Source organism: Saccharothrix sabaoui, assembly GCF_051756985.1.
Lineage (GTDB): Bacteria > Actinomycetota > Actinomycetes > Mycobacteriales > Pseudonocardiaceae > Actinosynnema.
In genome coordinates this window covers 1-47,286 of the sequence record NZ_JBPKJK010000066.1, presented here as the reverse complement: position 1 = coordinate 47,286, position 47,286 = coordinate 1, and the positions used below count along the sequence as shown (strand labels likewise).

Here is a 47,286-nt window from a genome sequence, read left to right as displayed (position 1 = left end):
GCCCCCGGCAGGATTCGAACCTGCGCACCCGCCTCCGGAGGGCGGTGCTCTATCCCCTGAGCTACGGGGGCCGCAGCTACGGGGGGAAGCTTAGCGCACTGCCGCACGCCGGTTTCACCCCCTACCCTTTTGGGTTGTGGAACGGGTGGTTCAGGGCTTTGACCTGCGGCTTCGGGTTGTCGAGGGTGGGGTGCCCGGTGGGGTGCCCGTCGTGCTGGTGCACGGGTACCCGGACACGTCCTCGGTGTGGGACGAGGTCGCCGAGCGGCTCGGGCGGCGGTTCCGGGTCGTTCGGTACGACGTGCGGGGGTGCGGTGGGTCGGAGGCTCCCGGGGAGCGGGACGGGTACCGGGTCGAGGTGCTCGTGGAGGACCTGCTGGCGGTCGTGCGGGAGGCGGGGGCGCCCGTCCACCTGGTGGGGCACGACTGGGGCTCCGTCCAGGGGTGGGCGGCGGTGGCGGCGCACCCCGGCTTGTTCCGGTCGTTCGTGAGCCTGTCCGGGCCCGGGTTGGCGCACCTGGGGCGGGTGCCGGTCCGGACCAAGGCGCGGTCCTGGTACGTCGGGGTGTTCCTGGTGCCCGGGGTCGCGGAGGCGGTGTGGCGGGTCGGGTGGGTCCGGCGGCTGCTGCGCGCGGGGCGGCGGGAGCTGGTCAACGGGTTGGAGCTGTACCGGGCCAACGTGGGTCGGCGGTTCGAGCCGGTGGCGGTCGAGGTTCCGGTTCACCAGGTCGAGTTGGTTCGGGACCCTTTCGTGGGTCCCGGGCACCTGGACGCCGCGAAGCCCTGGGTTCGGCGGTTGACCCGCAGTCGGGTGCGCGCCGGGCACTGGGCGCTCCGGACGCACCCCGATCTCGTCGCCGAGCGCATCGGGGCGGCCATCGGACCGTGATCGACGGGTTGCACTCATGCGCATGTGACTATATTTTCCGAACCATGGGTCACGGGCATGGGCACGGGGTGTCGGCCGGCGGCGGGAACGGGGGCGGGCACGCCAGCAGCAGTGCCCGGCACCTCCGGCGGCTCTGGGTGGCGTTCGCCATCGGAGCGGTGTTCATGCTGGTCGAGGGGGTCGTCGGCATCACGACGGGCTCGTTGGCGCTGATCTCCGACGCCGCCCACATGCTGACCGACGTGCTGGGCGTGGGCATGGCGCTGGCCGCGATCGCGCTGGCGAACAAGGCGGGCACGAGCGGGAGCCGGACGTTCGGGCTCTACCGGGCCGAGGTGCTGGCCGCGCTGGCCAACGCGGTGCTGCTGTTCGGCGTCGCCGGGTACGTCGTCCACGAGGCCGTGGGCCGCTTCGGGAACCCGCCCGAGGTGCCGGGCCTGCCCGTGCTGCTGGCGGCGGCGGCCGGGCTCGTCGCGAACCTCGTGTCGTTCGCGGTGCTGCGGGAGGGCGCCAAGGAGAGCCTCAACGTCCGGGGCGCGTACCTGGAGGTGCTGGCCGACCTCGTGGGTTCGGTCGCCGTGCTGGTCAGCGGCGCGGTCACGCTGGTCTTCGGGTGGCGCTACGCCGACCCGGTCACGGGTGTCGCCATCGGGCTGTGGGTGCTGCCCCGGACCTACAAGCTGGCGGCGAGCGCGCTGCGCATCCTGTTCCAGCACGCCCCGGAGCGGTTGGACGTGAGCGAGGTACTGGCCGACCTCAACCGGCTGCCGGGGGTGGCGGAGGCCCACGACCTGCACGTCTGGACGCTCACCTCGGGCATGGAGGTCGCCTCCGCCCACCTCACGACGTGCCGGGGCGCGGACCCCGCCGACGTGCTCGAAGCCGCCCAGGACCTGCTCGCGCAGCGGTACCGGATCGAGCACGCCACGCTCCAGGTCGAACCAGGAGATTCCGCGCAGAGGTGCCGCGAAATCTCCTGGTGACCCGTCACCTCACAGTCCCGAGCACTGCCCCGAACGCGGGCCGCGCACGTCGTTCGCCCAGCCGTTGTTCACCGGCGCGGGGTTGCCGGCCAGGCACGACATCGGCCCGCCGACGGTGTTGCCGGCCAGCAGCGACCCGCCCTTGTTGCCGATCAGGCTGACCGGGCCGCGGACGTCGGTCCGCTCCAGCGCCACCGGGCCCGAGGCGCCGGTGATGCTGACCGGGCCGCCGACGCGGGTGCCGACGAGCACGACCGCCGCCGCGCCCGCCGCGGACACGGGACCCCGCAGCTCGCCGCCGAACACGTACAGCGACGCGCCCGCCGACACCGACACGGGACCGGTCACGGTCGCGCCGTCCACGCACGTCACGCCCGACCGCACCTGCAGCGGCCCGGTGTGCGTCCCCGTCACGGTGGCCGCGCACGTCACGAACGGCTTGGCCAGCAGCTCCACCTCGGCCAGCACGACCGGGGCCGGGAACTCCAGCCGGTAGTGGGCGTAGTGGCCGGGCCTGGCGACCTTGAACGACCGCGTCTGCTGCCGGTCCCGGAAGACCTCACCCGACCGCGAGTCCACGTCCACCCACGTCGTGCCGTCGTAGGACCCCTTGAGGACCCACGCGGACGGGTCGCCGCCCGCGGTCTTCGCCGAGGTCAGCGTGTAGAACTCCGCCTGCTCGCGGACCGACGGCGCGGCCACCTGGAGCCACGACAGCGGGCCGGACGTCGCCGAGGTGTCGTCCACCAGCGGCGCGACCGGGTCCGAGGACGTGACGGCGCCCGCGACCAGCACGTCCCGCAGCGGCTTGGGCGCCTCGTCACCGGTGGTCAGCGACGGCGGCGCGGCGTCGGCGCCGGTGGCCCAGCGGGACGGCGAGGCGCCCATCTCGAAGTCGAGCACGCCGCCGGAGGCGAGGGAGGAGTGGTCCAGGTACGCCTTGTCCCACTTCTGACCGTTGACCTTCAGCGACTGCACGTAGATGTTCTCCGAGCTGTTCTTCGGCGCGTTCACGACCAGCGACCTGCCGTTGTCCATCCGCACGGTGGCCTTGGTGAACAGCGGCGACCCGATCGCGTAGGTGTCGTTGCCCATCTGGAGCGGGTAGAAGCCGAGCGCGCTGAACAGCCACCAGGCCGACTGCTCGCCGTTGTCCTCGTCGCCGGGGTAGCCCTGGCCGATCTCGCTGCCCAGGTAGAGCCGGGACAGGATCTCGCGCACCTTCTCCTGCGTCTTCCACGGCTGACCGGCGTAGTCGTACATGTAGGTGATGTGGTGCGAGACCTGGTTGGAGTGGCCGAGCTGGCCCATCCGCACGTCCCGCGCCTCGGTCATCTCGTGGATCACGCCGCCGTAGGAGCCGGTGAACTTCGCCGTCTCGGGCGTGGCGAAGAACTCGTCCAGCTTCGACGCCAGGCCGTCGCGACCGCCGTAGAGGTTGGCCAGGCCCCGACCGTCGTGCGGCACCGAGAACGCCATGTTCCAGCCGTCGGTCTCGGTGTAGTCGTGGCCCCACTCGCGCGGGTCGTAGTCCTCGGGGGACTCGCGCCGGGTGCCGTCCGGCTCGCGGCCCTGGAAGAAGCCGGTCGCCGGGTCGAACATGTGCACGTAGTTCTGCGCGCGGTTGGTGAAGTACTCGTGGTCCGCGAGGTAGCGGGCCTCACCGGTCTGCTCGTGCAGCGCCTTGGCCATGTTGGCGATGCCGTAGTCGTTGACGTAGCCCTCGATCGCCCACGACATGCCCTCGCCGGTGGCGGTGGACGTGTAGCCGGTGAAGATCGAGGTCTCCAGGCCCTTGCGGCCCACGCCCGCGTTCGGCGGCGCGACGGTCGCGTTCTTCACGGCGGCGTCGTAGGCGGCCACCGCGTCGGGCAGGTCCACGCCCTTGACGAACGCGTCGGCGAACGCCACGTCGGAGCTGGTGCCGGTCATCAGGTTGGCGTAGCCGGGGGAGGACCAGCGGGAGATCCAGCCGCCGTCCCGGTACTGCTGCACGAACCCGTCGGCCAGCTCGGCGGCCTTGCCGGGGGTCAGGAGGCTGTACGCGGGCCACGTGGTCCGGTAGGTGTCCCAGAACCCGTTGTTGACGTAGATCCTGCCGTCCACGACCTTCGCGCCGGTCCGCGTCGGCGTGCCGGGTCCGGAGGGCTGCACGGGCGAGGCGTACCGGTACGCGGGCGCGGCGGCCGTGCCCGTGTTCTCGAAGCCCGAGTTCGGGTAGAGGTAGAGCCGGTACAGGTTCGAGTACAGCGTGGTCAGCTGGTCCTCGGTGGCGCCCTCGACCTCGACGGTGTCGAGCACGTCGTCCCAGGCGGCCTGCGCCCGGTCGCGCACGGAGTCGAACGTGTCCGAGGGGGACACCTCCAGCTCCAGGTTCTTCTTCGCCTGGTCCACGCCGATCAGCGAGGTGGCGATCCGCATCGTCACGGTCTTGTCCGACGAGGTGTCGAACGAGAAGTAGCCGGCCACGTCGTCGCGGCCCGCGCCGGTCAGCCTGCCGCTCGCGGTCACCGGCTTGTCCACGACGCCGTAGACGAACATCCGGGTCGCGCCGGTCGACAGGCCGCTCTTGACGTCGGAGAAGCCGGTCACCACGCCGGTCGCCGGGTCGAGGGACAGGCCGCCGCTGTTGTTGACGTTGTCGAACACCAGGTTCGAGGAGCCCTCGGTGAAGGTGAACCGGAACACCGCCGCGTGGTCGGTCGGCGCGATCTCGGTCTTCATGCCGTTCTCGAACGACACGCCGTAGTAGTGCGCCCGCGCGACCTCGTTCTCGTGCTTGAACGGCAGCGCGCGCAGCGCCCGGTCCGCGGTCGGCGCGCCGATCGTCGGCATGACCTGGAACGTCTGCCGGTCACCCATCCACGGGCTGGGCTCGTGGCTCGCGGTGAACGCCTGGAGCGTCGGCAGGTTGTCCCGGTTGTTGTTCTTCGCGTACTCGTAGAGCCAGCTGATCGAGCCCGCGTTCGTCATGGGCGACCAGAAGTTGAAGCCGTGCGGCACCGCGGTGGCCGGGAAGTTGTTGCCCCGGGAGAACGAGCCGCTGGAGTTCGTGCCCCGCGTGGTCAGCACCCAGTCCGACGGGCGGGCGCGCTCCACGACGGCGGGCGCGGACTTGACCGCGATGTCGTCGAACCAGCCGTTGAACCCGGCCGGGCCGTCCGGGTTGTCGTACGCGACCAGGACGCGCTCGATCGTCTTGCCCGCGGCGACCGAGCCGATGACGGACGCGACGCGGTTCCACTGGTTCGTGTAGAGCGACTTCGCCTCGCCCTGGCCCCTCGGGGACAGCTCGAAGCCGTGCTGGTCGCGCGCGCCGAGCTCGCTCAGGTAGGTGCCGTCGGAGAACGCCAGGTCGACCGCGGCGAACGTGGCCGGGTAGTTCAGGTCGTCCGTGGTGAACGACGGGAACACCAGGTAGGACAGCTCCGTGGTCCCCGTGACCGGGATGTCGACCTCGAACACCTTGTTGTACGAGTAGCCGCGGCCCTCGGCGGTGTGCGTGCCCTGGTAGCGCAGCGCGCGCACGCCGGTGAAGCCCGCGCCCGCCTTGGCGTTGTAGCCGCCGTTGGCGCCCTTGCCCACGGTGGTGCGCATGTTCTGCGCGGGCGGGGTGGTGGAGCCGTCGGAGAACTGCACCTCGGCCAGCTGCACGAGGTTCACGCCGCCCGCGTTCGCGGCGATGTCGAGCCGGTAGTGCCGGAACGCGGTGGTGTTCGCGAGGTCGTAGCCCTTGGTCTGGAAGCGCTCGGCGAACGCCTCGCCGGTGCGGGTGTCGAGGTCGGTCCACGTCGTGCCGTCGTCCGAGCCGCGCAGCACCCAGTCCCGGGGGTCGCGCTCGGGCGCGTCGTTGGCGGACGACAGGGCGTACCGCTTCACGGCCACCGGCTCGGCGAAGGTGAACCGCACCCAGCCGGTCGGCGTGAAGGTCAGCCACTTCGACGCGGTGGCGCCGTCGACGAGGTTCCCGGCGACCTCGCCGGACCCGCTGTTCTCGGAGTTCGCGACCACGTCGACCACGCGGTCGGTGACGTTGCCGGGGATGCCGGTGGAGTCGGAGCCGTCGACGCCCGAGGTCTTCGGGGTGCCGTCCGGCGCGGTCTCGACCGTGCTCAGCCAGGTCGGCTGCGGTTGCCCGTCCTCGAACGACGAGGCGAAGAGGGTCTCGCTCACGGCTGGCTCCCCCGGCTCCGGTGCGGCGGTCGCGGGGGAATAGCCTCCCACGCCCCCCAGCGCCAGCGCAGCGGTCGCCAGGACCACCAGCGGTCGTCTACTTCGCATGTGCCTCATCGCGCACGCCTCTCGCCTCGTACCCGGCCGATGTTTAGCGAAGCAAAAGGCCCTTGTGACATCGTTGTCAAGGGTGCCCCGTCAACTTGTCCGCAAGCCTGTCCGACCGCTGCTCCAACCGATCCACGCCCGTCGTCGGGGGCGCGCCCCTCGTGCCCGGGATGCGGTCACACTCCGGGCGTAGTCGAGAGTGCCTCACCTGCTAATTCACTCGTTTGTAGTAGGTGTAAACCGGCCGGTAATGACATAGCGTTACGTCACCTCCTCCTGGAGGGTGTTGTGTCCTTCCGTTGCAGTACCGGGGAGTCGGGAAGGGAGTACGGGGGACGTGGTCCCCTCCCGACCGTCGCCCGGGGCAGGTGCCGCGCCCGCAACCACCTGCCCCGGGCAGCAACACCCCGTACCGGGCGGCGACACCCCGCGGCACCTCAGGTCTTGCGGTGCACGTTCGCCGCGGTCGACGGCCCGTGCGCCGAGTCCGCGATCCACGGCCCCGGCACCGAGGGGTCGAGCACCCCCTCCTCCAGCCAGGTGAACCGCCCGGCGAGCACGTGCTCCGCCAGCCGCCGGTCCGAGTCGTCCGAGTTGCGCCACAGCCGGTCGAACAGCTCGTCCACCCGCACGCGGGCCTGCCGCGCGAACGCGTCGGCGAGCCCCACCGCCCGGTCGCCGTCCGCCGCCGCCCGCACGCAGGTCGCGCTGATCGCGAACAGCTCCGCGCCGATGTCCACCACCCGCGCCAGGAAGCGCTGCTTGCGCTCCATCCGCCCCTGCCAGCGGGACATCGCGTAGAACGTCTGCCGCGCCAACCTGCGGCAGGCCCGCTCGACGAACCGCAGGTGCCCGGCGAGCGGCCCGAACTCGGCGTACGCCCGGGGCACCTGGCCCTTGCCGACCACGAGCGTCGGCAGCCACTTCGCGTAGAACCGGCCCGCGTTCGCCGCCGCGCGCGCCTTGCGCCGCACGTCGGCCTCGGGGTCGACGATGTCGCCCGCCACGGCCAGGTGCGCGTCCACCGCCTCGCGCGCGATCAGCAGGTGCATGATCTCGGTCGAGCCCTCGAAGATCCGGTTGATCCGCAGGTCGCGCAGCACCTGCTCGGCCGGCACGCCGCGCTCGCCGCGGGCGGCCAGCGAGTCGGCCGTCTCGAAACCGCGCCCGCCGCGCAGCTGCACCAGCTCGTCCGCGACCAGCCACGCCATCTCCGAGCCGTACAGCTTGGCCAGCGCGGCCTCGATGCGGATGTCGTGCCCGCCCGCGTCGGCCAGCTCGCTCGACAGGTCGAGCACGGCCTCCAGCGCGTACGCGGTGGCCGCGATGAACGCCACCTTGCCCGCGATGGCCTCGTGCCTGCCCACCGGCAGGCCCCACTGCACCCGTGCGCCCGTCCACTCCCGGGCGATCTTCAGGCACCACTTGGCCGCGCCCGCGCACAGCGCGGGCAGCGACAGCCGGCCGGTGTTGAGCGTGGTGAGCGCGATCTTCAGGCCCGCGCCCTCCTCGCCGATCAGGTTCTCCCGCGGCACGCGCACGTCGTGGAACCGGGTGACGCCGTTCTCCAGGCCGCGCAGGCCCAGGAACTCGTTGCGCCGCTCCACGGTGATGCCGGGGGAGTCGCCCTCCACGACGAACGCGCTGATCCCCTTGCCGGGCACCTGCGCCATCACCACCAGCAGGTCGGCCACCACGCCGTTGGTGGTCCACAGCTTCACGCCGTTGAGCAGGTACCCGTCCTCGGTGGGCGTGGCCGTGGCGCCCAGGCGCGCGGGGTCGCTGCCGACGTCGGGCTCGGTGAGCAGGAACGCGCTGATCTCGCCGGTCGCGCAGCGCGGCAGGTAGGTCCTCTTCTGCTCGTCGGTGCCGAACAGGCTGATCGGCTGCGGCACGCCGATGGACTGGTGGGCCGACAGCATCGCGCTCAGCGCGGGGCTGACCGAGCCGACGAGCATCAGCGCCCGGTTGTAGTAGACCTGCGAGAGCCCCAGGCCGCCGTACTCGGGCTTGATCTTCATGCCGAACGCGCCGAGCTGCTTGAGGCCCGTGAGCACGTGGTCGGGGATGCGCGCCTGCCGCTCGATGAGCAGGCCGTCGACGGTGCTCTCGCAGTACTCGCGGAGCGCCTCCAGGAACGTCTCGCCGCGCTCGCGGTCCTCCGCCGACCCGCTGGGGTGCGGGTGGATCAGGTCGAGCCGGAAGTGGCCGAGGAACAGGTCGCGACCGAAGCTGGGGTCCCGCCAGCGGGTCTCGCGCGCCTGCTCGGCGACCTTCCGCGCGGTGCGCTCGTCCACGCGCCGCCCGGGAGGGGCCGTGCCGGGGTCCGCTCGTTCGGGGTCCGCTCGTTCGGGGTCCACTGCGGTCATCGCTGACCTCCAGGCGCCGGGCTTCCCACGCTACTACCGGCGGGTAGCCCCAATCGGGTGACGCGCACACACCGGCACTTCGGCAACCCGAGCCAGGGCTACGGCGGCGCGGGTCACGGCAGCAGGGCTACGGCGGCGCGGGCTACGGCAGCGGGGACGCGCCGCGCTCGCGGATGAGCTGCTCCATGTAGGCGCTCTCGCTCTTCTGCGAGCCCAGCATGTTGTCCGAGAGCGTCCGCACGACGGACTGGCCGGCGTGCGTGGCGGCGTACTGCGCCATGGGCGAGCCGCCCTGGTGGTGGCGCAGCATCAGCTGGAGGAAGTACACGTCGAACTCCGGGCCGGAGAGCCCGCGCAGCCTGTTCAGCTCCTGCGTGGTCGCCATGCCCGGCATCAGGCCCGTGGTGCCGGCGTCCGCCGCGGCCGTGTGGTCGTGGCTCGCGCTCGTCATCCACTTCATGTGGGTGCCGTCGACCGACTGCTCCTGGTAGCCCCAGAGGCTCAGCCAGCCCTTCATCCGGCCCACCTGCTCCAGCTGGGTGGACTGGATGTCGAAGGCGAGCTGGCGGATGGTCGCGTCGGTCGTCTTGTCCCGCGCCAGGTTGGCCATCGTGACGCCCTGGAGGTGGTGGGCGGCCATGTCCTGGAGGAACCCGACGTCGACCGAGTCCGCCGCCGGGGTGGACGAGGTGTTGTCCTGCCCCGGCAGCTTGATCAGCAGGCCGACCGCCGCGCCGAGCAGCAGCACGGCGACCACCGCCACCGCCACGACGGCGGCGCGGGTCGCGGTCGCGCCGCGCCGCTGCTCGGGTTCGATCGGTTCGGTCATGGCCGGGTCGTCAGCTGGACGGCGTGGTGCTCGGCGCGCCGGGGGCGGACGGGTCGGCGGCGGGCGCGCTCGGGTCGGCGGCCGGGGCGCTCGGGTCGACGGCGCCGGTCTGGCCGGTCTCCGCCGCGTCGGTCTGGCCACCGTCCATCGGGACGGCGTCCGGGCCCGGGGCCTCCGCCACGAACGGCGGCGGGTTGGTCACGTCGAACGTGCTGGAGTCGCAGGTCGCGCCGATCTCCGGGTAGGTCCACTGGTTGCGGCGCAGCGACTGGATGAACTGGTCGATCCGCGGGTCGTCGGCGCTCTCCACCTTGAGCTGGTGGCCCCACGACTGGAGCGAGACCGGCTTGTCCAGGCCGGGGTACGGCGACATCATCGTGAACTGCTGACCCTCGACCCGGTCGCGCAGCTTGGTCAGCGCGTCACCGGTCACCTGGTCCGGGTTGTACGCGATCCACACGGCGCCGTGCTCCAGGCCGTGGACCATGTTCTCGGTGCGCACCGCGCTCTCGTAGACCACGCCGGTGCACGCGGCCCAGACGCCGTCGTGCGGCCCGCCGAACGGCGGCGACTGGTCGTAGGCGACCCGCTGCTCGGCCGTGACGTGCTTGCCCTCGGCGTACTCCTTCTTCACGACGCCCTCGATCTTGTCCGAGGGGTCCTTGTTCTCCTCGGACGGGTTCCACTGGGCGAGCGCGGCTTCCTTGGCGTTCTTGTCGGCGATCTGCGAGTACGCGTACCCGAACACGGTGCCCGCCAGCGCCAGCACCGCGATCACGGCGATGATGGTCCCCCAGGGCTTCGGCTTCTTCGCCACCACCGAGGAGCGCGCCGCCGCAACGCTGGAGCGCGCGGCCTTCGTCTTCTTGCCGCTGGTCATGTCCGCCTCAGATCTCGTCGTACGCCCGTGCCGCCGGTCAGTGTAGGGACACCGTGTCTGATCACCGTCAACTCCCCGTCACGCCGGGTGGTCGTCAACAGTTGACCCATCTCACTGTCCGGGACGTCCATCCCGGCGCAGACCAGCGGGAACGCTTCCCTAGACTTGTCGGGTGACTCCCGCTGCGCTCGCTGAACTGGTCCGCGCGACGGCCGTGGACGTGCTGTCCACCCGCGGCCTCGACCCCGCCTCCCTCCCGACGGCGGTCACGATCGAGCGACCGCGCAACCCCGAGCACGGCGACTACGCCACGAACGTGGCCCTCCAGGCCGCGAAGAAGGCCGGCGTCCCGCCCCGCGACCTGGCCGGCTGGCTGGCCGAGGCGCTGACCGGCACGGACGCCATCGCCACCGTCGAGGTCGCCGGTCCGGGCTTCCTCAACCTGCGGCTCGCCGCCGACGCGCAGGGCGCGATCGTGCGCGACGTGCTCGCGGGCGGCGACGCCTACGGCCGCGGCGACGCCCTGACCGGCAAGAAGATCAACCTGGAGTTCGTCTCGGCGAACCCGACGGGCCCGATCCACCTCGGCGGCACCCGCTGGGCGGCGGTCGGCGACGCGCTGGGCCGCATCCTCGCGGCCAACGGCGGCGAGGTGACCCGCGAGTACTACTTCAACGACGCCGGCGCGCAGATCGACCGGTTCGTGCGGTCCCTGATCGCCGCCGCCAAGGGCGAGCCCGCCCCCGAGGACGGCTACGCCGGCGGCTACATCAGCGACATCGCCGCCGAGGTGATCCGGCAGGAGCCCAGCGCCCTGACCTCGGAGGACTCGCACGAGGTCTTCCGCCGCGTCGGCGTCGGGCTGATGTTCGAGGAGATCAAGAAGGACCTGCACGACTTCGGCACCGACTTCGACGTCTTCTTCCACGAGGACTCGCTGCACAAGTCCGGCGCGGTCGCCAAGGCCGTCGAGCAGCTCAAGGGCTCGGACTCGCTGTACTTCGAGAACGGCGCCTGGTGGCTGCGCTCCACCGAGTTCGGCGACGACAAGGACCGCGTGGTCATCAAGAGCGACGGCGACCCGGCGTACATCGCCGGCGACATCGCGTACCTGGTGGACAAGCGGTCGCGCGGCTTCGACCTGTGCATCTACATGCTCGGCGCCGACCACCACGGCTACATCGGCCGGCTCAAGGCCGCCGCCGCCGCGCTCGGCGACGACCCCGACTCGGTCGAGGTGCTGATCGGCCAGATGGTGAACCTGGTCAGCGACGGCAGGCCGGTGCGGATGAGCAAGCGCGCGGGCACCGTCATCACCATGCAGGACCTGGTCGAGGCGGTGGGCGTGGACGCGGCCCGGTACGCGATGACCCGCTCCTCGGTCGACTCGTCCCTGGACATCGACCTGGACCTGCTGCGCAAGCGCAGCAACGACAACCCGGTGTTCTACGTCCAGTACGCGCACTCGCGGATCTCCTCGGTGCTGCGCAACGCCGCCGAGCTGGGCGTGACGCCGAACGAGTCCTACGAGCTGCTGTCGCACGACCGCGAGGGCGACCTGATCCGCACGATCGGCGAGTTCCCGCGCGTCGTCGCCACCGCCGGTGAGCTGCGCGAACCCCACCGGGTCGCGCGCTACCTGGAGGAGCTGGCGGGCACCCTGCACCGGTTCTACGACACCAAGGAGCTGCGCGTGCTGCCGCGCGGCGACGACGAGGTCACCGAGGTGCAGCGCGCCCGCCTGGCCCTGTGCGTCGCGGCCCGCCAGGTGTTCGCCAACGGCCTGGCCCTGCTGGGCGTGACCGCCCCGGAGCGGATGTGATGCGCGCCCACCCGGCCGGTCCCCGGCACGCCGACGTCCTGCTGCCCGGGAGCACCGCGGGCAGCCGCCCCTCCTCGCCCGACCAGCTGAACGAACTTCACCCGAAGGTGTGGCCGCGCAACGCCGAGCGCGGCGCCGACGGCGCGGTCCGCCTCGCCGGCGTCGACGTGCGCGCGCTCGCCGAGGAGCACGGCACGCCGCTGTTCGTGATGGACGAGGCCGACTTCCGGGCCCGCTGCCGCGAGCACGCCGAGGCGTTCGGCGACCCGACGCGCGTGCACTACGCGTCCAAGGCGTTCCTCTCCGTCGCGGTGGCCCGCTGGGTCGCCGAGGAGGGGCTGAGCATCGACGTGGCCAGCGGCGGCGAGCTGGCGGTGGCGCTGCGCGCCGACTTCCCGCCCGAGCGCATCGCGCTGCACGGGAACAACAAGTCGCTCGCCGAGCTGACCGCGGCCGTGGACGTCGGCGTCGGCGCGGTGGTGCTCGACTCGTTCCTGGAGATCGCCCGCCTGGACCAGGTGGCCCGCGAGCGCGGTCGCGTGCAGCCGGTGATGATCCGCGTCACCGTGGGCGTCGAGGCGCACACGCACGAGTTCATCGCCACCGCGCACGAGGACCAGAAGTTCGGCTTCTCGCTGTCCTCCGGCGACGCCGCCGAGGCCGCCCGCCGCGTGCTCAAGTCCGAGGGCCTGCGGCTCGTCGGCCTGCACAGCCACATCGGCTCGCAGATCTTCGACGCGAGCGGCTTCGAGGTCGCCGCGCGCCGGGTCGTCGGCCTGCTGGCCGAGCTGCGCGACGAGCACGGCGACGGCCTCCTCGACCACGTCACCACCGTGGACCTCGGCGGCGGCCTCGGCATCGCCTACACCCCGGACGACGACCCGCCGCCGCCCGCCGAGCTGGCCAGGCAGCTGCGCGACATCGTCGGCAAGGAGTGCGAGCACGCCGGCCTCCCCGCGCCGACGATCGCCGTCGAGCCCGGCCGGGCCATCGTCGGCCCCGGCACGGTGACCCTCTACGAGGTGGGCACCATCAAGGACGTCCAGCTCGACGCGGGCGCGATCCGCCGCTACGTGAGCGTGGACGGCGGCATGAGCGACAACATCCGCACCGCCCTCTACGACGCGGTGTACGACTGCCGGCTGGTCTCCCGCGACGCCCCCGAGGACGCCGCGGCCGTGCTGTGCCGCGTCGTCGGCAAGCACTGCGAGTCCGGCGACGTGGTCGTGCGCGACTGCTGGCTGCCCGACGACCTCGCGCCCGGCGACCTGATCGCGGTCGCCGCCACCGGCGCGTACTGCTACTCCATGGCCAGCGGCTACAACCGGCTCCCGCGACCCGCGCTCGCCGCGGTCGTCGACGGCGAGTCCCGGCTGCTGCTGCGCCGGGAGACCGAGGAAGACCTGTTCCGCCTGGAGGTATGACGTGCCGAGCCGGAAACCGATCAGGGTCGCGCTGCTGGGCTGCGGCACGGTCGGCACCGAGGTGGTCCGCCTGCTCACCGGGCAGGCGGCCGACCTGACCGCGCGCATCGGCGCGCCGGTCGAGCTGGCGGGCATCGCGGTCCGCAAGCCGAACAAGCACCGCGAGGTCCCCGCCGACCTGCTCACCACCGACGCCGAGGCGCTGGTCGCCTCGGACGTGGACGTGGTGGTCGAGGTCATCGGCGGCATCGAGCCCAGCCGGACGCTGCTGCTCGCCGCGCTGCGCGCGGGCAAGTCCGTGGTCACCGCGAACAAGGCGCTGCTGGCCGAGCACTCGGCCGAGCTGTTCGAGGCGGCCGACGGCTCCGGCGCCGACCTGTACTTCGAGGCGGCCGTCGCGGGCGCGATCCCGCTGCTCAGGCCGCTGCGCGAGTCGCTGGCCGGTGACCGCATCACGCGCGTGATGGGCATCGTCAACGGCACGACGAACTTCATCCTCTCCGGCATGGACTCGACGGGCGCGAGCTACGCCGAGACGCTGGACGAGGCCACCCGCCTGGGCTACGCCGAGGCCGACCCGACGGCCGACGTGGACGGCTTCGACGCCGCCTCCAAGGCCGCGATCCTCGCCTCGCTGGCGTTCCACAGCCGGGTGACCGCCGCCGACGTGCACCGCGAGGGCATCGCCGCGGTGAGCGCCGCCGACATCGCCGCCGCCAAGGGCCTCGGCCGCGCGGTCAAGCTGCTCGCGATCTGCGAGCGGGTCACCGGGGACGACGGCCAGGAGTCCGTGGCCGTCCGCGTGCACCCGGCGATGATCCCCAGGTCACACCCCCTCGCGGGCGTCAGCGGCGCGTTCAACGCGGTGTTCGTCGAGGCCGACGCGGCCGGCGAGATGATGTTCTACGGCCAGGGCGCCGGCGGCGCGCCGACGGCCAGCGCGGTGCTCGGCGACCTCGTCGCGGCGGCCCGCAACCTCGTGCACAGCGGGCGCGGCCCGCGCGAGTCGGCGTACGCGGCGCTGCCCGTGCGGCCGATGGGGCAAACCCCCACGCGTTACCACATCAGCCTCGACGTCGCCGACCGGGCGGGCGTGTTGTCGCAGGTCGCGGCGGTGTTCGCGGAACACGACGTGAGCATCGCGGCGGTGCGGCAGGAGGGGCGGGTCGACGACGCCAGCCTGGTGATCGTCACCCACGCCGCGACCGACGCGGCACTGCGGTCGACCGTCGACAAAATCGGCGGCCTGCCCGTGGTCAGGGAAGTGGTCAGTGTGATGCGGGTGGAAGGCGAAGAGTGATGACGACCCATGCAGGCGTGCGGCCGGGGTGGCCCGGCATCATCCACGCCTACGCGGACCGGATCGGACTCCCGGAGGGCGCGCGGGTCGTCACCCTCCACGAGGGCGGCACGCCCCTGGTGCACGCCGAGCACCTGTCCGAGCTGACCGGGTGCGAGGTCCACGTCAAGGTCGAGGGCGCGAACCCGACCGGCTCGTTCAAGGACCGCGGCATGACCGTGGCCATGACGCACGCCCTGGCCAGCGGCATCCGCGCGGTGATCTGCGCCTCCACCGGCAACACGTCGGCCTCGGCGGCGGCGTACGCGGCGAAGGCCGGGCTCACCGCGGCGGTGCTCGTGCCGCGCGGCAAGATCGCGCTCGGCAAGCTCGCCCAGGCCGTGTCGCACGGCGCCCGCATCCTCCAGATCGACGGCAACTTCGACGACTGCCTCGAACTGGCCGCCAAGACCGCGTCCGAGTACCCGATCACCCTGGTCAACTCGGTGAACCCGGTGCGGCTGGTCGGCCAGAAGACCGCCGCCTGGGAGATCTGCGACGTGCTGGGCCGCGCGCCCGACGTGCACTGCCTGCCGGTCGGCAACGCGGGCAACATCACGGCGTACTGGCGCGGCTACTCCGACTACCGCGCCGACGGGGTGGTGGCCACGACGCCGCGCATGTTCGGGTTCCAGGCCGCGGGTGCCGCGCCGCTGGTGCTGGGCGCGCCGGTGGCGGACCCGGAGACCATCGCGACCGCCATCCGGGTGGGCAGCCCGGCGTCCTGGACCGGCGCGGTCACCGCCAAGGACGAGTCCGGTGGCCTGTTCGAGGCGGTCACGGACGAGAAGATCCTGGAGGCGTACCGGCTGCTCGCCTCGACCGAGGGCATCTTCGTCGAGCCGGCGTCCGCGACCAGCGTGGCGGGCCTGCTCGCCACCGCCGCGGACGGCCGCCTGCCGAAGGGCTCCACGGTCGTGTGCACGGTCACCGGCCACGGCCTGAAGGACCCGGGCACCGCGCTGCTCGGGATGCCCGAGGTGTCGCCGGTGCCGGTCGACCCCGGGGCCGTCGCCACCGCCCTGGAGCTGGCGTGACCGGCACCCCCACCGGGGTCCGGGTCACCGTCCCGGCCTCCACCGCCAACCTCGGGTCCGGGTTCGACGCGCTGGGCATGGCGCTCGGCCTGCACGACGAGCTGGAGTTCGAGGTCGTCGCGGACGGCCTGCGCGTCGAGGTGGCGGGGGAGGGCGCCGGCGTCGTCCCCCCGGACGAGTCCCACCTGGTCGTGCGGGCCTTCCGCGCGGCCTCGGCCCACCTCGGGCTCGACGTGCCCGGCCTGCGCCTGCGCTGCCGCAACGCCATCCCGCACGCCCGCGGCCTGGGGTCCTCCTCGGCCGCGGTCGTGGCGGGCGTGGCGGCGGCGTACGGCCTGGTCGGTCGCGGGCCGGACACGACCGCGTTGCAACTCGCCGCCGAGTTCGACGGGCACGCCGACAACGCCGCGGCCAGCATGTTCGGCGGCGTCGTGATCGCCTGGACGGAGGGTGACCGCTTCCGCGCGGTGCGTGCGGAACCGCACCCCTCGCTCGCGCCGGTCGTGTTCGTGCCGGCCGGCGAGTCGTCGACCCGGACGACCCGCGGCCTGCTGCCCTCGAAGGTGCCGCACGAGGACGCCGCGTTCGCCGCGGGCCGGTCCGCGCTCGCCGTGCACGCCCTCACCGCGGACCCCTCGCTGCTGCTCGACGCCCTGGTCGACCGGCTGCACGAGCCGTACCGGGAACCCGCCTGGCCTGCGACGACGCGCCTGGTCGCGGCCCTGCGCGAGGCCGGCGTGCCGGCCGCGGTGTCGGGTGCCGGACCGACCGTGCTGGCCTTCCCGCCGCACGGCGAACCGCCGGCCGGGCTCGACCTCGCGGGGTTCCGGGCGCGCCGGTTGCCGGTCGACGCGGCGGGCGTGCGGGTTGCGCCACTCGGCTGAGCGGTGCGACTCGCCGAACCCCGGTTGTTGCCTCCGGTCGCACCTGCGTCTACCCTCGGCGTCATCAGTCACCGCGCGCACGGGCGCCGGTGTGGTGCCCGGACGTTCGTTCCGGATCGCATTCCTCCAGTGACTTGGCCCTGTGCCGTACGGACGGGGTCGGCACTGGTAGGCACCCGCTCGCCGTGTGACCGAAAGTCCCGCACCGGAGGACTCCGCTTCCGCGCGCGTTCCGCGCCGACGAGGTCCACCTGAAGCGGGGCGAAACTGCCGGTCCGCGTTCCGCCGGACGGCAGGTCCGCTGGGCCGCGTAGGAGGCGCGGTCCGGTCAGGAAGGACATGTGTGAGCAACACCGATGTGTTGAGCAGCGAAGCTCCTGCTGCTCCCAACGCCGCTGCCAGTTCCGGAGCTGAGGAGAGCGCTCTGACCACCCCTTCGAACGGCAGCGCCCCGCCGCGCAAGCGCGCCGGTCTCTCCGGCATGGTGCTCGCCGAACTCCGCGAACTCGCGGGCCAGCTCGGCATCACCGGCACCGCCGGTCTCCGCAAGGGCGACCTCATCGCGGCCATCAAGGAGCGGCAGGGCGGCACCTCCGGTCGGGGCAGTGCCGCGACGCCGCCGAAGGCCGAGAAGAAGGCCGCGACGGCCGGGGCACCCGCCCCGGTCGTGGAGAAGCCCGCGCCGGCCAAGGCCGTCGAGGCCCCCGCCCCGGTGGACAAGCCGACCCAGCAGCAGCTCGACGTGACCGAGCGCCCCGCCGCCCCCGCCGAGGAGGAGGGTGGTCGGCGCGGCAACCGCCGTCGTCGTTCCGCCAACCGCCCGACGGGCAGCCCCGAGGCCCCCGCCGCCGACGTCCAGCAGGTGGAGCGCGCCCCCCAGGCCGACCGCCAGCAGGTCGAGCGCCAGCAGGCCGAGCGCCAGCAGGGTGACCGCCAGCAGGGGGACCGTCCCCAGGGCGACCGCCAGCAGGGCGACCGGGCCGAGCGTCAGGACCGCGGCGACCGCTCCGAGCAGCGCGAACAGCGCCAGGACCGGGGCGAGCGCCGCAACCGCGACGACCGGGGTGACCGCGGCGAGCGCGGTGACCGGGGCGAGCGCGGTGACCGGGGCGAGCGCGGCGACCGGGGTGACCGCAACCGGGACGACCGGGGTGGCCGCGGCGACCGCAACCAGGACCGCAACCGGCAGAACGCGCCGGGCGACGACGGTGACGAGGAGGGCGGCCGTCGCGGCCGTCGCTTCCGGGACCGCCGCCGCCGCGGTGGCCGGGGCGACGACGTCGGCGGCACCACCGACACCGAGGTGCGCGACGACGACGTCCTGCTGCCCGTGGCGGGCATCCTCGACGTGCTGGAGAACTACGCGTTCGTCCGCACGTCGGGCTACCTGGCCGGGCCGAACGACGTCTACGTCTCGCTGTCGCTGGTCCGCAAGTACGGCCTGCGCCGCGGTGACGCCCTGATCGGCGCCGTCCGCCAGCCGCGCGACGGCGAGCAGCAGCGGCAGAAGTTCAACCCGCTGGTCCGCGTCGACAAGATCAACGGCCTGGACCCGGAGGAGTCGCGCAACCGGCCCGACTTCACCAAGCTGACGCCGCTCTACCCGAACGAGCGACTGCGCCTCGAAACCGAGCCGCACATCCTGACGACCCGCGTCATCGACCTGGTGATGCCGATCGGCAAGGGCCAGCGCGCGCTGGTCGTGTCGCCGCCGAAGGCCGGCAAGACCTCGGTGCTCCAGTCGATCGCGAACGCGATCACGACGAACAACCCCGAGTGTCACCTGATGGTGGTGCTGGTGGACGAGCGCCCCGAAGAGGTCACCGACATGCAGCGGTCGGTGAAGGGCGAGGTCATCGCCTCCACCTTCGACCGCCCGCCGTCGGACCACACGACGATCTCGGAGCTGGCCATCGAGCGGGCGAAGCGCCTGGTCGAGATGGGTCACGACGTGGTCGTGCTGCTGGACTCGATCACCCGCCTGGGTCGTGCCTACAACCTGGCCGCCCCCGCGTCGGGCCGCATCCTGTCCGGTGGTGTCGACTCGACGGCGCTCTACCCGCCGAAGCGGTTCCTCGGCGCGGCGCGCAACATCGAGGGCGGCGGCTCGCTGACCGTCATCGCGACGGCCCTGGTCGAGACCGGGTCCGCCGGTGACAGCGTGATCTTCGAGGAGTTCAAGGGCACCGGCAACGCCGAGCTCAAGCTCGACCGGAAGATCGCGGACAAGCGGACCTTCCCGGCGGTGGACGTGGACTCGTCCGGCACCCGCAAGGAGGACCTGCTGCTGTCCCCGGACGAGCTGGCCGTGATGCACAAGCTGCGCCGCGTCCTGCACGCCCTCGACAGCCAGCAGGCCATCGACCTGCTGCTGGACCGCCTGCGCAAGAGCCGCACGAACATCGAGTTCCTGATGCAGGTGGCGAAGACCACCCCGGGCGGCGACAGCGACTGACCGCCCACCCGGCAGGCGGGGCCCGTCCAGCTCAGGCTGGGCGGGCCCTCGTCGTCCCGGGGGAGGGCCTCAGCAGGACGCGGCGAACCCGGGCTCGGCCGGGGCGGGGGCGTGCCGGCGCTCGACGACGTAGTGGGCCACCAGCAGCGCCGTCACCGGCACGCCGACGAGCACGCCGGTCCACAGCGGCACCAGGACCCCGTCCAGGGCGACGCCGAGGGCCAGCACCAGCGCCGGGTACGACCAGCGCAGCCACGTCCGCTGCCGGCGGGAGGTCCACGCGACCGTGCCCGAGGCGACCAGGGTGACGGCCGCGCCCGCGCCGAACAGCGGGCTCGACAGCGCCAGCGGCCACGGGGCGCGCAGCAGCAGGCCGCCGAGCCCGGTGAGGCCCAGCACGGCCCCGCCGAACAGGAAGGGCAGGACCAGCCACGTGGTCAACCGCAGCGGGCGTCCGGCAGCGCACAGCACGCGAGAAGTGTGGCGGCCCCGCAACGCCCGGTGCTGCTCTCCGTAGACCAGCGGTCACCCCCTGCGCCGAATGGTCGACGGCTATCGGCGAGCGGTAGTGACCCGTGCCACGGGAACAACGCCGTGCCGCATCGTGTTGCAGTGACCGTAACGCCGATCTGGCACACTGTCGGGTCGAGTCCGGCTCCGGTTCACCTCCTGATCAGCAGAGGACCCGGCGGCCACCGAGGAAAGGGACGAGACGTTGAAGACCGGCATTCACCCCGAGTACGTGACGACCGAGGTCACCTGCGGTTGCGGCAACACCTTCAGCACCCGCAGCACCAAGTCGTCCGGTTCCATCCACGTCGAGGTCTGCTCCAACTGCCACCCGTTCTACACGGGCAAGCAGAAGATCCTCGACACCGGTGGTCGGGTCGCGCGCTTCGAGGCCCGCTACGGCAAGCGCGCCAAGTAGCTGCCAGAACGGCGTCCACCCCGATGCGCGGGTGGGCGCCGTTGTCGTCTCCGCACCTCTCCAGAAGTACCCGTAGACCGGAGCCAAGACCGTGACGCTGGACGCCCTGCTGGCCGAGCACGCCGAGCTGGAGCGCAAGCTCGCCGACCCCTCGGTGCACGCCGACCAGGCGGGTGCGCGGAAGCTCGGCAAGCGCTACGCCGAGCTGGGGCCGATCGTGAAGACCGCCCGCGAGCTGGAGCAGGTCAGGTCCGACCTGGAGACCGCGCGCGAGCTGGCCGCCGAGGACGCCGGGTTCGCCGAGGAGGCCGAGGCGCTGGCCCGGGCGCTCCCCGCGCTGGAGGAGAAGCTCACCGAGCTGCTGCTCCCGCGCGACCCGCACGACGGCGCGGACGTGGTGCTGGAGATCAAGTCGGGCGAGGGCGGCGAGGAGTCCGCGCTGTTCGCGGGCGACCTGCTGCGCATGTACCTGCGCTACGCCGAGCGCCACGGCTGGAAGGCCGAGGTCCTCGACGGCACCGACTCCGACCTGGGCGGCTTCAAGGACGTCACGGTCGCCATCAAGAGCCGCGACACCACCCCAGACGGCGTGTGGTCCCGCCTGAAGTACGAGGGCGGCGTGCACCGCGTGCAGCGCGTGCCGGTGACCGAGTCGCAGGGCCGCATCCACACGTCCGCCGCGGGCGTCCTGGTGTTCCCGGAGACCGAGGACGTCGAGGTCGAGGTCGACGAGAACGACCTGCGCGTCGACGTGTTCCGCTCCTCCGGCAAGGGCGGGCAGAGCGTCAACACGACCGACTCGGCCGTGCGCATCACGCACCTGCCCACCGGCATCGTCGTGTCCTGCCAGAACGAGCGCAGCCAGCTCCAGAACAAGGCCCGCGCCATGCAGGTGCTCCAGGCCCGGCTGACCGCCCTGGCCGAGGAGAAGCAGCAGCAGGAGGCGTCGGACGCCCGGCGCACGCAGATCCGCACCGTGGACCGCTCCGAGCGGGTCCGCACCTACAACTTCCCGGAATCGCGCATCTCCGACCACCGCGTTGGGTACAAAGCCCATAACCTGGACCAAGTGCTCGACGGCGACCTGGACGCGGTGCTCGACGCGTTGGCGGCGGCCGACCGGGCGGAGCGACTCGCCGGCGGGTGATCGACGAGAGGGGCGCGCGATGGCGGAACTCCTGGTGACCCCCCGGACAGCGCCCCTGGACGCGACCCTGGCCATCCGCGTGGAGGGCCTGGAGCCCGACGCGCGGGTCACGCTGTGCGCCTCGACCGGCGACCGGGCGGCCGAGGCCGTGTTCCGCGCCGACGACCGCGGCGTTGTCGACCTCACCCGGCACGCCCCGGTGTCCGGCGGCTACTCCGGCGTCGACCCGATGGGGTTGTTCTGGTCCCTGGCCCCGACCGGCGGCACCCCGTCCGGCACGGTCGTGGAGGCCGCCGGGATCGGCCGCGTCGAGGTGGACCGCCAGGTCGTGCCCGACGGGGTCCGGCGCACCGAGGTCACCGGGAACGGCCTGGTCGGCGCGCTGTTCGAACCCGGCGACGGCGAGACCCACCCCGGCGTCGTCGTGCTCGGCGGTCCGGTGCTGGGCGGTTCCGCGTCGGGCGGCCCGCTGCCGGGCGGTCCGCTGCCGGACGGCTCGGTGCTGGACGGCCTCGGGGGCGGTTCGCGCGAGGCGGACGCGGCGCTGCTCGCCCGGCACGGGTTCGCCGCGCTGGCCCTCGCCTGCTCCGGCGCGCCGGGCCTGCCGGACGACCCGGTCGAGGTCCCGCTGGAGTACGTCGGCGCGGCCCTGGACTGGCTCGCCACCCGGACGGGTGAAATCGGTCTCCTGGGCGCGGCGCGCGGCGGTGAGCTGGCGCTCCTGGCCGGTGCGACGTTCCCCCGGGTCAAGGCCGTGGTGAGCGTGGCGGGCAGCGGGGTCGTGACGCAGGGCGTCGGTCCCGGCCCGCGGCTGCTCCAGGTGCTGGAGCACGAGGCCGCGCCGTGGACGCTGGGCGGCAGGCCGCTGCCCTACCTGCCCCGCTCGGTCCCGGAGGAGCTGAGGGCGTGCGTCGTCGACGGTGAACCGGTGCCGCTGCGGCTCGCGTTCGACCTGTCCGACGGCATCCCCGAGGACGTCGAGATCCCGGTCGAGCGGATCAACGGCGGTGTGTTGCTGCTCTCACCCGGCGACGACGCGACGTGGCCGTCCGAGGAGCTGGCCGCCGTCGCCGAGCGGCGCCTCACCGAGCACGACCACCCGTTCCCGCACGAGCACGTCGTGTACCCCGGCGCGGGACACCTGATCGCGGGCCCGCCGCACCGGCCGGCCACCGACACCGTCGTCCCGGGGCCCGGCGCGCGCCTCCGCGCGGGGGGCACGCCGGCCGCCACCGCCGCCGCCCGCGCCGACGCGTGGCGCCGCACCGTCGAGTTCTTGTCGGACCAGCTGCGCGCCTAATGTTGTGCCCATGAGCGCACACTTTGACGTCGTGGTCCTCGGTGCGGGGCCCGGCGGGTACGTCGCCGCCATCCGCGCGGCTCAGCTGGGCCTGAAGACGGCGGTCGTCGAGGAGCGTTACTGGGGCGGCGTCTGCCTGAACGTGGGCTGCATCCCGTCGAAGGCCCTCCTGCGCAACGCCGAGCTGGCGCACCTCTTCACGCACGAGCAGAAGACGTTCGGCATCACCGTCGAGGGCAAGGTGACGTTCGACTACGGCGCCGCCCACGACCGCAGCCGCAAGGTCGCGGACGGGCGCGTCAAGGGCGTGCACTTCCTGATGAAGAAGAACGGCATCACCGAGCTCAACGGGTGGGGGACGTTCGTCGACGCGAACACCATCCGGGTGGGTGACGAGACCGTCACGTTCGACCACGCGATCATCGCCGCCGGCGCCAAGACCCGCCTCCTGCCGGGCACCGAGCTGTCCGACCGGGTGGTGACCTACGAGGAGCAGATCCTGTCGAAGGAGCTGCCCGGCAGCATCGTCATCGCCGGCGCGGGCGCCATCGGCGTCGAGTTCGGCTACGTGCTGCACAACTACGGCGTGAAGGTCACCATCGTCGAGTTCCTCGACCGGGTGGTGCCGCTGGAGGACGTGGAGGTCTCCACCGAGCTGGCCAAGCGCTACAAGCGCCTCGGCATCGACGTGCGCACCGGCACCCGCGTGGAGTCCATCGACGACTCCGGCGAGAAGGTGCGCGTCACCGTGTCGAAGGACGGCGAGGAGGAGGTGCTCGAAGCCGACAAGGTCATGCAGGCCATCGGTTTCCAGCCCCGCACCGAGGGCTACGGCCTGGAGAACACCGGCGTGCAGCTCACCGAGCGCGGCGCCATCGCGGTGGACGGCCGGGGCCGCACGACCGTGCCGCACATCTTCGCCATCGGCGACGTCACCGCGAAGCTGATGCTGGCGCACGCCGCCGAGTCCATGGGCATCGTCGCCGCGGAGACCATCGCGGGCGCGGAGACCATGGAGCTGGACTTCCAGATGATCCCGCGGGCCACGTTCTGCCAGCCGCAGATCGCCTCGTTCGGGTGGACCGAGGCGCAGGCCCGGGACAAGGGCTACGACGTCCAGGTGGCGAAGTTCCCGTTCACCGCGAACGGCAAGGCGCACGGCCTCGCCGACCCGGGCGGCTTCGTGAAGCTGATCAGCGACGCCAAGTACGGCGAGCTGCTGGGCGCGCACATGATCGGGCCGGACGTCACCGAGCTGCTGCCGGAGCTGACGCTGGCGCAGCAGTGGGACCTGACCGTGCACGAGGTGGCGCGCAACGTGCACGCCCACCCGACGCTCAGCGAAGCCGTCAAGGAGGCCGTGCACGGCCTGGCCGGGCACATGATCAACTTCTGATCGGCCTACCCTTTCCCGCATGACCCGACACCCGCTGCGGCTGGCCGTCCTCGAAGCGGAACGCATGCTGGCCGCAGCGGGCGTCGACAGCGCCCGGGTGGACGCCGAGCTGCTCGCCGCCCACGTCCTGGGCGTCGAGCGCTCGCGCCTGCCCCTGATCCCGCTGGTCGACCCGCCGGTGGTCGACGCGCTGCACCGGGTCGTGCGGCGGCGGGTGGCGCGCGTCCCGCTCCAGCACATCACCGGCTGGGCCCACCTCGGCGGCGTCGACCTCGCCGTGGGCCCCGGCGTGTTCATCCCGCGCCCGGAGACCGAGCTGCTGCTCGTCTGGGCGCTGTCCGCCGTGGACGCCCCCGACCCGGTCGTGGTCGACCTGTGCACGGGGTCCGGCGCGCTCGCCCTCGCGTTCGCCCACCACCGGCCGGGTGCGACCGTGCACGCCGTCGAGCGCGACCACACCGCGCTGTCCTGGGCCCGCCGCAACGCCGACGCCCGCCGCGCCGCCGGCGACACCCCCGTGACCCTGCACGCGGGCGACGTGACGGCGCCGGGCGTCCTGTCCGACCTGGACGGTCAGGTGGACCTCGTGCTGTGCAACCCGCCGTACGTGCCGGACGCGACCGAGGTGCAGCCCGAGGTCGCCGACCACGACCCGCGCCAGGCCGTCTTCGGCGGCCCGGACGGCCTCGACGTGGTCCGGCACGTCGTCACCCTCGCCGCCCGCCTGCTGCGCCCCGGCGGCCACGTGGCGATCGAGCACGACGACACCCACGGCGAGAGCGTCCCCGCCCTGCTGTCCGCGCGCCGCGTGCTCACCGACGTGGCCGACCACACCGACCTGGCCGGCCGCCCCCGCTTCGCCACCGCCCGGCGGGTGTGAGCCCGCCATCAGCGACCTCGTGTGCACGCAGCGTTACGACGGTGCGCCTGGTCGTGCTGCTCCTCGCGGATTTCGCGGTCGCCCACCGCTCGCACCAGGTGTCGGCGCGCGAAGCGGTGGGGCCTTCGCCGTGCCGGCCGACGTGCGACCACGCGTCCTGCTCTACGGCATCGTCGGTGCCTTGGTGCTGCGGGGCGTGTTCATCACGGCCGGCGCCGCGATGCCGGCGGCCGGCACCCGGGCGTTCCTCGTGTTCGGGCTGGTCCTGCTCGCCTCGGCGGTGAAGTTGCTGCGGGAGGTGTCGACCGGCGGCGGTGCCGAGCACGACGCCTCCCGGCTGCGGGCGTCCGGCTGCTGCGCCGGCTGATGCCGGCCACCGACTACTACCGCGGCGCGCGGCTGACCGTGCGCGAGCACGGGTGACGCCCGCTCACGCCGCCGGCGGTCGCGGCGTTCGCCACCGACGTGGTGTTCGCCGTCGACTCGGTGCCGGCGGTCTACGGCATCACCGAGGACCCCCACCCCCGTCTCCCCGGGCGTGATCATCGGCGTCCTCGCCGTCCTCGCCGCGACCAGCCTGCGCTCGCCCCGACCACCGCGGGGACCGCGCCCCTGACCGCCCGGTGCGGTGCGGGGCCCGCGGCGGGAATCGCTCCCGGACCCGGGAGCGATTCCCGGGGAGGCTGCGTGGCGCGTATCCCGCCGGCGGGACACACGCGTCCCGCCGGCGGGCGGCCGGGCCGCCGACCTCCGTCCGCCTGCTCGGTCCTCAAAGGACCGGTCTTGATCTCCGGTAATTCCGCGCGGTTCCACCGCGGGGCTGGTTGGAAGGGCCTCGGAAAAGCCTTCCCGAGCTGCTCCGTTCGCGTGATTCGCAGTGTGAAGCTTGCTCGGAAAAAACGTCGGCCTTAGCGTGGAGTGGCACGTGGTAATGAGTTCGTGGAACGAGAAAAAAGGGGGAACGCATGCGCAAGGCATTTTCCGCGGCATTCGCGACGGTGGGTGCGGCGGTCGCGCTGACCGTCGGCCTGACGGCTCCGGCCGCCGCCGCTCCGGCTCGGGCCCAGGCCCCGGTGCAGGAAGCGGCACCCGCGCCCTGCGGTTCGTTCGGGGTGCTCAGCCTCTACTACAACCACTGCGGCACGACTCGGGTCGTCATCTGGGTCGACCAGATCAACGTCGGGGGTTTCCGGGATTTCGAGATGTGCGTCGGCCCCGGTGAGACCGAAATCGGTCCCCGGCCGCAGTACATCGACGCTTGGTACAACGGCAAGCTCTGCTGATCGGACGCCGACCCGCGCCGGGCCGGGTACTCCACCCGGGCCGGCGCGGTCGCGTTCACGGGGTGGCGTGCCGGATCATCGTGTCCAGCAGTTCACGGGTCGTCCCCCACTCGTCCGGTGGGCCTGCCGAATAGAGCACGTACTCGACACCGCCCACTTCCCAGAAAATCGCGGCGACCCGCTTCGGACCCCGGTCGGAGCCTTCCTCGAACTCCCAGCGGACCGCCGGGAAACCGCGGGTCGAGGTTTCCGACAGCACGATCCGGGAGTGGCCGGCCTCGCGTTCCCGGTCCACCGCGGCCTCGGTGATGCGAGCCGGGAGGGTCTTCGCCGGGTCGGTGACCGGGGCCCCGCCCAGCCGCACCTCGCGGCGCGCGTCCGCCGGGTCAGCGGCCACCAGCGTGGTCACCGCGGTGCCCGTCGAGGCCGGCCACGACGCCGGGACGACCGTGCTCAGGCCACCGGGCGCGTTGATGGCCCGGAACCCCGGTGGCACGGGCGTCGCCGCGGTCGCCGGGGCGGAGGACGGGGCCGCGGTCGTCGGGGCGGGGGACGGAGCCGCGGTGACCACGGGAAGCGGGGGAGCCTCGGCGGCGGGCGTCGGCGTGACCGGGGTGGCGGCGTGCAGCGCGAGGACGCCCGCCGCGCCGCCCATCACCGCGTACGCGACGGCCGCGCACAGCGCCACCGGGAACGCACCCCACCGGTTCTTCACGCGCACCTGCCGCCTCGCCCACGGGATAATCTGCGACGTCCACCTCCGGCGAGTAAATCGGAGCACCGGCGATGCGTGTCAAGCAACCGCTCGAACGGCCGCCCGACGAGTGGCGCCTCCTGCGGGCGTTGGTGGCCGATCGCGTCGCGCGCGCCCCGGACCCCGTCGACGACGGGGTGGGCCGCTCGCTCGCCGCCCTCGGCACGGTGTTGCAGGACGGCAACGCCGAGCGGGTCGTCGCCCACGTGCGTCGGGAGTTGCGCTCGACCGCCGACCCCCGCACGGCCGACGTGCTGCGGGGGCACCTGGCCCTCGCCCTCGTCGCGCGCAGCGCCGAGGTCCGCGCGGTCACCGACGACGGCGGCCTGGCCATCCGCACTCGGCAACAGGCCGCCGAGTGCCACGCCCTCGCCGACGAGGTGCTCGCCCTGCGGCCCGACCCCGGGCTGGTCGCGCTCGCCCTCGACCTGCGCGGGCGCACCGAGGAGGCGGAGCGGTGGCGGTGGGTCGAACCGGGCGTCGGACAGGCCGCCGTCGTCGCGCTGGCCGTGCTCGTGCTGCCGTTCGTCGGCGGCGCGGTGGGCAGCGCGGCGGTCACCGCGGGCGGGGTCGCGCTGGGCGCCGCGCTCGTCTTCGGGTTCGTCCTCGCACACCGCAGGCGCGGCTGGGCGCTCGACACCCGATCCGTGCGCAGACCCGGTCTCTGACCTCCGCCGCCGGGCACGGCCCGTGCTGTGCTTGGATCAGGCGGGTGAGCACGATCTACGACTGCGCAGTGCAGGACGACCGCGCGGCCGGCCTCGCCGCCGCGGCGGGCGCGGTGCGCTCCGGGCGCCTCGTGGTACTCCCCACCGACACGGTCTACGGCATCGGCTGCGACGCGTTCGACGCCGCCGCCGTGCGCGCCCTGCTGGAGGCCAAGGGCCGGGGCCCGGACATGCCGGTGCCCGTCCTCGTGGGCTCCTGGACCACCATCGACGGCCTGGTGCTGAGCGTGCCCCGGCAGGCCCGCGCCCTGATCGAGGCGTTCTGGCCCGGCGGCCTGTCGCTCGTGCTCCAGCACGCGCCGTCGCTCGCCTGGGACCTCGGGCAGACCCGCGGCACCGTGATGCTGCGGATGCCGCTGCACCCGGTCGCCCTCGAACTGCTGCGCGACGTCGGCCCGATGGCCGTCTCCAGCGCCAACAAGTCCGGCTTCCCGCCCGCGGGCACCGCGCAGGAGGCGTGGGACCAGCTCGGCGAGGACGTCGGCGTGTACCTCGACGGCGGCCCGGCGGCCGAGAACGTCGCCTCCACGATCGTCGACCTGACCGGTCCGGACCCCGTGGTGCTGCGCGAGGGCGCGGTGCCGGTCGCGGAGGTCTCGAAGGCGCTGGGCGCCGAAGTCGAGGTCGCCCGCTAGTGGATCTTCCCGATCGGAGTAGCGTGGTGCCCGCACCGCCCGATCTCCCGGCTTCGAAGGGCTGAGCCTGCCGTGGGCCAGTTGCCTGCCGTGTCCAACGTCCTCCCGGTCCGGGAGTACCTGCTCGTCGCCCTGACCGCTGCCGTCGTGACGTTCCTGCTGGTCGGCCTGGTCCGCGCGCTGGCGTTCCGGATCGGCGCGGTCGCGTACCCCCGTTCGCGGGACGTGCACGTCAAACCCATGCCCCGGATGGGTGGGCTGGCGATGTACGGCGGCGTGCTCGGCGGCATGCTGCTCGCCCACCAGCTCCCGGTGCTGCGCTCGGCGTTCGACTTCTCCTACGACCCGTACGCGGTCATCGTGGGCGGCGGCGTGATCGTCCTGGTGGGCGTGCTGGACGACCGGTTCGAGCTGGACTCCCTGACGAAACTCGCCGGTCAGGTGACCGCGGCGGGCATCCTCGTGCTGTTCGGGCTCCAGTGGCTGCTGTTCTGGGTGCCGTGGGGCGACGACGGCGAGGGCACCGGCTCGCTGCTGTCGCTGGACCAGAACCAGGGCGCGATCCTGTCCGTGCTGCTGGCCGTGACGATGATCAACGCGATGAACTTCGTCGACGGCCTGGACGGCCTGGCCGCCGGCATCGGCCTCATCGCCGCCGCCGCGACCTGCGTGTTCTCCATCGGCCTGCTGTCCAACAACGGCGGTGACGTGGGCGCGTACCCGCCCGCGCTGATCGCCGCCACGCTCGCCGGCGCGTGCCTGGGCTTCCTGCCGCACAACTTCAACCCGGCGCGCATCTTCATGGGCGACTCCGGGTCGATGCTCATCGGCCTGATGCTCGCCGCGTCCACCATCTCGGCCAGCGGCAAGATCAACTACGAGTCGGTGCGCGCCGAGGACGTCCTCGGCCTGCTCTCGCCGCTCGTGGTCGTCGCCGCCGTGCTGTTCGTGCCGATGCTCGACCTGCTCATGGCCGTGGTCCGGCGCACCCGGCGCGGCGAGAGCCCGTTCTCCGCGGACAAGATGCACCTGCACCACCGCCTGCTGGAGATCGGCCACTCCCAGCGCCGCGCCGTCCTGCTCATCTACCTGTGGGCGGGCGTGCTCGCGTTCAGCGCGGTGGCCCTGACGATCTTCGACGTCTCGGTCGTCGCCTGGTGCTTCGGCATCGCGCTCCTCCTCGCCCTGCTGGTCTCCGCGATCCCCAGACTTCGCGAAGTGCGCCGATCCTGACCCCGGTGCCGGGTGGCGGTGCGAACCGCCACCCGGCACCGGTGCGCCGGCCTAGATCGGGTTGTCGACGCACGGCCTGCCGAGCAGGCTGAACGTGCCGTCGCCGTTGCTCTTCCAGCCCTCGGCGCAGTGCAGCTGACCGTTCGCGTAGCTGCGGCCGACGTTCCTGACGAACGCGGTGCTGGTGCCCCAGCTCCGGGTCTCCGAGGTGTACCGGTAGTCCGGTCCGAACAGCACGTAGAAGCCGTGGAACGACAGGTACGGGCTCAGGCTGCTCACCGTGGCGTTGACGCTGCCGACGTAGCCGCCGCTGCCCACGGCCGCGACGCGGATGCCACCGCTGGTGCCGCTCTCGTCCATCGCGCCGACGTCCTCGGTGCCGGCCGCGGGCAGGCCCACCTCCACCGCGGTCGTCCGCGGGGTGGCGTCCTCGGCGCCGGCCGTCGGCGCCAACACCGTCAGCGATGCCGCGGCGGTCGCCACCGCGGCGAGCAGCACCCGCACGCCCGGTCGCCCGCTGTTCGCTCGTCGATCACCCATGAGTTCCCCTGTGTCGTGTTGTTCCTGGTCAGCCGTCCGCATTCGGATCGACGCCGATGACGTTAGGGATGCGCCGCGCCAAACTGCTTGCGGTTCGCCTACACGTCCCGTAATCGTTTTGAGTACTGCTTGTGACTGCCTGTGCACGTTGCGCTGCCAGGCGTTCGCGATTCGGGGGATGGCGATCAGTGGAACAGTGGTCATTCGGTGTGCTCGGCGAGTTCTCGGTGTCCCGGAACGGCCACCCCGTCCCGCTGCCCGGCGGGAAGCTGAGGGTGCTGCTCGGCGCGTTGCTCCTCCGGGCGGGACAACCGGTCTCGGAGGGAGAACTGGTCGAGCGGCTCTGGGACGAACCTCCGCTCAGGGCCCGGTCGACGCTGCACGTCTACGTCGTGCGCCTCAGGCGGGCGTTGGCCGCCGGGGGCGCCGGGGCGCCCGTGATCAGCAGGAGCACGTCGGGTTACCGCATCGAGGTCGATGCCGGGCAGGTGGACGCACTGCGCTTCCGGGCGCTGCTCCCGCAAGGGGGTGATGAGGACTCCGGTGACCCGCAGCGCGAACTCGACCGCCTCCGCGAAGCCCTCGCGCTGTGGAGGGGACCCGCGCTGACGGGGGTGCCCTCCGATGAGCTCCAGCGCGGTGAGGCAGCGCGGCTGGAGGACGAGCGGACAGGGGCGCTGGAACGCCGGATGGAGCTCGAACTGGCCACCGGCAGGCACCAGGCGGTCGTCGGTGAGCTGCGGGCACTGGTGGCGCGGTACCCGCTGAGCGAGGTCTTCCTCCGCCAGCTGATGCTGGCCCTCCACCGCGCGGGACGGTCCGCAGAGGCGCTGGGGGCCTACCGGGACGCCCACCGGCGGTTCGTCGCGGAGTTGGGGGTCGAGCCGGGGGCGAGGACGACCGCGGTCCACGAGGCGGTCCTGCGCGGTGACGCCGATGACCACCGCCCCGACGGCCCGCCCCCCGCCCGGGTTCGCGAACTGCCCCCGCGGTCGATGAACTTCTGCGGTCGGGCTCCCGAACTCGAACAGCTCGACGACTTCCGCCGCGGTCCGCGGGCGGCTCGGGTCATCACCGTCGTCGGAGCGCCGGGCGTGGGCAAAACCGCGCTCGCGCTCCAGTGGGCGCACCGCGTGAGCCCTCTCTTCCCCGACGGCCAGCTCTTCGTCGACCTGCGCGGGTACTCCGTCGAGCAGGCGCTCACCCCCGCCGCGGCTCTCGCGCGGATGACGCGCGCCCTGGGTGTGGGCAACGGGGGAGCGCTCGACGACCTCGACGAGGCGAGCTCCGCCTACCGCTCGGCGCTCAACGACCGCCGCGTCCTGGTGCTGCTCGACAACGCGGACTCCGTCGAGCAGGTGAGGCCCCTGCTCCCCGGCGGCCCCGACACGCTCACGGTGGTCACCAGCCGCAACACCCTCCGGGGGCTGGTGGCGATCGACGACGCCAGGTCACTGGCCCTCGGACCGCTCGCGGACGCGGACGCGCACGAGCTGTTCGGTCGAATCCTGGGCGAGCGGCGGGCAGCCGCCGAACCGGCCGCCCTGGCCGAGCTGGTGCGCCTGTGCGGCGGGTTGCCGCTGGCCATCCGGGTCGCCGCGGTCGACCTGGTCAGCTGTTCCGGTGTGGGCACCGGCGCCTACCTCGACGGGTTGCGCAGTCGGGGGGCGCTGGAGTCGCTGGTGCTGGACGACGACGCGCGGTCGGAGGTGCGGCTCGCCCTGGACCTGTCGTTCCGCAAGCTCCCCGAGGCGTCGCAGGCGTTCTTCCGGGCACTGGGACAGCTGCCGGCGATGGGCTTCACGGCCGTGGCCGCGGCGGGCACCGCGGGTGTGGGGATCCGCGACGCGGAGCGCCACCTGGACCGGCTGGTGGCCGTGAACCTGCTGCGCCGTTCGAAGCGCGGGTTCTTCGCCCTCAACCGGATCGTGCGCGAGTACGCGCGGGGCGCGGGGAGCGCGGGTGGTCGAGCGCGGACCTGACCAGGTGCGCCCCGGCACGGGACCCGCACGGTCGAATGCGAAAACCCCCTCTTACACTCGGTTCGAACCGGTGGAAGGGGTGTCATGGGCGACGCTGACCAGGAGTGGACGCACGAGGTGGTCGTGCGGCGTCTCGCCGGCGAGATGTTCCGCGGCGCGGTGTGGGCGGCGCTCGGCACGGTGGCGGTCTGCGCGGTCGTCGCGACCGTCGTGGCCGGCGTCCCCGGGCTGGTCGCCGCGCTGATCGGCGGCGCCGTCGCGCTGCTGTCGTCCGTCGCGACGCTGGTGGTGATGCGCAAGACCGCCTCGCTGCCGGTGCAGTTCATCATGGTCGCCGCGCTCGGCGGCTTCCTCGGCAAGCTCATCGTGCTCATCGTGGTGATGGTGCTGCTGCGCCAGTTCCCCGTGCTGCACACCAACTCGCTGGCGCTGACCATGGCCGCGACCATCGTGGTGGCCACCTTCATGGAGGCGCGCGCGTCCAAGCGCAGCCGCAGCCAGATGGTCATCCCGACCCCCGGCAACACCTGATCTACCGGCTGGTACGGTGCGCGCAGGACGGGACACCCAGCTAGGCGGGGTGCCTCTCGCGGGCGCTTGCGGTCCGTAAGGTACGTTAAGTCCCGATCGTGACGATTCCCCCGGCGGAGTGAACGCCGGCCGGGAGAACCGGAAGGAACACAGTGACCATGACGGTGCTGGCCGCGGGCGATGAGTTCGTCGCTCCCGGCACGAAGGACTTCTTCCTCCCGCCGATCTTCGGCGAGGTCACCAAGCCCATGGTGCTGCTGGTGCTCTCGATCGTGATCATCGGCGCGTTCTTCATCGCCGCCACCCGCAACCTGAAGCTGGTCCCCGGCAAGTTCCAGTTCGCCGCCGAGTCGGCGTACGACATGGGGCGCAACTCGATCGCGCGCGAGCAGATCGGCGCCAAGGACTTCCTGCCCTTCGTGCCGCTGATCCTCACCGTCTTCAGCTTCATCCTGGTGAACAACCTGTTCGGGATCATCCCCTTCATCCAGTTCCCCACGATGTCGCACATCGGGTTCCCGCTCGCGGTCTCGCTGCTGGTGATCTACCCGGTCTACCACTTCGTCGGGTTCAAGCGCCACGGGTTCGTGGGCTACTTGAAGCACCAGACCATGCCGCCCGGCGCGCCGTGGTTCGTGCTCATCCTGCTGATCCCGATCGAGTTCTTCCAGAAGTTCATCCTGAACCCGCTCACGCTCGCCATCCGAGTCTTCGCGGCGATGTTCGCGGGTCACCTGCTCCTGATGGTGTTCACCTTGGCGGGTGAGTACCTCCTCTTCGCCGGCGGCGTCACCGTGGTGGTCGCGCCGATCGCCTTCGCCTTCGCCATCGCGCTGACGTTCCTGGAGGCGCTGATCATGTGCCTCCAGGCGTACATCTTCGCGCTGCTGTCCGCCAACTACATCGGCGCGGCGCTGGCCGAAGAGCACTGAGAAAACCACTCAAAGCCTCCGATCCGCGAGTCCCTCGCGGACCGAAGTGAAAGGGAACAGCACAAGTGAGCGCTATCGTTCTTGCTCAGGAAGCCGCCACCGGTGTCACCAACGCGGGTCTCGCGGCGATCGGCTACGGCCTCGCGGCGATCGGCCCCGGCATCGGCGTGGGTCTGATCTTCTCCTCGGTCATCAGCGGCACCGCCCGTCAGCCCGAGGCCCGTGGCGTGCTGCTCGGCCTGGCCTGGACCACGTTCGCCATCGTCGAGGTCCTCGCCCTGCTCGGCTTCGTCGTCTACTTCCTCGCCATCGCCTGATCCCCGGATCAGCCGCAAGTAGGAGAGGTCCTTGATGAATACCCTCATCCTGGCTGCGGAAGGCGAGACCATCAACCCGGTCCTTCCGCACACGTCCGAGATCGTCCTGGGTCTCGTCGCGTTCTTGATCCTGCTCTTCATCATCAAGAAGTTCGTGTCGCCGCGCTTCGAGACGCTGTACGCGGAGCGCGCCGCCAAGATCGAGGGTGGCATCGAGAAGGCGGAGCAGGCGCAGGCCGAGGCCCAGAAGCTGCTCAACGACTACAAGGCGCAGCTGGCCGAAGCGCGTGCGGAGGCCGCCCGCATCCGGGACGACGCCCGCATCGAGGGCGAGCAGATCATCACCGAACTGCGCACCAAGGCGCAGGAGGAGTCCGCGCGGATCGTCGCGCAGGGGCAGACCCAGCTGGAGACGCAGCGCGCGCAGATCGTCGCGGAGCTGCGCGGCGAGCTGGGCCGGCTGGCCATCGACCTGGCGGACCGGGTCGTCGGCGAGTCGCTGGAGGACGAGGTGCGCCGTCGGGGCACCGTCGACCGCTTCCTCTCCGAGCTCGACGGCACGTCGGCTCCGGCCGCCGCCAAGTGAGGGAACGCCGATGACTCTGCACGCCGCAAGCCGTGACGCCCTGGCCGCCGCCGAGCTGCGGTTGCTGGAGGTCGTCGACGGCACGAAGGACAGCACGGCCCTCGGCACGCTCGGTGACGAGCTGTTCGCGGTCGTCGGCCTGCTGTCCGGCCGGCCCGCGCTCCGGCGCGCGCTGGCCGACAACTCCACCGAGCCCGCGGGCCGGGAGCAGCTGCTCCGCGGCCTGCTGGACGGCAAGGTCGGTGACCAGGCACTCCAGGTGCTGGGCACGGTCGTCACCACGCGCTGGTCGACGCCCCGCGAACTGGTCGACGGTGTCGAGTCGCTGGCCCGCACCACGCTGCTGGTGCGGGCGGAGCGGGACGGCGAGCTCGACGCGGTGGAGGACGAGCTGTTCCGGCTCGGCCGCATCATCGCGGGCAACCACCAGCTCGAGCTGGCGCTGTCCGACCCGTCCGCGTCGTCCGCCGGCAAGGTGGCCCTGATCGACTCGCTCGTCGCGGGCAAGGTCGACGGGACCACGAAGACCCTGGTCGACCAGCTCGTGCGCACGCCGCGCGGCCAGGGCGTCGTCAACGGCCTGGCCGAACTCGCGTCGCTCGCGGCCAAGCGCCGGGAACGTTCCGTCGCCCACGTCCGTTCCGCTGTCGAACTGGACGCGGCGCAGCAGGACCGCCTCGAAGCCACGCTGACCCGCATCTACTCCAGGCCGATCGCACTGCACGTGGAGGTGGACCCCACGCTGCGCGGCGGTCTGCTGATCAAGATCGGCGACGAAGTCATCGACGGAAGCGTGGCCGGTCGGCTGGCGGCACTGCGCCGCGAACTCGCCGGCTGACCAACCGGAACCGCGGCCCACAAGCCCCTTTCCCAGAACGAAGTGAGAGCAGGAACGACATGGCGGAGCTGACGATCTCGTCGGACGAGATCCGCAGTGCGATCGAGAAGTACGTCTCGACCTACTCCCCGGAGGTCACCCGGGAAGAGGTCGGCGTCGTCGCGGAGACCTACGACGGCATCGCCATCGTCGAAGGTCTGCCCGGCACCATGACCAACGAGCTGCTGGAGTTCCCCGGCGGCGTGCTCGGTGTGGCCCTGAGCCTGGAAGTGCGCACGATCGGCGCGGTCATCCTCGGCGACTTCGACAAGATCGAAGAGGGCCAGGAGGTCAAGCGGACCGGCCAGGTGCTCTCCGTGCCCGTGGGCGACGGCTTCCTGGGCCGCGTGGTGAACCCGCTCGGCCAGCCGATCGACGGCCTCGGCGACATCGTGGCCGACGACAACCGCGCCCTGGAGCTCCAGGCCGCGTCCGTGCTGCAGCGGCAGCCGGTGGGCGAGCCGATGCAGACCGGCATCAAGGCCATCGACTCGATGACCCCCATCGGCCGCGGCCAGCGCCAGCTGATCATCGGCGACCGCAAGACCGGCAAGACCGCGGTCTGCATCGACACGATCATCAACCAGAAGAAGGCCTGGGACTCGGGCGACCCGACGCAGCAGGTCCGCTGCGTGTACGTCGCCGTCGGCCAGAAGGGCTCCACCATCGCGGGCGTCAAGGCCGCGCTGGAGGAGGCGGGCGCGCTGGAGTACACCACCATCGTCGCCGCCCCCGCGTCCGACTCGGCCGGCTTCAAGTGGCTCGCGCCCTACACCGGCTCGGCCATCGGCCAGCACTGGATGTACCAGGGCAAGCACGTCCTGATCATCTTCGACGACCTGACCAAGCAGGCGGAGGCGTACCGCGCCATCTCGCTGCTGCTGCGCCGCCCGCCGGGCCGCGAGGCGTACCCGGGCGACGTCTTCTACTTGCACTCGCGCCTGCTGGAGCGCTGCGCGAAGCTGTCCGACGACATGGGCGGCGGCTCGATGACCGGTCTGCCGATCATCGAGACCAAGGCCAACGACGTGTCGGCGTACATCCCGACCAACGTCATCTCCATCACCGACGGCCAGTGCTTCCTGGAGTCGGACCTGTTCAACGCCGGTGTGCGCCCGGCCGTCAACGTGGGCATCTCGGTGTCCCGCGTCGGTGGCGCCGCGCAGACCAAGGCGATGAAGACGGTGTCCGGCTCGCTGCGCCTCGACCTGTCGCAGTTCCGCGAGCTGGAGGCGTTCTCCGCCTTCGCCTCGGACCTCGACGCCGCCTCGCGCGCCCAGCTGGACCGCGGCGCCCGCCTGGTCGAGCTGCTCAAGCAGGGCCAGTACTCGCCGGTGCCGATGGAGGAGCAGGTCGTCTCCATCTACCTCGGCACCAAGGGGCACCTCGACTCGATCCCGGTGGGCGACGTCCGCCGCTTCGAGGCCGAGTTCCTGGACCACCTGCGGCGTTCCCACGAGGCCGTGCTGTCCGACATCCGCGAGTCCAAGAAGCTGTCGGACGACGCGGAGCGGGGCATCGTGGACGCCGTCAACTCCTTCAAGCAGCAGTTCACCGCTTCGAACGGCACGTCGGTCGTCGACGTCCCCGCCGACGCGATGGACGCCGACAAGGTCGGGCAGGAGTCGGTGAAGGTCAACCGACCGGCTCCGACCGAGAAGTGACGTAGGCATGGCGGCACAGATCCGAGAGCTGCGCCAGAGGATCAGGTCGGTCAACTCGACCAAGAAGATCACGAAGGCGTACGAGCTCATCGCCACGTCCCGTCTCGCCAAGGCGCAGACCAGGGTCGCGGCGTCGAAGCCCTACGCGGAGGAGATCACCAGCGTCCTCTCCCGCCTGGCGACGGCATCCGCGAACCTCGACCACCCGCTGCTCACCGAGCGCAAGGCGCCCAAGCGCGCCGGCGTGCTCGTCGTGACCAGCGACAAGGGCATGTGCGGCGGCTACAACGCCAACGTGCTGAAGGCGGCCGAGGAGCTGTTCTCGCTCCTGCGGTCCGAGGGCAAGGAGCCCGTGCTCTACGTCGTCGGTCGCAAGGGCGCGGGCTACTACCGGTTCCGCCGGCGCGAGATCGCGGGCGAGTGGACCGGCTTCTCCCAGCTCCCGCACTACGTCAACGCGAGCGAGGCCGGTGACGCGCTGGTGCAGGCGTTCACCGCGGGCGCCGACGACGACGGGGACAAGCCCGGTGCCGACGGCGTTCTCGGGGTGGACGAGCTGCACGTCGTCTACACCGAGTTCGAGTCGATGCTGAGCCAGACGCCGGTCGCCAAGAGGATCGCGCCGATGGTCGTGGACTACGACCCGGAGGCGCCGAAGCTCCAGTCGGTGTACTCGTTCGAGCCGAGCGCCGAGGCGCTGCTGGGTTCGCTGCTGCCGAAGTACGTCAAGACGCGCCTGTTCTCGGCGCTGCTGGACGCGGCGGCCTCGGAGTCGGCGGCCCGCCGGACCGCGATGAAGGCGGCGACGGACAACGCCACCGAGCTGGTCCGCAACCTCAGCCGCCAGGCGAACGCGGCCCGCCAGGCCCAGATCACCCAGGAGATCAGCGAGATCGTCGGTGGCGCCTCCGCGCTTACCGGGGGCGCAGGAAGTGATGAGTGACATGAGTGCTACTGCCACCACCACCCGCACCGGCCGTGTGGTCCGGGTGATCGGTGCCGTCGTCGACGTGGAGTTCCCGCGTGGCGCGGTGCCGGAGCTGTTCAACGCCCTGCACGTGGAGATCACCTACGAAGCGGTGGCCAAGACGCTGACCCTGGAGGTCGCCCAGCACCTGGGCGACAACCTGGTCCGCACCATCTCGATGCAGCCGACGGACGGCCTGGTCCGCGGCGCGACCGTGACCGACACCGGCGCCGCCATCAGCGTGCCCGTCGGCGACGTCGTCAAGGGCCACGTGTTCAACGCGCTGGGCGACTGCCTCGACGAGCCCGGCCTCGGCCGCGACGGCGAGCAGTGGGGCATCCACCGCAAGGCGCCGTCGTTCGACCAGCTCGAGGGCAAGACCGAGATCCTGGAAACGGGCATCAAGGTCATCGACCTGCTGACCCCGTACGTCAAGGGCGGCAAGATCGGCCTGTTCGGCGGTGCGGGCGTGGGCAAGACGGTGCTCATCCAGGAGATGATCACCCGTATCGCCCGCGAGTTCTCCGGCACGTCGGTGTTCGCCGGCGTCGGCGAGCGCACCCGTGAGGGCACCGACCTCCTCCTCGAGATGGAGGAGATGGGTGTGCTCAACGACACCGCCCTGGTGTTCGGGCAGATGGACGAGCCGCCCGGCACCCGCATGCGCGTCGCCCTGTCCGCCCTGACCATGGCGGAGTACTTCCGCGACGTGCAGGGCCAGGACGTGCTGCTGTTCATCGACAACATCTTCCGCTTCACCCAGGCGGGCTCGGAGGTGTCGACCCTGCTGGGCCGCATGCCGTCCGCCGTGGGCTACCAGCCGACGCTGGCGGACGAGATGGGTGAGCTCCAGGAGCGGATCACCTCGACCCGAGGCAAGTCGATCACCTCGCTGCAGGCGATCTACGTGCCCGCGGACGACTACACCGACCCGGCGCCCGCCACCACCTTCGCCCACCTGGACGCGACGACGGAACTCTCCCGTCCGATCTCCCAGAAGGGCATCTACCCGGCGGTGGACCCGCTGTCCTCGTCCTCCCGGATCCTGGAGCCGACCATCGTCGGCGAGGAGCACTACCGGGTGGCGCAGGAGGTCAAGCGCATCCTCCAGAAGTACAAGGAACTCCAGGACATCATCGCCATCCTCGGCATGGACGAGCTGTCCGAAGAGGACAAGGTCCTCGTCGGCCGCGCCCGTCGCCTGGAGCGCTTCCTCGGCCAGAACTTCATCGTGGCCGAGAAGTTCACCGGTCAGCCGGGTTCGTTCGTGCCGATCAAGGACACGATCGAGGCGTTCGACCGCGTCTGCAAGGGCGAGTTCGACCACTACCCGGAGCAGGCGTTCTTCTCCTGCGGCGGGCTCGACGACGTCGAGGCCAACGCCAAGAAGCTCGCCGGCAACTGAGCCGGGTCGTCACGGAGGGCCGTTCCCGTTCGCGGGGGCGGCCCTCCGGCGTTCCCGCCCCCGGCCGTCCGGGGTCGGGTGCCCCCAGGCCGGTGGGGTGTCCCCAGGCCGGTCGGGTGCCCTCAGGCCGCCCAGCCCAGCGCCCGCGAGACCGCGAGCCCGCACGTGCGCACCGCGGGCACCACGGTGTCGCGCCGCGTGCCCGTGGGCACCACCACGGACACCGAGGCCACCACCTCGCCGGTCGCGTCCCGCACCGGCGCCGCCACCGAGTACGTGATCAGCTCGATCTGGCGGTCGCTGATCGCGTAGCCGTCCCGCCGCACCCGCGCCAGCACCTCCCGCAGCCGCGCCGCCGACGTGATCGTCCTCGGGGTGAACCGGCGCAGCGGCCGGGCCAGCACGGCCTCCTGGACGTCCGCGGGGGCGTTCGCCAGCAGCACGAGTCCGACGCCCGTGCAGTGCAGCGGCATCCGGCTGCCCACCCGGGTCACCACGTTGACCGCGTCGCGCGCCGAGATGCGCTCCACGTACACGACCTCCGCGCCGTCGCGCACGGCGAGCTGCACGTTGTGCCGCGTCACCTCGTAGAGGTCCTCCAGGAACGGCACGGCGCCGTCCCGCAGGTCGAGGCTGCCCGGCGACAGGGCGCCCAGCTCCAGCAGCCTGAGCCCCACCGAGTAGCGGCCGTCCGCACCCCGCTCCAGGGCCCTGAGGTCCACCAGGGACGCCACGAGGCGGTGCGTGGTGCTCAGGGGCAGCCCGGAGTGGCGGCTCAGCTCCGACAGGGTCGCCGAGGGCCGGTCCACGGTGAACACCGACAGCAGCGAGAACGCCCGGTCCAGCAGCGACTTCGGGGTCGTCACGGCCACCAGTCTTCCACTGACCGGAAGGGTGGGTGCCCACCGCGGGTGCGCGACCGCCACCGCCGGGGCGCCCGCCACCAGGGTGGTACCGCACGTAGAGCGCGGCAGGGGGTGGCTGGTGCGGCGCACCCCGGTGGCCACCGTTTAGACTGCACTGGACTCCAGTCGACGAGGGAGATGCGCGTGGCCGAGATGACCGTCCAGTTGGTCGCCGTGGAACGCCGCCTGTGGTCCGGGACCGCCACCTCGGTGGTCGCGCAGACCCTTGATGGCGAGATCGGCATCCTGCCCGGCCACGAGCCGGTGCTCGGCCAGCTCGTCGAGGGCGGCGTGGTCCGCGTCCGGACGACCGAGGGCGAGGTCGTCACCGCCGCCGTGCACGGGGGTTTCCTCTCCGTCACCGGCGAGGGCGTCAGCATCCTCGCCGAGAACGCCGAGCTGGCGGACGAGATCGACGTCGAGCGGGCCCGGTCGAACGCCGGGAGCTCCGACGAGGCCGAACGAGCACGCGCGGCCGCACGGCTCCGCGCCGCCGGGCACACGGCCTGACGCGGACGAGCGGACAACGCCGTGGGGATCGCCGAAGTCGTCGGGGTGGTCCTGTTCGTCGCGGTCGTGGTCCTCGCGTACTCCGCGTGGCGCCGCGTCCGCCTGCTGCGCGCCGGGGGCGTGCACGTGGCGCTGAGGTCGCGCCTGGAGGAGACCGGCCGCGGCTGGCACCTGGGCGTGGGCCACTACCGGGGTGACGAGTTCGTCTGGTACCGGGTGCTGAGCCTGAGCCCGGGGCCGGACGTGATCATCTCGCGGGACGGGTTCGAGATCGACGACCGGCGCGAGCCGTCCCCGCCCGAGGCGTACGCGATGCCGGCCGGGGCCGTGGTGCTCCGCTGCCGCGGCGCCAAGGGCGAGGTCGAGATCGCGATGGGCCCGGACGCCTTGACGGGTTTCCTGTCGTGGCTGGAGTCGGCCCCCCCGGGCCGCTCCATCCCCTGGGCCTCCTGACCCCGGCCACCTGGTTCCCCCCGGCCGACCGGGGTCCGCCGACCGTGTCCGTTGACCGGGGTCAGCCGACCGGGGTCAGCGCTCCCGACCGCCACCCGGCTGCCACAGCACGTCGCCGTCGGGGTTGGCCACCCGCGCCAGGATGAACAGCAGGTCGGACAGGCGGTTGAGGTACTTGGCCGTCAGCGGGTTCGTGGTGTCCGCCTCGGCCTCGACCAGCCCCCACGTGGACCGCTCGGCCCGCCGCGCGATCGTGCGGGCCTGGTGCAGCAGCGCGGCCCCCGGCGTGCCGCCGTTGAGGATGAACGACGTCAGCTTCCCCAACCGCGCGTTGAACTCGTCGCACCACGACTCCAGCCGGTCGACGTACGGCTGGGTGACCCGCAGCGGCGGGTGCTCGGGGTTCTCCACGATCGGCGTGCACAGGTCCGCGCCCACGTCGAACAGGTCGTTCTGCACCTGCCGGACCACGGCGGCGACGTCGTCGGCCAGGCCGCCCAGCGCGAGGGCGACGCCCAGCGACGCGTTCGTCTCGTCCACGTCCGCGTAGGCGGAGATGCGCGGCGAGGTCTTGGGGACGCGCGAGAAGTCGCCCAGCCCCGTCGTCCCGTCGTCGCCTACCCGGGTGTAGATCTTCGTCAGGTGCACGGCCATGCCACGCACTCTAGACAGAGCACCGCGCACGGACACGATTCAGCGCGTACGTAGGATTGCGGCACAACGAGCGAGGAGTTCCCCACGTGAGTGAGCACTTCCGTGTTCAGGGCGGTGCGCGGCTGGTCGGCGAGGTCGACGTCGTCGGCGCGAAGAACAGCGTGCTCAAGCTGATGGCAGCGGCCCTCCTCGCGGAGGGCACGACCACGATCACCAACTGCCCGGAGATCCTGGACGTGCCGCTGATGGCGGACGTGCTGCGCAGCCTCGGCTGCGAGGTGACCCTCGACGGCGGGGTCGTCACCATCACGACGCCGGCGGAGCTGAACCACCGCGCCGACTCCGAGGCGATGGGCAAGCTGCGCGCCTCGGTCTGCGTCCTCGGCCCGCTGGTGGGCCGCTGCCGGCGCGCCGTCGTGGCGCTGCCCGGCGGTGACGCGATCGGCTCCCGCCCGCTGGACATGCACCAGAACGGCCTGCGCAAGCTCGGCGCGCACAGCGAGATCGAGCACGGCTGCCTGGTCGCCGAGGCCGAGGGCCTGCACGGCGCGCAGATCTGGCTCGACTTCCCGAGCGTCGGCGCCACGGAGAACATCCTGATGGCCGCCGTCCTCGCCAACGGCACCACGGTGATCGACAACGCCGCCCGCGAGCCGGAGATCGTCGACATCTGCGTGATGCTCCAGGAGATGGGCGCCCGGATCGAGGGCGCGGGCACGTCCACCCTCACCGTGCACGGCGTGGAGTCCCTGGAGCCGACCGAGCACCGCGTCATCGGCGACCGCATCGTCGGCGCCACGTGGGCGTTCGCCGCCGTCATGACCCGGGGCGACATCACCGTGCGCGGCGTGGACCCGCACCACCTCGACCTGGTCCTGGAGAAGCTGCGGATGGCCGGTGCGGAGGTGACCACGCACGACGACGGCTTCCGCGTGGTCCAGCACGACCGGCCCCGGTCGGTGGACTTCGTGACGCTGCCCTACCCGGGCTTCGCGACCGACCTCCAGCCGTTCGCCATCGCCCTCTCCAGCGTCTCCGAGGGCACGTCGATGATCACCGAGAACCTGTTCGAGGCGCGCTTCCGGTTCATCGAGGAGATGATCCGCCTGTCCGCCGACGCCCGCACCGACGGCCACCACGCGGTCGTCCGGGGTGTGGAGAGGCTCTCCAGCGCGCCGGTGTGGGCCTCGGACATCCGCGCGGGCGCGGGCCTGGTTCTGGCCGGCCTGTGCGCGGAAGGCGTGACCGAGGTCTACGAGATCTTCCACATCGAGCGCGGCTACCCGGGCTTCGTGGAGAACCTGCGCAAGCTGGGCGCGACCGTGGACCGGGTCAGCGCCTAGCGGTCGGCGCCGGCGGTCGGCGCGCCGGCGGTTCGGGCCCGGCGGCCCCGGTCTCACCGCAGCAGCAGCTTGGCGTCCGGCACGTCGGCGGGGAACACCAGCAGCAGGTGGGCCCCGCCGCGCCGCACCACGGTCACCTTGATCCCGGCCTGGCGCAGGCGCCGGGCGAGCACGTCGGCGGCCTCCGGCGTGGGCGTCACCGCCACCTGCCGCAGCAGCCCGAAATCGCTCCCGGTGTGGTCGGGCACGCCCCTCCGGTCGTTGCCGAAGGCCCAGTAGAGGACGAGCCCGAGCAGGCTGAAGACGAGCACCAGCAGCAGGAACGGCGTGAGCGCGGTCACGCCGACCATCGTCCCCCGGGCACGATTCAGTGAGCAACGGCACCCCGCGCGTGAGTTACCCGTCAGTACGCTACGGGCAACCCGAGACCGCGGGGAACGACGCCGTTCGAGGAGGCTGCCGTGCCGTACCCGGCCGATCGTGAGCGGGACCGCCCGTGGGTGATGCGGACCTACGCGGGCCACTCCAGCGCCGCCGCCTCCAACGCGCTCTACCGCCGCAACCTGGCCAAGGGGCAGACCGGCCTGTCGGTGGCCTTCGACCTGCCGACGCAGACCGGCTACGACCCGGACGACGAGCTGGCCCGGGGCGAGGTCGGCAAGGTCGGCGTGCCGATCAGCCACATCGGCGACATGCGGCAGCTGTTCGACGGCATCCCGCTCGGCGAGGCCAACACCTCGATGACGATCAACGCGACCGCCATGTGGCTGCTCGCGCTCTACGCCTCCGTCGCGGAGGAGGAGGGCGCCGACCCGGCGACCCTCGCGGGCACCACGCAGAACGACATCATCAAGGAGTACCTGTCCCGCGGCACGTACGTGTTCCCGCCCGGCCCGAGCCTGCGCCTGACCACCGACGTGGTCGCGTGGACCGTGGCGAACGTGCCGAGGTGGAACCCGATCAACATCTGCTCGTACCACCTCCAGGAGGTCGGTGCGACCCCGGCGCAGGAGATCGCCTACGCGCTCTCCACCGCCATCGCCGTCCTGGACTCGGTCTTCGACTCCGGCCAGGTGCCGGAGGAGCGGCGCGGCGAGGTCGTCGCGCGCATCTCGTTCTTCGTGAACGCGGGCGTCCGCTTCATCGAGGAGATGTGCAAGATGCGGGCGTTCGTCCGGCTGTGGGACGAGATCACCCGGGACCGGTACGGCATCGAGGACCCCAAGCACCGCCGCTTCCGCTACGGCGTGCAGGTGAACTCCCTCGGCCTCACCGAGGCGCAGCCGGAGAACAACGTGCAGCGGATCGTGCTGGAGATGCTGGCCGTCTCGCTGTCCCGCGACGCCCGCGCCCGCGCGATCCAGCTGCCCGCGTGGAACGAGGCCCTCGGCCTGCCCCGGCCCTGGGACCAGCAGTGGGCGCTGCGCATGCAGCAGGTCCTCGCGTACGAGACCGACCTGCTGGAGTACGAGGACGTCTTCGACGGTTCGCGCGTCGTCGAGGCCAAGGTCGCCGAGATCGTCGAGGCCGCCCGCGCCGAGATCGACCGCGTGCAGGCGATGGGCGGCGCGGTCGCGGCCGTCGAGTCCGGCTACATGAAGTCCGCGCTGGTCTCCTCGCTGGCCGAGCGCCGCCGCCGCGTCGAGTCCGGTGAGGACGTCGTGGTGGGCGTGAACAAGTTCGCCACCACCGAGCCGTCCCCCCTCCAGGCCGAGGGCGCGAACGCGATCGAGCAGATCGACCCGGTCGTAGAGCGGCAGGCCGTCGAGGCGGTCCGGGCCTGGCGGGCCGGCCGCGACGACGCCCTGGTGAAGTCCACCCTGGACGACCTCCGCGCCACCGCGAAGACCGACGCGAACCTCGTCGGGGCCACGATCGCGTGCGCCAAGGCCGGGGTCACCACCGGCGAGTGGGCGTCCGCGCTGCGCGAGGTGTTCGGCGAGTACCGCGCGCCCACGGGCGTGTCCGCCGCCTCCGCGTCCGCCTCCGGCGAGGCGGGCGCGGAGATCGCCCGCGTGCGCGACCGCGTCCGGGCCACCGGCGAGGAGCTGGGCGAGCGGCTGCGCATCCTGGTCGGCAAGCCCGGTCTCGACGGGCACTCCAACGGCGCCGAGCAGGTCGCCGTGCGCGCCCGCGACGTCGGCTTCGAGGTCGTCTACCAGGGCATCCGGCTCACCCCGGCGCAGATCGTGGCCGCCGCCGTGCAGGAGGACGTGCACGTGGTGGGCCTGTCGGTGCTGTCCGGCTCGCACCTGGAGGTCGTGCCCGCCGTGGTCGACGGCCTGCGCGCCGCGGGCGCGGGCGACGTGCCGGTCGTCGTCGGCGGCATCGTGCCGCCCGACGACGCCGCGAAGCTCCGCGACCGCGGCGTGGCGCGCGTGTTCACGCCCAAGGACTACGAGCTGACGGGGATCATGGACGAGATCGTCACCGTCGTCCGAGAGGTCAACGGGCTCTAGAGCCCGGCCAGCACCTCGTCGGTGGTCACGATCTCCGCGAACCCGCCCCCGCTCAGGTTCGCGGCGGTCGCGCGGGACAGCTCCTCGGCGCTCAGGCCCCCCAGGTCGAACGTGAACGTGGCGTCCAGCGCCACCCGGACCCGGTAGCCGAGGTTGCCGCCGACCCGGGCCGTCGTCTCGACGCACATGTTCGTCTGGATGCCCACGAGCACGAGGTCCGTGACGCCGCGCCCGCGCAGCCACGCGTGCAGGTCCACCTCGCCGTGGAACGCGGAGTTCACGGTCTTGGCGAACACCAGGTCGGGCACGGCGCCGTCCAGCTCGGGCTTGAACCGGTTGCCGTCCCGGCCGGGCCGCAGCGGGGAGCCGGCCTCGGTCGAGTCGTGCCGCACCAGCACCAGCGGGCCGGTCCAGGCGGCCAGGAGCCGGGCGGTGTTGGCCTCGGCCGCGGGGTTGTCGCGCTTGCCCCAGACGGGGTCGTCGAAGCCGCGTTGCACGTCGATCACCACGAGGGCGCTGGTCGTCATGGCACCGAGACTGCCGCCCGGCCGCCCGCCGACGTGAGTGGCGGAACCGGCGCGCCGGGGTACTTTCCTGCCATGCGCGTGGTCGGTGTCCTCCTGCTGCCGGGCAGCCGGTCCTTCGACGTCGCCGTGGCCGGCGAGGTGTGGGGCGTGGACCGCTCGGACACCGGGATCGGGCCGTTCGAGCTGAGGCTGTGCGCGCCCGGCCGGGCCGCCACGCCCCTGTCGCCGCTCGGCGCCCTGCCCGCGACGCACGGCCTGTCCGGCCTGGCCGGCTGCGACCTCGTCGTCGTGCCCGGCCGCGCCGACTCGTCCGCCCCGGTCCCGCCGGCGGCCGTCCGCGCGCTCCGGTCGTTCGGCGGCGCGGTCGCCGCGCTGTGCTCCGGCGCGTTCACGCTCGCCGCGGCGGGGCTGCTGGACGGCCGTGCGGCGACCACCCACTGGCGGCTGCTGGACGACCTGGCCCGGGCCGCGCCCCGCGCCCGCGTGCTGCGGGACGTGCTCTACACCGAGGACGGCGTGTTCACGTCGGCGGGCGTCGTCGGCGGCCTCGACCTGTGCCTGCACCTCGTGCGCCGCGCGCACGGCGCGGACGTCGCCGCCGGCCTGGCCCGCCGCCTCGTCATGCCGCCGAGCCGGGAGGGCGGCCAGCGCCAGTACGTCGAGCCGCCGCTGCCCGCCCGGCCCTCCCGCGCCGGCGTCGCGGCCACCGTCGACTGGGCGGTGGACCGCCTGGCCACCCCGGTCGGCGTGGCCGACCTGGCCGCGCACGCGGGCATGAGCGAGCGCACCTTCCACCGCGCGTTCCTCGCCGCCACCGGCAGCACACCGGGCCGCTGGCTCCAGGTGCAGCGCGTCCGGCTGGCGCGGCGCCTGCTGGAGACCACCGACCTGACCGTGCAGCGGGTGGCCGAGCGCTCCGGCCTGGGCACGCCGGCCAACCTGCGCCGCCGCCTGCGTGGCGAGCTGGGCGTCACCCCGGACGCCTACCGCCGCACGTTCCGCGTCCGCCCCGCGTCGTGACCTTGCTGCGGTGACCGTGCAGGGGCGTGACCGTGCAGGGTCGTGACCGGACACGGGTTGCTCGGCCGGATACGGTCGCAGCATGGCCGAGTACCAGCACGTCCGCGTCGAGCGCACGGGTGACGTCGTGCGCATCAC

General features: G+C 72.4%; 42 protein-coding genes, 1 tRNA gene and 1 pseudogene. 32 read left to right on the top strand and 12 right to left on the bottom strand.

Translation table 11 applies throughout. The features are described 5' to 3' along the window. Nucleotides 1-71: transfer RNA gene (locus ACR807_RS21395), tRNA-Arg, on the bottom strand. A gap of 131 nt (nucleotides 72-202) precedes the next feature. Here ACR807_RS21395 and ACR807_RS21390 point away from each other — a divergent pair. Together ACR807_RS21390 and ACR807_RS21385 are read left to right on the top strand one after the other, a co-directional pair. Further along, the gene (locus ACR807_RS21390; RefSeq protein WP_438923144.1) at nucleotides 203-889 is read left to right on the top strand and encodes an alpha/beta fold hydrolase; all 687 of its coding nucleotides are present in this window, start codon (nucleotides 203-205) and stop codon (nucleotides 887-889) included. Nucleotides 890-933: 44 nt separating this feature from the next. Next, nucleotides 934-1,872, top strand: a complete 939-nt coding sequence (locus ACR807_RS21385; protein WP_438923143.1) for a cation diffusion facilitator family transporter — start codon at nucleotides 934-936, stop codon at nucleotides 1,870-1,872. Between the two features lie 9 nt (nucleotides 1,873-1,881). On the opposite strand, the gene ACR807_RS21380 is transcribed toward ACR807_RS21385, so the two are convergent. From ACR807_RS21380 to ACR807_RS21365, 4 genes are all read right to left on the bottom strand, one after another. Next, complete coding sequence (locus ACR807_RS21380; RefSeq protein WP_438923142.1) at nucleotides 1,882-6,162, bottom strand: GH92 family glycosyl hydrolase; 4,281 nt, start codon at nucleotides 6,160-6,162, stop codon at nucleotides 1,882-1,884. Nucleotides 6,163-6,590: 428 nt separating this feature from the next. Further along, nucleotides 6,591-8,522: an acyl-CoA dehydrogenase family protein gene (locus ACR807_RS21375; RefSeq protein WP_438923141.1), complete on the bottom strand. Its 1,932-nt coding sequence runs from the start codon at nucleotides 8,520-8,522 to the stop codon at nucleotides 6,591-6,593. Nucleotides 8,523-8,664: 142 nt separating this feature from the next. Continuing rightward, complete coding sequence (locus ACR807_RS21370) at nucleotides 8,665-9,351, bottom strand: DUF305 domain-containing protein (protein ID WP_438923140.1); 687 nt, start codon at nucleotides 9,349-9,351, stop codon at nucleotides 8,665-8,667. 10 nt (nucleotides 9,352-9,361) lie between these two features. Continuing rightward, nucleotides 9,362-10,231 (bottom strand): thioredoxin-like domain-containing protein, encoded by an 870-nt coding sequence (locus ACR807_RS21365; RefSeq protein ID WP_438923139.1) that lies wholly within the window; start codon nucleotides 10,229-10,231, stop codon nucleotides 9,362-9,364. 172 nt (nucleotides 10,232-10,403) lie between these two features. On the opposite strand from ACR807_RS21365, the gene argS reads away from it, so the two are divergent. The 6 genes from argS (at nucleotide 10,404) to rho (ending at nucleotide 19,192) form a co-directional block, all read left to right on the top strand. Next, entirely contained in the window at nucleotides 10,404-12,053 is a 1,650-nt protein-coding gene (gene argS / locus ACR807_RS21360) for an arginine--tRNA ligase (protein ID WP_438923138.1), read from the top strand. Then, nucleotides 12,053-13,477 carry a diaminopimelate decarboxylase gene (lysA, locus tag ACR807_RS21355; protein WP_438923137.1) on the top strand — a complete coding sequence of 475 codons (1,425 nt, stop codon included), beginning with the start codon at nucleotides 12,053-12,055 and terminating at the stop codon, nucleotides 13,475-13,477. The genes argS and lysA overlap by 1 nt, the downstream gene beginning before the upstream one ends. Before the next feature lies 1 nt (nucleotide 13,478). Then, nucleotides 13,479-14,777, top strand: coding sequence for a homoserine dehydrogenase (locus ACR807_RS21350; RefSeq protein ID WP_438923136.1), 1,299 nt, complete (start codon nucleotides 13,479-13,481; stop codon nucleotides 14,775-14,777). Beyond that, nucleotides 14,777-15,853, top strand: a complete 1,077-nt coding sequence (gene thrC, locus ACR807_RS21345; RefSeq protein WP_438923135.1) for a threonine synthase — start codon at nucleotides 14,777-14,779, stop codon at nucleotides 15,851-15,853. Before ACR807_RS21350 ends, thrC begins: the two co-directional genes overlap by 1 nt. After that, the gene (thrB, locus tag ACR807_RS21340; RefSeq protein ID WP_438923134.1) at nucleotides 15,850-16,737 is read left to right on the top strand and encodes a homoserine kinase; all 888 of its coding nucleotides are present in this window, start codon (nucleotides 15,850-15,852) and stop codon (nucleotides 16,735-16,737) included. Before thrC ends, thrB begins: the two co-directional genes overlap by 4 nt. A gap of 343 nt (nucleotides 16,738-17,080) precedes the next feature. After that, nucleotides 17,081-19,192 (top strand): transcription termination factor Rho, encoded by a 2,112-nt coding sequence (gene rho / locus ACR807_RS21335; RefSeq protein WP_438923133.1) that lies wholly within the window; start codon nucleotides 17,081-17,083, stop codon nucleotides 19,190-19,192. Between the two features lie 69 nt (nucleotides 19,193-19,261). Here rho and ACR807_RS21330 read toward each other — a convergent pair whose 3' ends face one another. Next, nucleotides 19,262-19,663, bottom strand: a complete 402-nt coding sequence (locus ACR807_RS21330) for a hypothetical protein (RefSeq protein WP_438923132.1) — start codon at nucleotides 19,661-19,663, stop codon at nucleotides 19,262-19,264. Nucleotides 19,664-19,907: 244 nt separating this feature from the next. Here ACR807_RS21330 and rpmE point away from each other — a divergent pair, with 244 nt between their 5' ends. The 7 genes and pseudogenes from rpmE to ACR807_RS21295 all read left to right on the top strand — a co-directional run bounded on the left by rpmE (nucleotide 19,908) and on the right by ACR807_RS21295 (nucleotide 26,126). Beyond that, nucleotides 19,908-20,120: a 50S ribosomal protein L31 gene (rpmE, locus tag ACR807_RS21325; protein WP_438923131.1), complete on the top strand. Its 213-nt coding sequence runs from the start codon at nucleotides 19,908-19,910 to the stop codon at nucleotides 20,118-20,120. 91 nt (nucleotides 20,121-20,211) lie between these two features. After that, on the top strand, nucleotides 20,212-21,267 hold the full coding sequence (prfA, locus tag ACR807_RS21320) for a peptide chain release factor 1 (RefSeq protein ID WP_438923130.1): 1,056 nt from the start codon (nucleotides 20,212-20,214) through the stop codon (nucleotides 21,265-21,267). A 19-nt stretch (nucleotides 21,268-21,286) separates the two neighbouring features. Then, entirely contained in the window at nucleotides 21,287-22,567 is a 1,281-nt protein-coding gene (locus ACR807_RS21315; RefSeq protein ID WP_438923129.1) for an acyl-CoA thioesterase/bile acid-CoA:amino acid N-acyltransferase family protein, read from the top strand. A gap of 10 nt (nucleotides 22,568-22,577) precedes the next feature. Then, a complete protein-coding gene (gene lpdA, locus ACR807_RS21310; protein WP_438923128.1) occupies nucleotides 22,578-23,963 on the top strand; it encodes a dihydrolipoyl dehydrogenase in 1,386 nt (461 codons plus the stop codon). A 19-nt stretch (nucleotides 23,964-23,982) separates the two neighbouring features. After that, complete coding sequence (gene prmC, locus ACR807_RS21305; protein ID WP_438923127.1) at nucleotides 23,983-24,843, top strand: peptide chain release factor N(5)-glutamine methyltransferase; 861 nt, start codon at nucleotides 23,983-23,985, stop codon at nucleotides 24,841-24,843. A gap of 121 nt (nucleotides 24,844-24,964) precedes the next feature. After that, a pseudogene (locus ACR807_RS21300) lies at nucleotides 24,965-25,365 on the top strand (TerC family protein); the annotation flags it as partial. Nucleotides 25,366-25,808: 443 nt separating this feature from the next. Further along, entirely contained in the window at nucleotides 25,809-26,126 is a 318-nt protein-coding gene (locus ACR807_RS21295; RefSeq protein WP_438923126.1) for a DUF6355 family natural product biosynthesis protein, read from the top strand. Between the two features lie 55 nt (nucleotides 26,127-26,181). Here the strand turns inward: ACR807_RS21295 and ACR807_RS21290 are convergent, their stop codons facing one another. Next, entirely contained in the window at nucleotides 26,182-26,841 is a 660-nt protein-coding gene (locus tag ACR807_RS21290; RefSeq protein WP_438923125.1) for a serine/threonine kinase C-terminal domain-containing protein, read from the bottom strand. A gap of 71 nt (nucleotides 26,842-26,912) precedes the next feature. On the opposite strand from ACR807_RS21290, the gene ACR807_RS21285 reads away from it, so the two are divergent. From ACR807_RS21285 to ACR807_RS21275, 3 genes are all read left to right on the top strand, one after another. Next, the gene (locus tag ACR807_RS21285; protein ID WP_438923124.1) at nucleotides 26,913-27,548 is read left to right on the top strand and encodes a hypothetical protein; all 636 of its coding nucleotides are present in this window, start codon (nucleotides 26,913-26,915) and stop codon (nucleotides 27,546-27,548) included. Between the two features lie 44 nt (nucleotides 27,549-27,592). Beyond that, entirely contained in the window at nucleotides 27,593-28,243 is a 651-nt protein-coding gene (locus ACR807_RS21280) for an L-threonylcarbamoyladenylate synthase (protein ID WP_438923123.1), read from the top strand. 72 nt (nucleotides 28,244-28,315) lie between these two features. Continuing rightward, on the top strand, nucleotides 28,316-29,476 hold the full coding sequence (locus ACR807_RS21275) for a glycosyltransferase family 4 protein (RefSeq protein WP_438923122.1): 1,161 nt from the start codon (nucleotides 28,316-28,318) through the stop codon (nucleotides 29,474-29,476). Nucleotides 29,477-29,527: 51 nt separating this feature from the next. On the opposite strand, the gene ACR807_RS21270 is transcribed toward ACR807_RS21275, so the two are convergent. Continuing rightward, on the bottom strand, nucleotides 29,528-30,016 hold the full coding sequence (locus ACR807_RS21270) for a hypothetical protein (RefSeq protein ID WP_438923121.1): 489 nt from the start codon (nucleotides 30,014-30,016) through the stop codon (nucleotides 29,528-29,530). A gap of 188 nt (nucleotides 30,017-30,204) precedes the next feature. Between ACR807_RS21270 and ACR807_RS21265 the strand changes: the two genes are divergently transcribed. The 9 genes from ACR807_RS21265 to atpD all read left to right on the top strand — a co-directional run bounded on the left by ACR807_RS21265 (nucleotide 30,205) and on the right by atpD (nucleotide 39,277). After that, the gene (locus ACR807_RS21265) at nucleotides 30,205-31,998 is read left to right on the top strand and encodes an AfsR/SARP family transcriptional regulator (RefSeq protein WP_438923120.1); all 1,794 of its coding nucleotides are present in this window, start codon (nucleotides 30,205-30,207) and stop codon (nucleotides 31,996-31,998) included. An 84-nt stretch (nucleotides 31,999-32,082) separates the two neighbouring features. Next, nucleotides 32,083-32,529, top strand: a complete 447-nt coding sequence (locus ACR807_RS21260; RefSeq protein WP_438923119.1) for a Cg1360 family ATP-synthase-associated protein — start codon at nucleotides 32,083-32,085, stop codon at nucleotides 32,527-32,529. A gap of 152 nt (nucleotides 32,530-32,681) precedes the next feature. Continuing rightward, nucleotides 32,682-33,461 (top strand): F0F1 ATP synthase subunit A, encoded by a 780-nt coding sequence (gene atpB / locus ACR807_RS21255; protein WP_438923118.1) that lies wholly within the window; start codon nucleotides 32,682-32,684, stop codon nucleotides 33,459-33,461. Nucleotides 33,462-33,526: 65 nt separating this feature from the next. Continuing rightward, a complete protein-coding gene (locus tag ACR807_RS21250) occupies nucleotides 33,527-33,778 on the top strand; it encodes an ATP synthase subunit C-like protein (RefSeq protein WP_438923117.1) in 252 nt (83 codons plus the stop codon). Nucleotides 33,779-33,812: 34 nt separating this feature from the next. Continuing rightward, nucleotides 33,813-34,364: a F0F1 ATP synthase subunit B gene (locus ACR807_RS21245; protein ID WP_438923116.1), complete on the top strand. Its 552-nt coding sequence runs from the start codon at nucleotides 33,813-33,815 to the stop codon at nucleotides 34,362-34,364. Nucleotides 34,365-34,374: 10 nt separating this feature from the next. Then, nucleotides 34,375-35,202, top strand: coding sequence for a F0F1 ATP synthase subunit delta (locus tag ACR807_RS21240; RefSeq protein WP_438923115.1), 828 nt, complete (start codon nucleotides 34,375-34,377; stop codon nucleotides 35,200-35,202). A 59-nt stretch (nucleotides 35,203-35,261) separates the two neighbouring features. After that, entirely contained in the window at nucleotides 35,262-36,905 is a 1,644-nt protein-coding gene (gene atpA / locus ACR807_RS21235) for a F0F1 ATP synthase subunit alpha (protein ID WP_438923114.1), read from the top strand. 7 nt (nucleotides 36,906-36,912) lie between these two features. Beyond that, on the top strand, nucleotides 36,913-37,848 hold the full coding sequence (locus ACR807_RS21230) for a F0F1 ATP synthase subunit gamma (RefSeq protein WP_438923113.1): 936 nt from the start codon (nucleotides 36,913-36,915) through the stop codon (nucleotides 37,846-37,848). Beyond that, on the top strand, nucleotides 37,841-39,277 hold the full coding sequence (atpD, locus tag ACR807_RS21225) for a F0F1 ATP synthase subunit beta (protein WP_438923112.1): 1,437 nt from the start codon (nucleotides 37,841-37,843) through the stop codon (nucleotides 39,275-39,277). The genes ACR807_RS21230 and atpD overlap by 8 nt, the downstream gene beginning before the upstream one ends. Nucleotides 39,278-39,399: 122 nt before the next feature. Here the strand turns inward: atpD and ACR807_RS21220 are convergent, their stop codons facing one another. Further along, nucleotides 39,400-40,143, bottom strand: a complete 744-nt coding sequence (locus ACR807_RS21220) for an IclR family transcriptional regulator (protein ID WP_438923111.1) — start codon at nucleotides 40,141-40,143, stop codon at nucleotides 39,400-39,402. 183 nt (nucleotides 40,144-40,326) lie between these two features. On the opposite strand from ACR807_RS21220, the gene ACR807_RS21215 reads away from it, so the two are divergent. Continuing rightward, a complete protein-coding gene (locus ACR807_RS21215) occupies nucleotides 40,327-40,692 on the top strand; it encodes a F0F1 ATP synthase subunit epsilon (protein ID WP_438923110.1) in 366 nt (121 codons plus the stop codon). A gap of 21 nt (nucleotides 40,693-40,713) precedes the next feature. After that, nucleotides 40,714-41,145: a DUF2550 domain-containing protein gene (locus ACR807_RS21210; protein WP_438923109.1), complete on the top strand. Its 432-nt coding sequence runs from the start codon at nucleotides 40,714-40,716 to the stop codon at nucleotides 41,143-41,145. Between the two features lie 75 nt (nucleotides 41,146-41,220). On the opposite strand, the gene ACR807_RS21205 is transcribed toward ACR807_RS21210, so the two are convergent. Next, a complete protein-coding gene (locus ACR807_RS21205; protein WP_438923108.1) occupies nucleotides 41,221-41,799 on the bottom strand; it encodes a cob(I)yrinic acid a,c-diamide adenosyltransferase in 579 nt (192 codons plus the stop codon). Nucleotides 41,800-41,885: 86 nt separating this feature from the next. Between ACR807_RS21205 and murA the strand changes: the two genes are divergently transcribed. Further along, nucleotides 41,886-43,142, top strand: coding sequence for a UDP-N-acetylglucosamine 1-carboxyvinyltransferase (murA, locus tag ACR807_RS21200; RefSeq protein WP_438923107.1), 1,257 nt, complete (start codon nucleotides 41,886-41,888; stop codon nucleotides 43,140-43,142). 53 nt (nucleotides 43,143-43,195) lie between these two features. Here murA and ACR807_RS21195 read toward each other — a convergent pair whose 3' ends face one another. Beyond that, complete coding sequence (locus ACR807_RS21195; RefSeq protein ID WP_438923106.1) at nucleotides 43,196-43,492, bottom strand: hypothetical protein; 297 nt, start codon at nucleotides 43,490-43,492, stop codon at nucleotides 43,196-43,198. Between the two features lie 111 nt (nucleotides 43,493-43,603). Between ACR807_RS21195 and ACR807_RS21190 the strand changes: the two genes are divergently transcribed. Continuing rightward, on the top strand, nucleotides 43,604-45,601 hold the full coding sequence (locus ACR807_RS21190) for a protein meaA (protein WP_438923105.1): 1,998 nt from the start codon (nucleotides 43,604-43,606) through the stop codon (nucleotides 45,599-45,601). Here the strand turns inward: ACR807_RS21190 and ACR807_RS21185 are convergent. Continuing rightward, nucleotides 45,598-46,128, bottom strand: coding sequence for a cysteine hydrolase family protein (locus tag ACR807_RS21185; RefSeq protein WP_438923104.1), 531 nt, complete (start codon nucleotides 46,126-46,128; stop codon nucleotides 45,598-45,600). The two genes, ACR807_RS21190 and ACR807_RS21185, sit on opposite strands and share 4 nt — an antisense overlap. 72 nt (nucleotides 46,129-46,200) lie before the next feature. Here ACR807_RS21185 and ACR807_RS21180 point away from each other — a divergent pair, with 72 nt between their 5' ends. Beyond that, on the top strand, nucleotides 46,201-47,148 hold the full coding sequence (locus ACR807_RS21180) for a GlxA family transcriptional regulator (protein ID WP_438923103.1): 948 nt from the start codon (nucleotides 46,201-46,203) through the stop codon (nucleotides 47,146-47,148). Nucleotides 47,149-47,286: the final 138 nt, after the last annotated feature.

Coding starts and splice junctions, on each gene's coding strand:
- ACR807_RS21385 (WP_438923143.1), top strand. CDS start 934: ATGGGTCACGGGCATGGGCACGGGGTGTCGGCCGGCGGCGGGAACGGG.
- ACR807_RS21380 (WP_438923142.1), bottom strand. CDS start 6,162: ATGAGGCACATGCGAAGTAGACGACCGCTGGTGGTCCTGGCGACCGCT.
- ACR807_RS21375 (WP_438923141.1), bottom strand. CDS start 8,522: ATGACCGCAGTGGACCCCGAACGAGCGGACCCCGAACGAGCGGACCCC.
- ACR807_RS21370 (WP_438923140.1), bottom strand. CDS start 9,351: ATGACCGAACCGATCGAACCCGAGCAGCGGCGCGGCGCGACCGCGACC.
- ACR807_RS21365 (WP_438923139.1), bottom strand. CDS start 10,231: ATGACCAGCGGCAAGAAGACGAAGGCCGCGCGCTCCAGCGTTGCGGCG.
- lysA (WP_438923137.1), top strand. CDS start 12,053: ATGCGCGCCCACCCGGCCGGTCCCCGGCACGCCGACGTCCTGCTGCCC.
- thrC (WP_438923135.1), top strand. CDS start 14,777: ATGACGACCCATGCAGGCGTGCGGCCGGGGTGGCCCGGCATCATCCAC.
- ACR807_RS21315 (WP_438923129.1), top strand. CDS start 21,287: ATGGCGGAACTCCTGGTGACCCCCCGGACAGCGCCCCTGGACGCGACC.
- lpdA (WP_438923128.1), top strand. CDS start 22,578: ATGAGCGCACACTTTGACGTCGTGGTCCTCGGTGCGGGGCCCGGCGGG.
- prmC (WP_438923127.1), top strand. CDS start 23,983: ATGACCCGACACCCGCTGCGGCTGGCCGTCCTCGAAGCGGAACGCATG.
- ACR807_RS21295 (WP_438923126.1), top strand. CDS start 25,809: ATGCGCAAGGCATTTTCCGCGGCATTCGCGACGGTGGGTGCGGCGGTC.
- ACR807_RS21285 (WP_438923124.1), top strand. CDS start 26,913: ATGCGTGTCAAGCAACCGCTCGAACGGCCGCCCGACGAGTGGCGCCTC.
- ACR807_RS21270 (WP_438923121.1), bottom strand. CDS start 30,016: ATGGGTGATCGACGAGCGAACAGCGGGCGACCGGGCGTGCGGGTGCTG.
- ACR807_RS21260 (WP_438923119.1), top strand. CDS start 32,083: ATGGGCGACGCTGACCAGGAGTGGACGCACGAGGTGGTCGTGCGGCGT.
- ACR807_RS21245 (WP_438923116.1), top strand. CDS start 33,813: ATGAATACCCTCATCCTGGCTGCGGAAGGCGAGACCATCAACCCGGTC.
- ACR807_RS21240 (WP_438923115.1), top strand. CDS start 34,375: ATGACTCTGCACGCCGCAAGCCGTGACGCCCTGGCCGCCGCCGAGCTG.
- atpA (WP_438923114.1), top strand. CDS start 35,262: ATGGCGGAGCTGACGATCTCGTCGGACGAGATCCGCAGTGCGATCGAG.
- ACR807_RS21230 (WP_438923113.1), top strand. CDS start 36,913: ATGGCGGCACAGATCCGAGAGCTGCGCCAGAGGATCAGGTCGGTCAAC.
- atpD (WP_438923112.1), top strand. CDS start 37,841: ATGAGTGACATGAGTGCTACTGCCACCACCACCCGCACCGGCCGTGTG.
- ACR807_RS21205 (WP_438923108.1), bottom strand. CDS start 41,799: ATGGCCGTGCACCTGACGAAGATCTACACCCGGGTAGGCGACGACGGG.
- ACR807_RS21195 (WP_438923106.1), bottom strand. CDS start 43,492: ATGGTCGGCGTGACCGCGCTCACGCCGTTCCTGCTGCTGGTGCTCGTC.
- ACR807_RS21185 (WP_438923104.1), bottom strand. CDS start 46,128: ATGACGACCAGCGCCCTCGTGGTGATCGACGTGCAACGCGGCTTCGAC.
- ACR807_RS21180 (WP_438923103.1), top strand. CDS start 46,201: ATGCGCGTGGTCGGTGTCCTCCTGCTGCCGGGCAGCCGGTCCTTCGAC.